This is a genomic window from Gilliamella sp. X-23 (genome assembly GCF_057063545.1).
Genome location: NZ_JBXSQG010000009.1, coordinates 57,672 through 109,199 on the forward strand (window position 1 = coordinate 57,672; position 51,528 = coordinate 109,199).

The 51,528-nt window shown below is 35.8% G+C and carries 44 protein-coding genes and 1 riboswitch (1 of these 45 cut by a window edge); of the genes, 25 read left to right on the forward strand and 19 right to left on the reverse strand.

Annotated features, from left to right (window positions below):
• Together ACYH9I_RS07410 and ACYH9I_RS07415 are read left to right on the forward strand one after the other, a co-directional pair.
• Positions 1-52: the final stretch of a YcgL domain-containing protein gene (locus tag ACYH9I_RS07410; RefSeq protein ID WP_483560026.1), read on the forward strand. The gene continues 197 nt to the left of window position 1, outside the view; only the last 52 of its 249 coding nucleotides appear in the window; its start codon lies beyond the left edge, outside the window; the stop codon is at positions 50-52.
• Positions 49-471: a YcgN family cysteine cluster protein gene (locus tag ACYH9I_RS07415; protein WP_483560028.1), complete on the forward strand. Its 423-nt coding sequence runs from the start codon at positions 49-51 to the stop codon at positions 469-471. Before ACYH9I_RS07410 ends, ACYH9I_RS07415 begins: the two co-directional genes overlap by 4 nt.
• A gap of 260 nt (positions 472-731) precedes the next feature.
• Here ACYH9I_RS07415 and ACYH9I_RS07420 read toward each other — a convergent pair whose 3' ends face one another.
• Positions 732-1,289, reverse strand: coding sequence for a YggT family protein (locus ACYH9I_RS07420; protein WP_483560029.1), 558 nt, complete (start codon positions 1,287-1,289; stop codon positions 732-734).
• Positions 1,290-1,325: 36 nt separating this feature from the next.
• Positions 1,326-2,027, reverse strand: coding sequence for a YggS family pyridoxal phosphate-dependent enzyme (locus ACYH9I_RS07425; RefSeq protein WP_483560031.1), 702 nt, complete (start codon positions 2,025-2,027; stop codon positions 1,326-1,328).
• A 37-nt stretch (positions 2,028-2,064) separates the two neighbouring features.
• Here ACYH9I_RS07425 and ACYH9I_RS07430 point away from each other — a divergent pair, with 37 nt between their 5' ends.
• From ACYH9I_RS07430 to ACYH9I_RS07450, 5 genes are all read left to right on the forward strand, one after another.
• On the forward strand, positions 2,065-3,006 hold the full coding sequence (locus ACYH9I_RS07430) for a type IV pilus twitching motility protein PilT (RefSeq protein ID WP_483560032.1): 942 nt from the start codon (positions 2,065-2,067) through the stop codon (positions 3,004-3,006).
• Between the two features lie 238 nt (positions 3,007-3,244).
• Complete coding sequence (locus tag ACYH9I_RS07435) at positions 3,245-4,870, forward strand: hypothetical protein (protein ID WP_483560034.1); 1,626 nt, start codon at positions 3,245-3,247, stop codon at positions 4,868-4,870.
• A gap of 344 nt (positions 4,871-5,214) precedes the next feature.
• On the forward strand, positions 5,215-6,024 hold the full coding sequence (proC, locus tag ACYH9I_RS07440; protein WP_483560035.1) for a pyrroline-5-carboxylate reductase: 810 nt from the start codon (positions 5,215-5,217) through the stop codon (positions 6,022-6,024).
• A 305-nt stretch (positions 6,025-6,329) separates the two neighbouring features.
• Positions 6,330-6,539: a transcription antiterminator/RNA stability regulator CspE gene (cspE, locus tag ACYH9I_RS07445; protein WP_483560037.1), complete on the forward strand. Its 210-nt coding sequence runs from the start codon at positions 6,330-6,332 to the stop codon at positions 6,537-6,539.
• Between the two features lie 171 nt (positions 6,540-6,710).
• Positions 6,711-6,986 carry a DUF5339 domain-containing protein gene (locus tag ACYH9I_RS07450; protein ID WP_483560039.1) on the forward strand — a complete coding sequence of 92 codons (276 nt, stop codon included), beginning with the start codon at positions 6,711-6,713 and terminating at the stop codon, positions 6,984-6,986.
• A 223-nt stretch (positions 6,987-7,209) separates the two neighbouring features.
• On the opposite strand, the gene ACYH9I_RS07455 is transcribed toward ACYH9I_RS07450, so the two are convergent.
• The 3 genes from ACYH9I_RS07455 to ACYH9I_RS07465 all read right to left on the reverse strand — a co-directional run bounded on the left by ACYH9I_RS07455 (position 7,210) and on the right by ACYH9I_RS07465 (position 10,290).
• On the reverse strand, positions 7,210-7,686 hold the full coding sequence (locus ACYH9I_RS07455) for a thermonuclease family protein (protein ID WP_483560040.1): 477 nt from the start codon (positions 7,684-7,686) through the stop codon (positions 7,210-7,212).
• 193 nt (positions 7,687-7,879) lie between these two features.
• Positions 7,880-8,401, reverse strand: a complete 522-nt coding sequence (gene fabA, locus ACYH9I_RS07460) for a bifunctional 3-hydroxydecanoyl-ACP dehydratase/trans-2-decenoyl-ACP isomerase (protein WP_483560042.1) — start codon at positions 8,399-8,401, stop codon at positions 7,880-7,882.
• A gap of 116 nt (positions 8,402-8,517) precedes the next feature.
• Entirely contained in the window at positions 8,518-10,290 is a 1,773-nt protein-coding gene (locus tag ACYH9I_RS07465) for an AAA family ATPase (protein ID WP_483560044.1), read from the reverse strand.
• Positions 10,291-10,480: 190 nt separating this feature from the next.
• Between ACYH9I_RS07465 and ACYH9I_RS07470 the strand changes: the two genes are divergently transcribed.
• On the forward strand, positions 10,481-12,253 hold the full coding sequence (locus ACYH9I_RS07470) for a DUF3413 domain-containing protein (RefSeq protein WP_483560046.1): 1,773 nt from the start codon (positions 10,481-10,483) through the stop codon (positions 12,251-12,253).
• A gap of 36 nt (positions 12,254-12,289) precedes the next feature.
• Here the strand turns inward: ACYH9I_RS07470 and lipA are convergent, their stop codons facing one another.
• Positions 12,290-13,249 (reverse strand): lipoyl synthase, encoded by a 960-nt coding sequence (gene lipA, locus ACYH9I_RS07475; protein ID WP_483560048.1) that lies wholly within the window; start codon positions 13,247-13,249, stop codon positions 12,290-12,292.
• 10 nt (positions 13,250-13,259) lie between these two features.
• Positions 13,260-13,883, reverse strand: coding sequence for a lipoyl(octanoyl) transferase LipB (lipB, locus tag ACYH9I_RS07480; protein WP_483560050.1), 624 nt, complete (start codon positions 13,881-13,883; stop codon positions 13,260-13,262).
• Positions 13,884-14,248: 365 nt separating this feature from the next.
• Here lipB and aceE point away from each other — a divergent pair, with 365 nt between their 5' ends.
• From aceE to lpdA, 3 genes are read left to right on the forward strand one after another with little or no spacing between them, the layout of a single operon-like run.
• Positions 14,249-16,915, forward strand: a complete 2,667-nt coding sequence (gene aceE, locus ACYH9I_RS07485) for a pyruvate dehydrogenase (acetyl-transferring), homodimeric type (protein ID WP_483560051.1) — start codon at positions 14,249-14,251, stop codon at positions 16,913-16,915.
• 12 nt (positions 16,916-16,927) lie between these two features.
• Positions 16,928-18,526, forward strand: a complete 1,599-nt coding sequence (gene aceF / locus ACYH9I_RS07490; RefSeq protein ID WP_483560052.1) for a pyruvate dehydrogenase complex dihydrolipoyllysine-residue acetyltransferase — start codon at positions 16,928-16,930, stop codon at positions 18,524-18,526.
• Between the two features lie 16 nt (positions 18,527-18,542).
• On the forward strand, positions 18,543-19,967 hold the full coding sequence (gene lpdA, locus ACYH9I_RS07495; RefSeq protein ID WP_483560054.1) for a dihydrolipoyl dehydrogenase: 1,425 nt from the start codon (positions 18,543-18,545) through the stop codon (positions 19,965-19,967).
• 109 nt (positions 19,968-20,076) lie between these two features.
• Here lpdA and ACYH9I_RS07500 read toward each other — a convergent pair whose 3' ends face one another.
• The 4 genes from ACYH9I_RS07500 to ACYH9I_RS07515 are packed head-to-tail and all read right to left on the reverse strand — an operon-like array spanning position 20,077 to position 22,712.
• Positions 20,077-20,904, reverse strand: coding sequence for a PTS system mannose/fructose/sorbose family transporter subunit IID (locus ACYH9I_RS07500; protein WP_202112674.1), 828 nt, complete (start codon positions 20,902-20,904; stop codon positions 20,077-20,079).
• 14 nt (positions 20,905-20,918) lie between these two features.
• Positions 20,919-21,749 carry a PTS mannose/fructose/sorbose/N-acetylgalactosamine transporter subunit IIC gene (locus tag ACYH9I_RS07505; protein ID WP_483560056.1) on the reverse strand — a complete coding sequence of 277 codons (831 nt, stop codon included), beginning with the start codon at positions 21,747-21,749 and terminating at the stop codon, positions 20,919-20,921.
• A 24-nt stretch (positions 21,750-21,773) separates the two neighbouring features.
• A complete protein-coding gene (locus ACYH9I_RS07510) occupies positions 21,774-22,265 on the reverse strand; it encodes a PTS sugar transporter subunit IIB (RefSeq protein ID WP_483560058.1) in 492 nt (163 codons plus the stop codon).
• A 27-nt stretch (positions 22,266-22,292) separates the two neighbouring features.
• Positions 22,293-22,712: a PTS sugar transporter subunit IIA gene (locus ACYH9I_RS07515; protein WP_483560060.1), complete on the reverse strand. Its 420-nt coding sequence runs from the start codon at positions 22,710-22,712 to the stop codon at positions 22,293-22,295.
• 184 nt (positions 22,713-22,896) lie between these two features.
• On the opposite strand from ACYH9I_RS07515, the gene deoC reads away from it, so the two are divergent.
• On the forward strand, positions 22,897-23,607 hold the full coding sequence (gene deoC, locus ACYH9I_RS07520; RefSeq protein ID WP_483560062.1) for a deoxyribose-phosphate aldolase: 711 nt from the start codon (positions 22,897-22,899) through the stop codon (positions 23,605-23,607).
• Positions 23,608-23,702: 95 nt separating this feature from the next.
• Here deoC and ACYH9I_RS07525 read toward each other — a convergent pair whose 3' ends face one another.
• Both ACYH9I_RS07525 and manA read right to left on the reverse strand, forming a co-directional pair.
• Positions 23,703-24,431, reverse strand: coding sequence for a GntR family transcriptional regulator (locus tag ACYH9I_RS07525; RefSeq protein ID WP_483560064.1), 729 nt, complete (start codon positions 24,429-24,431; stop codon positions 23,703-23,705).
• 109 nt (positions 24,432-24,540) lie between these two features.
• Complete coding sequence (gene manA / locus ACYH9I_RS07530) at positions 24,541-25,779, reverse strand: mannose-6-phosphate isomerase, class I (RefSeq protein WP_483560066.1); 1,239 nt, start codon at positions 25,777-25,779, stop codon at positions 24,541-24,543.
• Between the two features lie 298 nt (positions 25,780-26,077).
• On the opposite strand from manA, the gene prfA reads away from it, so the two are divergent.
• Genes prfA through kdsA form a run of 3 tightly spaced genes read left to right on the forward strand, consistent with a single transcriptional unit; the run spans position 26,078 to position 28,871 of the window.
• Positions 26,078-27,163, forward strand: coding sequence for a peptide chain release factor 1 (prfA, locus tag ACYH9I_RS07535; protein ID WP_483560068.1), 1,086 nt, complete (start codon positions 26,078-26,080; stop codon positions 27,161-27,163).
• Complete coding sequence (prmC, locus tag ACYH9I_RS07540) at positions 27,160-27,996, forward strand: peptide chain release factor N(5)-glutamine methyltransferase (protein WP_483560070.1); 837 nt, start codon at positions 27,160-27,162, stop codon at positions 27,994-27,996. The genes prfA and prmC overlap by 4 nt, the downstream gene beginning before the upstream one ends.
• Before the next feature lie 20 nt (positions 27,997-28,016).
• A complete protein-coding gene (gene kdsA, locus ACYH9I_RS07545) occupies positions 28,017-28,871 on the forward strand; it encodes a 3-deoxy-8-phosphooctulonate synthase (RefSeq protein ID WP_483560104.1) in 855 nt (284 codons plus the stop codon).
• Positions 28,872-29,078: 207 nt separating this feature from the next.
• On the opposite strand, the gene rraB is transcribed toward kdsA, so the two are convergent.
• Complete coding sequence (gene rraB / locus ACYH9I_RS07550; RefSeq protein WP_483560072.1) at positions 29,079-29,474, reverse strand: ribonuclease E inhibitor RraB; 396 nt, start codon at positions 29,472-29,474, stop codon at positions 29,079-29,081.
• A gap of 19 nt (positions 29,475-29,493) precedes the next feature.
• Between rraB and rnm the strand changes: the two genes are divergently transcribed.
• The 4 genes from rnm (at position 29,494) to ACYH9I_RS07570 (ending at position 33,819) form a co-directional block, all read left to right on the forward strand.
• Positions 29,494-30,378 carry an RNase RNM gene (gene rnm, locus ACYH9I_RS07555; protein ID WP_483560074.1) on the forward strand — a complete coding sequence of 295 codons (885 nt, stop codon included), beginning with the start codon at positions 29,494-29,496 and terminating at the stop codon, positions 30,376-30,378.
• 91 nt (positions 30,379-30,469) lie between these two features.
• Positions 30,470-31,090, forward strand: coding sequence for an L-threonylcarbamoyladenylate synthase (locus ACYH9I_RS07560; protein WP_483560076.1), 621 nt, complete (start codon positions 30,470-30,472; stop codon positions 31,088-31,090).
• Positions 31,091-31,171: 81 nt separating this feature from the next.
• Complete coding sequence (gene rluB / locus ACYH9I_RS07565; protein ID WP_483560078.1) at positions 31,172-32,164, forward strand: 23S rRNA pseudouridine(2605) synthase RluB; 993 nt, start codon at positions 31,172-31,174, stop codon at positions 32,162-32,164.
• 266 nt (positions 32,165-32,430) lie between these two features.
• Positions 32,431-33,819 (forward strand): hypothetical protein, encoded by a 1,389-nt coding sequence (locus ACYH9I_RS07570; RefSeq protein WP_483560080.1) that lies wholly within the window; start codon positions 32,431-32,433, stop codon positions 33,817-33,819.
• A 144-nt stretch (positions 33,820-33,963) separates the two neighbouring features.
• On the opposite strand, the gene ACYH9I_RS07575 is transcribed toward ACYH9I_RS07570, so the two are convergent.
• Positions 33,964-34,980, reverse strand: coding sequence for an amidohydrolase family protein (locus ACYH9I_RS07575; protein WP_202983816.1), 1,017 nt, complete (start codon positions 34,978-34,980; stop codon positions 33,964-33,966).
• Between the two features lie 458 nt (positions 34,981-35,438).
• On the opposite strand from ACYH9I_RS07575, the gene ACYH9I_RS07580 reads away from it, so the two are divergent.
• Positions 35,439-35,729: a putative quinol monooxygenase gene (locus ACYH9I_RS07580; RefSeq protein WP_483560082.1), complete on the forward strand. Its 291-nt coding sequence runs from the start codon at positions 35,439-35,441 to the stop codon at positions 35,727-35,729.
• A gap of 51 nt (positions 35,730-35,780) precedes the next feature.
• On the opposite strand, the gene pbpC is transcribed toward ACYH9I_RS07580, so the two are convergent.
• The 4 genes from pbpC to queD form a co-directional block, all read right to left on the reverse strand.
• Entirely contained in the window at positions 35,781-38,120 is a 2,340-nt protein-coding gene (pbpC, locus tag ACYH9I_RS07585) for a penicillin-binding protein 1C (protein ID WP_483560084.1), read from the reverse strand.
• Positions 38,121-38,196: 76 nt separating this feature from the next.
• Positions 38,197-39,930 carry an arginine--tRNA ligase gene (gene argS, locus ACYH9I_RS07590; RefSeq protein WP_483560086.1) on the reverse strand — a complete coding sequence of 578 codons (1,734 nt, stop codon included), beginning with the start codon at positions 39,928-39,930 and terminating at the stop codon, positions 38,197-38,199.
• A 486-nt stretch (positions 39,931-40,416) separates the two neighbouring features.
• On the reverse strand, positions 40,417-41,031 hold the full coding sequence (locus ACYH9I_RS07595) for a 7-carboxy-7-deazaguanine synthase QueE (protein WP_483560088.1): 615 nt from the start codon (positions 41,029-41,031) through the stop codon (positions 40,417-40,419).
• The gene (gene queD / locus ACYH9I_RS07600) at positions 41,028-41,456 is read right to left on the reverse strand and encodes a 6-carboxytetrahydropterin synthase QueD (protein WP_483560089.1); all 429 of its coding nucleotides are present in this window, start codon (positions 41,454-41,456) and stop codon (positions 41,028-41,030) included. The genes ACYH9I_RS07595 and queD overlap by 4 nt, the downstream gene beginning before the upstream one ends.
• A 3-nt stretch (positions 41,457-41,459) precedes the next feature.
• A riboswitch (PreQ1 riboswitch) is annotated at positions 41,460-41,505 on the reverse strand.
• A gap of 286 nt (positions 41,506-41,791) precedes the next feature.
• Between queD and clpB the strand changes: the two genes are divergently transcribed.
• From clpB to ACYH9I_RS07625, 5 genes are all read left to right on the forward strand, one after another.
• Positions 41,792-44,362 carry an ATP-dependent chaperone ClpB gene (clpB, locus tag ACYH9I_RS07605; RefSeq protein WP_483560091.1) on the forward strand — a complete coding sequence of 857 codons (2,571 nt, stop codon included), beginning with the start codon at positions 41,792-41,794 and terminating at the stop codon, positions 44,360-44,362.
• A gap of 166 nt (positions 44,363-44,528) precedes the next feature.
• Complete coding sequence (locus tag ACYH9I_RS07610) at positions 44,529-45,125, forward strand: hypothetical protein (protein WP_483560093.1); 597 nt, start codon at positions 44,529-44,531, stop codon at positions 45,123-45,125.
• 779 nt (positions 45,126-45,904) lie between these two features.
• Entirely contained in the window at positions 45,905-47,290 is a 1,386-nt protein-coding gene (locus tag ACYH9I_RS07615) for a hypothetical protein (protein WP_483560095.1), read from the forward strand.
• Positions 47,291-47,898: 608 nt separating this feature from the next.
• Positions 47,899-49,584: a hypothetical protein gene (locus ACYH9I_RS07620; protein ID WP_483560097.1), complete on the forward strand. Its 1,686-nt coding sequence runs from the start codon at positions 47,899-47,901 to the stop codon at positions 49,582-49,584.
• 602 nt (positions 49,585-50,186) lie between these two features.
• Positions 50,187-51,528, forward strand: a 1,342-nt coding sequence (locus ACYH9I_RS07625; RefSeq protein ID WP_483560099.1) for a hypothetical protein, incomplete at its 3' end; no start/stop codon positions are given.

Consider the following 51,528-nt stretch of genomic DNA (forward strand, 5'->3'; position numbering starts at 1 on the left):
AACTGATGGATTTTTTTTACAAATGTTAAAAGAAGATGATTTTAAAGTATGATTGAACCATTTTGGGAGTACAAAACCCTAGAACAAATGAGTGATGAAGAATGGGAACAACTTTGTGATGGTTGTGGCCAGTGTTGCTTAAATAAATTGATGGATGAAGATACCGACGAAATATTATACACTAACGTAGCTTGCAATTTGCTAGACTCGAATACTTGCCAGTGTAAGCACTATTATAACCGCTTCGATTACGAACCTGATTGTATCAAGTTGACTCGCGATAATCTTCTCACCATTAAATGGTTACCTATAACTTGCACTTATCGCTATTTTTCTGAAACGGGGAGATTGCCCGATTGGCATCCTCTTATTACAGGTAATAAGAAGCTTATGCACAAGCTAAAAATTTCTGTTAAAAATCGAATTGTTTATGAAAAAGATGTGATTTGTTGGGAAGATCATATTCTCTAAAAAGGGTTATAGTGTCCTCAGATTGTTCACCAGCCTTTATATGATTTAATTTAGCATATCAATGATGTGATTTCTCTTAAAGAAAAAGAATAAAAAATTAAATAAAATCAATACCTTTCCTGACTGCTTTTATTGGGTAACTTCTAGTATTGGAAAGGCTTGTAGTTATTTACTTATTTTTATTAGATCAAAATAAGCTCGCTAAAAAACGAGCTCTTTGTTCATAACTTAAAGAAGCTATTGTTTCCTCTTATTTGAATTTAAAGTACAAGCCATAAATCCCCAACAATATCGATAGCAAACATATTTAAAAACATCAAAATAAATACAAAAATCATAAATGAAATATCGATCATACCAATAGGTGGTACGACGCGTCGAATTGGTGCTATAAATGGTTCTGTTAGCTGTGCAAGCAACTCATCAGCATTCGATTGTCCTCGGCTTACCCAGCTTAAAATTGCTCTAAATAGTAATAACAAAAATAGTAGATGTCCAAAAGCATGAGCGATGGCAGCAATGGCATATAAGAGGTATCCAACAGGCCAGCTAAAATTATTGATGACTCCATAATGGCCAATAAACGTAATTTTTATGAAAGCAAAAAAGTATAAAAGAACCCATGTAGCTGTATCTATCTGTTTAATAGAGGGAATAACTTTACGTAATGGAGCAATAATTGGTTGGGTTATTCGGACAATAAATTGGGTAAATGGATTATAGAAATTGACTCGTACTCGTTGCATCCATAAGCGCAAAATTAAAACGTATAAGCATATCGTTAAAAGGGTTTTTCCTAAAAAATAAAGCGATGCCATTTAACACTCCTTAAAATAAACTATCTAGGCAATATATCACAAATACTGCCTTGCTCCAAAAATTGCCGTACCGATGCGAACCATTGTGCTACCTGCAACAATCGCCGCTTCCATGTCGTTACTCATGCCCATAGATAATGTGTCCATAAATGGATAATCGGATTGTAAAGAATGTAACAGTTCCTGCATTTTAGTAAAGACATGTAATTGTCTGTCAAAATCATTTTCGATTTCAGGAATAGCCATTAAACCGCGCAACTTTAAATTGGGTAATGTAAGTATTTGCTTAGTCAAATCAGCGACTTGGTCAGGTAAAATCCCTGATTTACTTGCTTCCTGACTAATATTGACCTGAATTAATACATTTAATTTAGCCATTGATGTAGGGCGCTGGTCATTTAAACGTTGTGCGATTTTGAAGCGATCAATGGTATGCATCCAATCGAAGTGTTCGGCAACTAATTTACTTTTGTTTGATTGTAATGGACCAATAAAATGCCACGTTAATGGAGTATTGGGAAGGGTTTGTTTAAAGTGCTGGATCTTTTCAATACCTTCTTGAACATAGTTTTCCCCAAAAGAAAGTTGACCTGCATCAATTGCTTGTTTGATTAAGGTCACCGGCTTTGTTTTACTAACAGCAATAAGTTCTATTGTATTGGGATCTCTTTCGCATCTTTCGGTTATTTTTTGAATTTTGCTTTTAATAGTGAGTAAATTGTCACGTACTGTATTCATATTAATTCCCAATTAATAAACTAATAGGTTAAATGTAATGTTAAATTCACTGTTATCGCTTAGTGTAACGCAAAAGGCATCCGATTTGCACCTTTCAAGTGGTGAAGTTGCACGCATTCGCATTAATGGACAATTAAAATGTTTATCAAATGAAAAGTTATCGCCTTTAGACTTAGAAGGTGAACTATTAACGTTACTCAATGAATCACAAAAAGCGCAATTACAGCAAGATAAACAAATTGACTTAGCCTACCAATCTCCTGGAATAGGGCGTTTTAGAATCAATATATTTTATCAACAGCGTGGTATTTCTGCAGTATTTAGAATCATCAAAACTCATATTCCAGATTTAGCAGAAATAGGTGCTCCCGAGGTATTTAAAGAACTCATAACGCATGACAGTGGGATTATTTTAGTCACGGGGGCTACAGGATGTGGTAAATCGACGACGCTTGCATCATTAATTGAGCACATTAACTCGACTCAATCTAAACACATTCTTACTTTAGAAGATCCTATTGAATTTATTTATCACAATCAATATTCATTAATTCAGCAACGGGAACTTACGAATTTTGACCATGCGCTTGATAGCCTTTTAAGGCAAGATCCTGACATTATATTGCTTGGTGAATTGCGCAATAAAAAGTCTATCCAAACGGCATTGACAGCAGCAGAAACTGGTCACTTAGTTTTTGCTACGTTGCATACGCGTTCTGCTATTCAAACCATTAATCGTATCATCGATGTATTTGAAGATAGTTCACGAGATTTTATTCGTACTCAATTATCAACAAGTCTAAGAGCTGTTATAAGTCAAAAATTAGTTCCAGATAATAATGGACGTAAAGCTTTATTTGAAATACTGATTAATACTCCAGCAGTTAGTAATTTGATCAATGAAGGCAAAACGAAGCAGATCTTCTCACTTATGCAGACAGGGCAGCAGTATGGTATGCAAATTATGGTGGAGCTGTAATTTATTAAATCGAAATCCTGTTTGAGCGTAAACCAATTTTATCTATTTAACTGTATAGCTCAGAATGGAAAATAAGATATCTTTACAAATTTTAACAAAAAAAATAATAGTTTACATTAAAATGATATGTTTTTTCATTTATAATTTACAACGTTGTTTTGTTAGTTACCACACAATTGTATTTCAGGCTCTAAAAGTAAATTTTTTAAAACAAAATAAGTTCGAACAAGCGATTAAAATGAAGAAACAAACAAAAAAACAAAAAAAAAGATATGCTTTTGAACAAGTTACTAAATTAGTTTCACAGGCATCGTCAATTTTTAAGCTTTCTATTCCCTTTTTAAATCATCAGGTACATATCCGGGCTTTGGCTGTAATTCTGTTAAAGTTGAGTGTTAAACGCTGTATTTGTCGAACAATAGTTGCATTATTGAGCTTAATTACATCAAGCAATGCAATAGCTGGGCTTTCAGCAATGACAGAGAGAAAGATTCATGGCAGTGCGCCATATTTAACATTTGATGATGGAGTGACGCACGCAAATTCAGTTATTCCATTGTTATCAATTACATTGCCTGGTAATAAGGTTATTAATGCATCAGAAGATAGCTCAAGTATGGAAGAACCAATAATTTTGGATAAATCAGATGCAACTTTTACAGATATACAAACATTTGTACCATTTATAAACTATCCACATGTATCAACCGATAGAGTTCTTGAAAGTCATGGCTACTTGAAAGATGATGATGGCGATGTTATTCAAGGTAAAGAGAGTAGTAGATTAAAAATAAAATGGCAAAATATAGAAGATCAAGATATTACTGATTATGTGAAGCATAATGCTAATAGCTTACTCAATGGGTGTGATGCTCCTTATAAATTAACGTTAGAAGTCGGGGATATCAGCATTAAAACTGAATATGGTATACCATCTCAAAGTGGTAAATTTATGGGTGGAAAGCATACCTATTATCTTTATCCTAAAATTGATAGACCAAAATTTTGTTATGCAAAACCGAATTTAGAATTTGATTTTCATTCAGGTGTAATCCCTTATGACGGAGCAATTTCCTCTATCAACCCTGTGAATGGTGAGTGGAATAAGCATAGGGGATTTTATGCTTATAATTCAGTTAATCCTGGAGCAAATTTTCCATCCACAGGTTCTCATAATCTATTTTTTTATCTGAGCGTTGCAGGGATAAAAGCGAAAGAATTTATTAATACTAATGGTAATACGATTTCTAAAGGGGGAGTAACACTCAAATTGCATGCGGCAAACACTTATCCTACTGGTTTAGTAAAAGTTACCTTAACTGGCCCTAATTTTGAACATCCAGGGACTTTTATACCTTCAACATTTTATTGGAGGGATACAAATAATCAACCGTTATATAGTTTTAAGCTAGAGCGTTGGTATGTGGCTAAAAAAGGCGGTGCAGGTGGATATCAAAATGCTGTAACGTTTTGTAATACTTTTAATGGTGGTGGATATCGCGTAACAAAAGTACATGACTTGACCAATGCCAGACGAGGTGGTCTTGTGAATTGGCAAAATGGTATAGTTGAAGAATTCTATTCGCGAAAAATCAGTTATAAAAAGAATGGTTATTGGATGGGGGGGCTATTTAGTGAATGGGGACGGACGACTAAAATCTATTATAAAGATAGTGATTGGGAATATTTTCTTGTTGGTGAGCCTGCTTGGGGGGATTTTCGAGGGTATTATTGGACTACAGATTTTCATTACAAACACGATTTTAATGATATCTTTAATTATGTTGTAGATACAAATATAGGCATTGTTGGCGATAGAGGTGGTGATGATTTAGACTTTAGAGTAGCATGCGTTAGCCCTTAGTTGAGTTTTATAATTTAAAACGTATCTAATTACGACTATTTAGACAAGAAAAAAGTAGTAAATTATTGCCTAATAGTCACTTAGAATTCTGTAGTTGTGAGCTAAACAATAATATGTTATGTAAATTATTTTCAATTAATACTATCCAAAACTTTATTTTGTTTATTTCGATAAAAAATAAAATACCCAATTATTGCTCATAAGTTCTAACAGAAATTAACTTTAGATTTAAAAATACTTGTGAATATAGTTAACAATAAACTATTTTTGGTAAAAGTTGGGTTTTGGATCAAAAAATATTCTATAATTGTCAACAAGCATAGATACTAAAAAGTGATTAATAAATGGAACAAAAAATTGGTTTTATTGGTTTAGGAAACATGGGCACGGCAATTTTGCAAGGAATTTTGGGCAGTAATATTGTATCAAGAACACAGTTTTATGTTTATGATCCTCATTTAGAAAAAGGTCAAGCTCTTAATCAAACTTATTCAATTAATAATTTGGATTCAGCAAGAGAAGTTGCTCGTGAGTCTGATATTGTATTTGTTGCAGTTAAACCTAATGTGATTGTTGATGTACTTAATGATATTCAAAAAGAATTAAAGAAGAATACTATCGTTATTTCAATTGCAGCGGGTGTTAAAATTAAAACAATTGCAAAATGTGTAGGTTATGAACAAAAAATTATTCGAGTTATGCCAAATACGCCAGCACTTGTCAATGCTGCTATGTGCTCTATTACCCCCAACACTGAAGTTACTGATGAAGAATTGTCTATAGTTCAACAATTATTAAATTGTATTGGTGAAACTGAAGTTGTTTCTGAGTATTTAATCGATGCAGTTGTTGGTGTGAGTGGTTCTTCTCCAGCTTTTGTTTTTATGTTTATTGAGGCACTAGCTGATGGTGCTGTGAAAGGCGGTTTATCAAGAGCTCAAGCCTACAAATTTGCAGCACAAGCAGTTATGGGATCGGCAAAGCTGTTACTTGAATCTGGTAAACATCCAGGTGAGTTAAAAGATATGGTCTGTTCACCTGCTGGTACGACCATTGAAGCTGTTCATGCGCTTGAAGAAAAAGGATTTAGATCTGCAGTTATTAATGCGGTAGATGCAGCTATAAAAAAATCAAAAGAAATGGCCGAGAGTTAATAAGGCATAAATTTATAATGTTATATCGTTGAATTAAAAGTTATAATTTTTTATGTTTTAATTATTAATAATCTTTTTTAAATGATTGCTTGCATTACTTGCTTTTTTATGCGTAAATAGAGCTAAGCATATGACATGCGGATTTATTTTATAACATTTAGATATATGTAGTTTGTAGTTTACTTTGTCTTAGAGATTAGTTTTCTTCAGTATCTTCTTCTTCGTGTTAGTTAAGTAACCTAGGTTTTATGTTTTTGAATATAGCCTCTAGTGGCTAAGATTAATTTATTTATAGGAAGATTATTATGTCTAAGAAAACTGGTCAAGTTAAATGGTTCAACGAAAGTAAAGGTTTTGGTTTTATTTCTCCTGCGGATGGTAGCAAAGATGTATTTGTACACTTTTCTGCGATTTCTGGTAATGGTTTTAAAACATTAGGTGAAGGTCAACAAGTAGAATTTTCAATTCAAGACAGTCCTCGTGGTCCTGCAGCAGCGGATGTTACCATCATCTAAGATTTAAATTTTATTTTTTAATTTTGCTACCCTATCGGTAAATAGTTATTGATAGGGTATTTTCTTATATAGACTTCCCTCCTTAAATTCTTTACCATATTCTGGCTATTCCTAGTATTAATTATCATTTTTAATGATATTATCAACAAACTTATGATATAAGGAAAGAAAATGAAAAGATTACTGTTTATTGTGTTATTAGGTTTTTCTTCAATTTCTATGGCGGATTTACCTGAATTATGTAAAACCTATTTTGATAAAGTTGAAAGTTTAGTCAAAGCTATTCCTAAAGGTTCTCTAACTAAACAACAATCTGATTTAATTAGACAAAATTTAGAAATGGGTAAACAACAAATTTCCTCAATGCCTGCAGCTAATCAAGAGTCAGCTTGTAAACAAGGTATGGATTTACTTCAACAAGTTGGAGCAAGCTTTCTTAAAAAATAGTAGGGCGGTTGATTTTCAACAAAAAAATAAAAAGGCATAAAGATGTTGTTATAATATGATTCCGCTAAAAACTAACAATAACAACGCGTTATGCCTAGAACAATGTTAGCATATAACCTCTGGGGAAAGCGATAAAGATTGATGCTAAATACAGGTCGAATTTACAATAAACGAACGCACGCAACACATTCGAATTGTATTTATATATCTAATGCGAGTTTGGCTATCTATGACGAAAATCCCAAGGAGCTATTGGATGTTTATCTTTCCATAGCCCTTTTTTGTTTTGTTTAGCATTTGCCTCGAGTTTTACCATTATTCTATTGTTAGCTACGTTATGATAACGATATGCCCAAGCATAACCATTTTCGACCATTTTTGCATTGATATTAACTTTATTTAAGAAAATAGTACCTAAGGTTCTTTTATAAACATCTTTTTTGTTTTCTTTCACAAATACATTTTTACCCGAAATAAGGAATGCTAAATATTTACGAGATGCATTACCATAAGCTTGTCCTCTTTCTGGGGCATCGATATCAAGTAAACGAACACGGATTTTTTGTTTTTTGACGGTTAAAATATCCACTGTATCACCGTCAATGACTTTAACAACTTTACCGCTGAAATCAGCATAAACTAATGTGTTTGATAAACAAAATAAAATGATACAAACAAATAAACGTTTTAAGTGATTCATTATTAATAAGGGAAGATATAAAATTTGTATTATTATACATTGGTTATTGAAACTCAGTAAGCTGCGAGGTTGTTTTTATTTGAAAATTAATCAGTTATTTCACAATTACTTATGTTTTGAACATGATAAGAAAAGCCATGACATGCAGCCTTACTCATATAGAGTAAAGCTGATAGAGAAAGATAACGTTAAATTAAAATGCGTTGGTATCTTGAAATAGACCTACTTTTAAATCAGACGCTTGGTAAATTAGTTTGCCATCAACAAAAACTTCACCATCACCAATACCCATAATTAATTTACGGTTAATTACGCGTTTAAAATGGATTTTATAAGTCACTTTTTTATTGGCTGGTAATACTTGTCCAGTGAATTTAACTTCGCCAACACCTAAAGCTCGTCCTTTACCTTTACCGCCAATCCAACCTAAATAGAATCCAACTAGTTGCCACATAGCATCAAGCCCTAAACAGCCAGGCATAACTGGATCATTTTTAAAATGACATTTAAAAAACCATAAATCAGGATTAATATCAAGTTCGGCCTCGACAAAACCTTTGCCAAAATTACCACCGTTTTCATTCATCTCGATAACACGATCCATCATTAACATTAAATCAGATGGTAATGGTGGGCCATCATGACCAAATAATTCATTATTTCCTGATTTAATTAAATCAGTTTTATCGTACGATGATTTACGTTCAAATGTCATAAAAAAACCTTTTATTTAATGTAAATTAAAACATGCCTTAAAAAATTGAAAGTTACTTAGATCTCTTTTTTATTCCACAATGAATAAAATTTTGGGCTAAAGTTTATTGGGTATTGCTACTTTTTGCAATATTTTTGCCATTTACTTAGCCAACTATCTTGTTTTTTGTCTTGTAATAATACTGCCTGCATACGTGCATGAATTAATTGGTAAAGATTGATACTACTTTTATCTTTATACGGAATACCTGTAAGCAAATAAAGAGCATCGGCAATATGTTCAACTGTCCATATTGAAAACTTATCTTGTTCAATAGCTTCAATAACTTCATCACTTAAACTTAGATGGCGTTGATTGGTGGCTGGTATGATCACTCCTTGTTGACCTGTTAAGCCTTGATGCTGACAAACGGCAAAAAATCCTTCAATTTTTTCGTTAACACCACCAATTGCTTGAACATGACCAAATTGATCCACTGAACCAGTTACAGCCAATTGCTGATCGATAGGTTGCTGAGATAAAGCGCTAATGATTGCACAAAGTCCGGCAAGCGAAGCACTGTCACCATCAATTTCACTATAAGATTGCTCAAAAACCAAAGAAGTCGAAAAAGGTAATTGGTGATTAAACGCAAACTCAGACATGATAAAGGCTTGCATGATCATCATTCCTTTTGAATGAATATTACCGGCTAATTCTGTTTTGCGTTCAATATCAATTAGCTCACCATCGCCAAAATGAATAAGGCAACTTAAACGTGTAGGTTCACCTATAGCTTTGGGATTTCCAGGATATTCAATTACTGATAAACCATTTATTTGTCCAATGACTTGATCTTTAGTATTAATCATTATTTGATTACTAAAGATTTCATCATGCACTCTATCTTGCAAATAACCTTCGTGCCATGATTTTTTCTTTATCGCAATTGTAATTGCTGATTCATCTATTACATTATTTTGCATAAAGTAAGTTGCATTGACTAATAATGAATTAATCCAGTCAACTGAAAGTGGTAGATAATATTGATCACCAGTATAGCGCGTTGCTTCTTTGTAAATTTTTGCAAAAGCTAAGGTATCAATATTAGGTAATTGTTGTTTGTTCGCGATAAAATTTAAATAATTAATCCATTGTTCGATTTGTTCTGGCGATTTGACCTGCAATTCATTTTCAAATTCAGCATAAATAGATGTTGAATAAAATTCAGGCTCCAAATCTTGCAATTCAGCTAAACTTAATCTATCTCCAACTAAAATGATACGTAAGTCAAGCGGCATTGGTGGAATAGATAAAGGTAAAGGATGAGATTCGTCAGATGAAATCCACTCAAACTCTTTTTTTATCACCATTTGCTTTAGCTTTGCCCATAGCAATGGTTGATTAAGCAACGAGCGAAGGCCTAAAATTAAAATGCCACCATTAGTACGATGGACTAGTCCTGCTTGTAATTTAATTGGGCTATTTTCAGGTTGTCTAACACAACCAAAAAGTTTTTCAGCATCAACGGAAGAGGCAAATAAGCAATTGTCTTGAGTGGCAAAATTATCTTGTTTGCTTTTCGCTTCAGCTAGTATAATTTTGCTTTCGTTGAAAAAATAACTGTAACCGATTGGGGGAGCTGATAAATTGACTTTAATAGCTTGCCGTAATAGTTCAAAAAAAAGTTCACTTTCAGGGGCTTTAAGCAACATAAAACGTGGGCTATAGCATACTCTCTTATTAGGGCACAACAGCGACAAGGCAGATGCAACACGTGGTTGCCACATGAGTAAATGTTCCGATTTTTCTAATGCTAATTCTTTTGAAGTATTAGTTTTGTTACTAAATCCAGAAATATAAGATAAATTAGGTTGGATTTGTTGTGCGTTGAGTTGTGTAATGGCCAAAATTGTTATCTTTTTTGTTAGCTTATTTTAAATTTAAATTATAACAAGTATCAGGTGTATCGCCAACAGATTACCAAAATCTTTATGCTAACAAATAAAAAATTTACAGAAAGATTTTTCAAAATCAGGTAAACTAAGCCACAATTTATTGTTTGTCTTACTTCATTATCATCATAATCAACGACTAAATATGCTCAAAATCAAAAATACTTACTTCAAAGACGATCGTGCCTCGCAAATTGTTAGTTGGGGACATTGGTTTACGTTGTTTAATATTTTTGTGGTTATTTTATTAGGTAGTCAATATTTACTCATTGCAGATTGGCCTCGTACTTTTATGGGGCGATTTTATGCCATTATCAGTGCAATTGGTCACTTTAGCTATTTGACTTTTGTCGCTTATCTAATTTTACTTTTTCCGTTAAGTTTTTTTATTCATTCTTCTCGATGGCAAAGAATTATTGCAACGGCTTTTGCCACAGTCGGTATTTCATTACTGATTATTGATATTGAAGTTTTTTCGCATTTTAGAATGCATCTTAATTTGTCGATTTGGCAATTATTCTCATCGCAAAAAGTTTCTTATTTAAGTACGGTATTTATTGCCATTCCATTTATTTTATTGATTGAGATTTTATTTTCATTATGGAGCTGGAAAAAACTACGTAGCTTAAGTAAACGCAAACGTTATGCAAAACCCGTAGTGATTTTTTTTATTGTTTGTTTTGTTGCTTCGCATTTGATCCATAGTTGGGCTGATGCTAATTTTTATCGGCCCATTACTATGCAGCGATCAAGTCTACCACTTTCTTATCCTTTGACTGCCCGCCATTTTCTTGAACGTTATGGCTTTATGAAAGAAAACGGTTATCGCGATCGTGTTACGCAAGAGGGAAACCCTTTTGCAATGACGATTGAATATCCTTTGGGAAGGATTGTTTATGATCAGCAACCAACAAAAAACAATGTACTAATGATTGTTATTGATGGATGGAATACTAATTTATTGACTAAATATATGCCGTGGTTAAATGAATTTTCTCAAGATAATATTGCCTTTACTAATCATTATGGTGCAAGTAATCAATCTTATTTGAATGATTTTTCATTGTTTTATGGATTAGCTCCTAATTATTATAATAGTATTTTGGTTGGGCATAAACCATCTGTATTACTCGAAGTTGTTACTAAACAACAATATAATCTAGGATTATTTTCAGCAGATGGTTTTGCTGAACCTTTATATCGTTCGGCTTTGTTATCTAATTTCTCAATACCAGAGTCTAAAAGAGAGTCTAATAAACAAATAACTGAAAACTGGATGAAGTGGCATGAAGAGCAGAATAGTCTTGATAATCATGCGCCTTTATTTTCTATAATTCAATATTCGCTATTTGATAAAAATAAAAAAATTTCAATATCAACTCTTCAATCTGAAGCAAAAAAATTAGATCAGTATATTGAATCATTAATTGCTTATTTAAGATTATCTAATGCCTATGATGATACGGTTATTATTATTACAGGTACGAATGATATTAAAATTGATGAAATGAAGAAAATAGTATTACGTAATACAGGTAGCGACTTTAATCGTGAATCACTAAAAGTACCCTTGATTATGTCATGGAAAAATAAAGGAAGCGCACAAATAACGAAAGTAACTTCGCAAACTGATATTATTTGTACATTAATGCAAGACGTATTTTATGTCACTACACCGCCACAGCAGTATAGCCAATGTGAAAATTTATTTAACTTGAAGCCTAGACAATGGTTAGTTGCTGGTGATGAAAATATGATTGCTGCACTTTATGATGATAGAACAGTGGTTTTAGATGCCTTTGGTCGTTCTAAAATTTATGATCTTAATGGTAAATTACAAAAAGGCGAAAAAATCAGCTTACCGATCTTTCTACAAATTGTTACCGAAAACCGCCGTTTTATGGTCGTAGACAATTGATTTAGCTATTCGGTTTAACAATAAAAAAGGTGAAGATTACTTCACCTCTTTACCCATAGCTTGCAAATCAGCATGATAAGACGAACGCACAAAAGGTCCACAAGCAGCATGCGTAAATCCCATATCTAAAGCTGTCTGTTTTAACGCTTCAAACTCTTGTGGTGAAACATAACGTTCAACAGGTAAGTGGTATTTGCTTGGTTGCAGATACTGTCCTAGCGTTAACATTGTTACTCCGTGGGTACGTAAATCTTTTAATACTTGAATTAATTCTTGATTAGTTTCACCAAGTCCAACCATTAAGCCCGATTTTGTTGGCACTTCGGGGTGTTTTTCTTTAAAGGCGGAAAGTAATTTAAGTGAACCTTCATAGTTAGCACCAGGGCGAATTTTTTTATATAGGCGTGGAATATTTTCTAGATTGTGGTTAAATACATCAGGTGGATTTTCGCTTAATACTTCAATTGCTTGCTCAACACAACCACGAAAATCCGGCGTGAGGGTTTCAACTTTTATATTAGGGCTTAATGCACGAATTTCGCGAGTACAATTGGCAAAATGACTAGCACCACCATCTTTTAAATCATCCCTGTCTACAGAGGTAATAACCACATAACGTAATTTCATCTCTTGAATTGTTTGTGCTAATTTAATAGGCTCTTGACTATCTGGTGGTAATGGTCTGCCATGCGCAACATCACAAAAAGGGCAACGTCGGGTGCAAATATCACCTAAAATCATAAAAGTAGCAGTCCCATGATTGAAGCATTCAGCTAAGTTAGGGCAAGATGCTTCTTCGCAAACTGAATGTAGCCCATGTTTGCGCATGGTGTTTTTGATATGCGCTATGTTATCTGAGTAAGCAGATAATTTAATTCGCATCCATTCAGGTTTTTTAAGTGGTGGTGTTGTTTCTACTGTGGTTGTTGGGATTAAACGTGTTTTGTCAGCATCACGGTATTTCGAGCTTCTGATTATTGTTTCATTATTTTGCATAATTAATATCTTATCTTTGGGGTAACTGCTTAATCAAATTATCAGTTAATAAATGTTTTATCTCGTTACGGTCAATTTGTGAGATATATTCTTTAAGCTGTGTCATTTGTAATCCAGCGTATCCACAAGGGTTAATGTTATTAAAAGGTGTAAGATCCATATTAATATTTAGTGCTAGCCCATGTAGTGTACAGCCTCGGTTTATATGTAGACCAAGTGAACAAATTTTTTTATGATCAACATAAACTCCAGGAGCATCTGGTTTTGCATAGGCTATAATATCATAATGAGCCAATGTTTGAATGACACTATTTTCTAAATAACTAACTACATCACGAATACCAATCTTGAGTCGTTTTAAATCAAATAAAATATACATAATTTGTTGCCCTGGGGCATGATAAGTAATTTGACCTCCGCGATCAGTTTGAATAACAGGAATATCCGTATGATTTAATAAATGTTCAGCTTTACCCACTTTTCCTTGGGTAAATACAGGTTGATGTTCTACTAACCAAATTTCATCAAGTGTTTGTTCATGACGATTTTGTGTAAAGTCATGCATAGCTTGATAAGTTTGCATATAGGGAACAATATGTAGATCTTTGATGATAATATCATTATTAGTGCTCATGGTATTGCTTATTGTTATTGGTAGTATTAACAAAAAATTTATCAATATATATCAAATTTTACTATAATTTGACAACTTATAGATGACTTCAGTATAGGTATACTATCTATTTTTTGTATTTATTTATTGTTAAAATTTCTTTTTTATCAATTAATTAACGTTATTTTTAATGTTACCATTGAAATAGTTGATTAATTTGATAGGAATTAACATTCTTTTCTAAGCTTCGGTTTGCTTTACTTTTTTTATGAAAATGGCAGACTGATACAAATAAAACTCCATAATGCAGAGTTGTAATTTATATAGTTAGTTATAGCTAAGGATAGCAAATACTGCATTTTTTTAAACAAAAAAGAGGTTTTTATATGTCGGACATGCAAGTGAATGATATCGATCCCATTGAAACACAAGATTGGCTCAAGAGTCTTGATTCAATTATTCGCGAAGAAGGTATAGAACGTGCACAATATATTATTGAACAAATAGTCAATAAAGCAAGAGACGGTGGTGTACCACTACTTTTTGGTTCCTCAACAAGTAATTATGTCAATACTATTCCAGTAGAAGAACAACCTGCTTATCCTGGCGATTGGGAAATAGAACGACGAATTCGTTCAATCGTTCGTTGGAATGCAATTATGATGGTATTAAGAGCGTCAAAGAAAGATTTAGAGCTTGGTGGTCATATGGCATCATTCCAGTCTGCTGCTACATTTTATGAGGTTTGCTTTAACCATTTTTTCCGTGCACGTAACGAAAAAGATGGTGGTGATTTAGTTTATTTCCAAGGACATATTTCACCAGGTATTTATTCACGCGCATTTATTGAAGGTCGTTTAACCGAAGAACAACTTGATAATTTCCGTCAAGAAGTACATGGTAAAGGACTACCTTCTTACCCTCACCCTAAATTATTACCTGAATTTTGGCAATTCCCAACAGTCTCAATGGGGCTTGGTCCTGTTAGTGCCATTTATCAAGCACGTTTTTTAAAATATTTAGAAAATCGTGGACTGAAAGATACGTCTGAACAAACAGTCTATGCTTTCTTAGGTGATGGTGAGATGGATGAACCAGAATCAAAAGGCGCAATCACCGTTGCAACGCGTGAAAAATTAGACAATTTGGTATTTGTTATCAACTGTAATTTACAACGATTAGATGGTCCAGTAACCGGTAATGGTAAAATTATTAATGAACTTGAAGGTGTATTTGCTGGTGCAGGCTGGAATGTGATTAAAGTTCTTTGGGGCGATCGTTGGGATAAATTACTGCAAAAAGATAAATCAGGTAAATTAATTCGTCTAATGAACGAAACGCTTGATGGTGATTATCAAACATTAAAATCAAAAGATGGCGCTTATGTGCGTGAGCATTTCTTTGGCAAATATCCAGAAACTGCTGAATTAGTTAAAGATATGTCTGATGAAGAAATCTTTAGATTAAACCGTGGTGGTCAAGATCCAGCTAAAATGTTTGCTGCATTCCAACGAGCAAAAGAAACTAAAGATCGCCCAACTGTTATTCTTGCTCACACCATTAAAGGCTATGGTATGGGTGCTGCAGCTGAAGCGAAAAATATTGCCCACCAAGTGAAAAAAATGAATATGGATGGTGTGCGTCATGTTCGTGATTTCTTCAATATTCCTGTAACGGATGAAGCACTTGAAAAATTACCTTATATCAAGTTTGAGGAACATACTCCAGAATATAAATATATTCATGAACGTCGTAATGCATTACATGGTTATGTTCCATCAAGATTAACCAAATTCTCTGGTACCGTTTCAATTCCATCATTGAGTGAATTCTCATCACTACTTGAAGCACAATCAAAAGAAATTTCAACCACAATTGCATTTGTCCGTGCCCTTAACATCATGCTTAAGGATAAAGAGTTAGCACCTCGATTAGTGCCAATTTTGGCTGATGAAGCGCGTACTTTTGGTATGGAAGGCTTATTCCGTCAAATTGGGATTTATAACCCACATGGGCAACAATATACGCCACAAGATAAAGAGCAAGTTGCTTATTATCGTGAAGACGAAAAAGGTCAAATTTTACAAGAAGGGATCAATGAATGTGGTGCAACGGCTTCATGGTTAGCTGCTGCGACATCATATAGCACCAATGATTTCCCAATGATTCCATTCTATATTTACTATTCTATGTTTGGTTTCCAACGTATTGGCGATTTAATGTGGGCAGCTGGCGATCAGCAAGCACGCGGATTTATGATTGGTGGTACCTCTGGTCGTACAACATTAAATGGTGAAGGCTTACAACACCAAGATGGTCACAGCCACATTCAATCATTAACCATACCTAACTGTATCTCATATGATCCTGCTTATGCTTATGAAGTTGCGGTTATTATGCAAGACGGTTTACGTCGTATGTATGGCGAACAAGAAAACGTTTACTACTATATTACTACACTCAATGAAAACTATGCACAGCCTGCAATGCCAGAAGGTGTAGAAGAAGGTATTCGTCGTGGTATTTATAAACTTGATACTGTTGAAGGTCAAAAAGGTAAACCGACTGTTCAGTTATTAGGTTCAGGTTCGATATTACGTCATGTACGTGATGCGGCTGACATCTTAGCTAAAAACTATGGTATTAGTTCTGAAGTTTATAGCGTAACATCATTTACTGAACTTGCTCGTGATGGACAAGATTGTGAACGATACAATATGCTACATCCGAGTGAAACACCGAAAGTGCCTTATGTTGCACAAATTATGAATAACAATCCAGCAGTAGTTTCAACTGATTATATGAAAATTTTTGCTGAGCAAATTCGCGGATTTGTACCTTCTGAAAGTTATCGAGTGCTTGGTACAGACGGCTTTGGTCGCAGTGATAGCCGTGAAAATTTACGCCATCACTTTGAAGTTGATGCATCTTATGTTGTAGTTGCAGCATTGGGTGAACTTGCTAAACGTGGTGATATCGAAGTTAGCGTTGTTGAAGAAGCGATCAAAAAATTTGAAATCAATGCTGATAAACTTAATCCACGAATTGCATAAGAGGTTGTTATAATGAGTATTCAAATTAAATTACCTGATATTGGCGGTGATGAAGTCGAAGTGACCGAAATTCTGGTTAATGTTGGTGACAACGTTGAAGCTGATCAGTCAATTATGACTGTTGAAGGTGATAAAGCATCAATGGAAATCCCAGCACCACAAGCCGGTATTGTTAAATCAATTTCGGTTAAAATTGGCGATAAAGTCCAAACAGGTGTGGACATTATGGTCTTTGATGAACAGGGTGGTGCAGCGCCTGCAGCTCCAGCGCAAGCGCAGGAAGCACCAAAAGTTGAAGTCGCACCAATTGCTGCTACAGCAAGTCAAACTGTTGATGTAAATGTGCCTGATATCGGTGGCGATGAAGTTGAAGTCACCGAAATTTTAGTAAAAGTTGGCGATACTATATCTGTTGATGATTCGTTAATTACCGTTGAAGGTGATAAAGCTTCAATGGAAGTACCAGCAACTATTGCCGGAACGGTTAAAAGTATCACAGTGAAAGTGGGTGATAAAGTGAAAACAGGTTCCAAAATTATGGAATTTGAAACCACAACCAGTGCAGCGCCTGCTACTCAAACAGCGCCAGCAGCTTCAGCCCCAGTTGTTGAAAAAACCGCACCAGCATCTACACCTGCGCCTGTTGCTGCAAAATCAGCGCCTGTAGCATCAGGCAATGAATTTGTTGAAAATGATGCTTATGCGCATGCAACTCCATCAGTGCGCCGTTTAGCACGTGAATTTGGCGTAAATCTCGCTAAAGTCACCGCGACAGGTCCTAAAAACCGTATTTTACGTGAAGACATTCAAGCGTACGTTAAAAATGCAGTTAAGCAAATTGAAAGTGGCGCTGCTGGCGGTGCATTACCAGGTTTATTACCATGGCCGAAAGTTGATTTCAGCAAATTTGGTGAAGTTGAAAGCTTACCATTAACTAAAATTCAAAAAGTATCAGGTGCAAATTTACACCGTAACTGGGTCATGATTCCGCATGTGACGGAGTTTGATGAAACCGATATTACTGATTTAGAAGCATTCCGTAAGCAACAAAATGCAGAAGCTGATAAGAAGAAACTTGACCTTAAGATCACACCTTTAGTGTTTATCATGAAAGCGGTAGCTAGCGCATTAACAGCGTATCCACGCTTTAATAGCTCATTATCTGAAGATGCTCAAACGCTAATCATCAAAAAATACATTAATATTGGTGTTGCTGTTGATACACCAAATGGTCTTGTTGTGCCAGTATTTAAAGATGTCGATAAAAAAGGCATTGTTGAACTTTCACGAGAACTTGCGGCAATTTCTAAAAAAGCGCGTGAAGGTAAATTGACTGGTAGCGATATGCAAGGTGGATGTTTCACTATTTCTAGCCTTGGTGGTATTGGTACAACCTCGTTTACACCAATTGTCAATGCACCAGAAGTGGGTATTTTAGGTGTATCTCGTTCTAGCATGAAACCAGTTTGGAATGGTAAAGAGTTTACACCACGCTTAATGTTACCTTTATCATTATCCTTTGATCACCGAGTGATTGATGGTGCGGATGGTGCGCGCTTCTTAAGCCATATTGTTAACGTCTTATCCGACTTACGTCGTTTAGTGATGTAATTAAGGAGATCAAATTATGAGTCAAGATGTTAAAACGCAAGTTGTGGTTTTAGGGGCAGGACCAGCGGGTTATTCCGCTGCGTTCCGCGCAGCTGACCTTGGACTAGATGTTACCCTTGTTGAACGTTATTCAACACTTGGTGGTGTTTGTTTAAATGTAGGCTGTATTCCATCAAAAGCATTACTTCATGTTGCAAAAGTAATGGATGAAGCAAAATCATTAACTGAACATGGTATCCATTTTGGTACCCCGAGACTTGAATTAGACAAAGTGCGTGGCTGGAAAGAAAAAGTCATTAGTCAGCTGACTAACGGACTTGCTGGCATGGCAAAAATGCGCAAAGTCAATGTGATTCAAGGTGAAGCTCAGTTTACTGGTAGCCATACTATGGATGTAACTTCTTCAAAAGGGATCACTAAAATTACCTTTGATAATGCCATTATTGCAGCGGGTTCTCGTCCAATTAAGTTACCTTTTATTCCACATGATGATCCGCGTATTTGGGATTCAACGGATGCCTTAGCGCTAACCACCATTCCTAAAAAATTATTATTAATGGGTGGCGGAATTATTGGGCTTGAAATGGGTACTGTATATCATGCATTAGGTTCAGAAGTGGATGTGGTTGAAATGTTTGATCAAGTGATTCCAGCTGCTGATAAAGATGTGATTAAAGTTTTTACTAAGCAGATCCAAAAGAAATTCACTTTACGATTGGAAACCAAAGTGACCACTGTTGAAGCCAAACATGATGCAATCTACGTCACCATGGAAAAGAAAGACGGCACCACCGAAACCCATACTTATGATGCGGTATTAGTAGCGATTGGTCGTACGCCAAATGGTAAGTTAATTAGTGCAGAAAAAGCTGGTGTTAATGTCACGGATCGTGGATTTATCGAAGTCGATAAACAGATGCGCACCAACGTACCACACATTTATGCCATTGGTGATATTGTGGGACAACCAATGCTTGCGCACAAAGGTGTACACGAAGGGCATGTGGCAGCAGAAGTGATTGCTGGTAAAAAACACTTCTTCGATCCAAAAACTATTCCTTCTATTGCCTATACTGAACCTGAAGTAGCTTGGGTGGGCTTAACTGAAAAAGAAGCCAAAGAAAAAGGCATTGATTATGAAGTGTCAATCTTCCCATGGGCTGCATCAGGGCGCGCTATTGCTTCGGATTGTTCAGAAGGGATGACAAAACTCATCTTTAATAAAGCAGATAATCGCTTGCTAGGTGGTGCGGTTGTTGGCGTGAATGGCGGTGAATTACTAGGTGAAATCACTTTAGCTGTTGAAATGGGCTGTGATGCAGAAGATATTGCATTAACTATCCATGCTCACCCAACATTGCATGAATCAATTGGTTTATCTTCTGAAATTTATGAAGGCTCTGTCACTGATTTACCTAATGCAAAAGCAAAGAAAAAATAGTAACAATAAGTCATTTATTTAATAAAATGCCGTTAGTCAAACTAACGGCATTTTTATTTTTCTGATTTTTGATATTCAATTACTGATCAGTTTAAGGTCTTTGGATAGATTAAAATATACCAATAATTACACCGAGCGAAGTAATTGCAGTCAGAATTAAGATGACTTTTGTGGCTGTCATTTGTTTTGCAGACACTAACCACCAAGCAAGTAAAACCATAGTCAAAGGTAGTATTTTCGGGAATATACCATCAAGTACACTTTGTAATGACCGCATGCTATCACCCATTGGAATTTCCAATTGCGAATTTAACACAATATTACCAGCAGCAAGTCCTCCAACTACCATAATTCCTAGAATATTAAAAGCATCGGTAATTCGTTTTACATTATCGCCAATAATATTATCAATGGCATTCACACCAAGTTTATAGCCATAATGAAAGCTTATATAAGAAATTAAAGGACCTAAAATACCGTAAGATAAAATATAAAAGATTGGACCAATGGCATTTCCTCCTGCTGCCATTCCCATAGCAATTGATAACAAGATAGGAACGATAATGCCTTGAATTAAAGAATCGCCTATACCAGCTAATGGACCCATTAATGTTGCTTTGATATTCACCGGTAATTCTTCAGGCACATTATTACCTAATGCTATCTCTTCTTCCATTGAAGCAACAATACCATTTATGATTTGACCTGTTTGTGGTTCAGTATTGTAAAACATCGAATGTCTTGTTAATAATCGACGTTTTGCTTCGGGATCATTTTTGTAATATTTTTCAGCAAATGGGATATAAGAAAATGCCCAAGCATGTGCTTGTAATTTTTCATAGCTCATAGATGATAAATGTGTAAATCCCCATCGATACCAAATTTGACGTAATTCTTTTCTAGTTAATTTTGATTGGTTATTCATTTTTTTATCCATTTTTAGTTCTCCTATCAAAATAGATCATCATCTTCAAAAACATTTGAATTTGAGTTATTAGGTTCTTTGACAACGGAAGAAGCTGGTTTATTAATTGCCATGTAATATAGATAAGCAACTAAAGCCGAAATAAACACCAACGCGATCATACTTAAACCGGCAAAAGCCAATAAAACAAAACCGGCAAAAAAGAATATAAGCTGAATTTTTGACTTAATAACGATATTCATTAACATGGCAATACCAAGCGCTGGTAAGACACCACCTAAAACAGAAATAATTTTTGTGATGACTTCAGGGACATTACTTAATAACCAATCTACTAGACCTGAACCATAGAAAATAGCTAAGAAAACAGGGGCTGTACGTAATAAAAATGTTGTTACTTGGGGGTAAAATAAATGATTTAAAATAATACCTCGAGTATTATTATGTTCTGCAGCTTGTTGTGCTTTATTATTCCAGAATGAATAAAGTGCCATTCGAGTATTGTAAAATATTAAACCAAAAGTTTGCCCCAATAATACTGATAATGTTACAGCTACAGCGGGTTCTTTTGTTGTTGCTAAAGCTAAACCAATACCTCCATAAGCAGCATAAGTGATCTCACTATTAGTTGCTCCTCCTGTTGATAGGTTAGCGATAAAAACAGCTTGAACAGCTAAGCCACACAAAACACCTGATTGTACATCGCCAAAAGCAAATCCAACTAATAACCCTGCAACTAACGGCCTACCTACAATATAAAAACCACCTGACATACCAAATAACCAAGGTGATTCTATGGCGCCTAAGTAACAGAATATTCCTGTGAGTAAGGCTGGAATAAATAGTGTTGTCTCCATAATATTCTCCTCAATCAATGAGATCTATAAAGTGTCATATTTCTTTTTCATAATTGACCAGCTTTTAGGTTCATCGTCTGGTAAAAGTTGAAATTCAATCTTAATACCTTGAGCTTCAATATATTCAAAAGCTTTATAGTCATTTTCATCAATAGCGACGGTTCTTCCTAATACTTTTGCTCCAGCTCGAGTATTCATACATCCTATATTTAATGTTGGATTCAGTTTAGCTCCAGCTCTGAGAAGTTTTTCAAATGTTTGCGGTGAATCACTGATTAAAAAAAAGTTTTTAGTTGATTCCATACCTTGTTTTATTTTATCTACACCTTGTTCAACAGTATAAATCCCAATTTTTAATGTGCCTGCAGCTGCTTTTAATACACGTTTTCGTAATTCATCCGAGGCAATATTGTCGCCTACAACAAGTATTCCATCGACAGGTCTGACTTTTGTCCAACGTGTCATTATTTGACCGTGAATAACACGATCATCTACTCTGGTTAATGTAATTGCCATAAATCTTTACTCCTATCGTATAATTCATTAAAAATCTATGTCTTCATTATTGTCTATTGTTGCTGGAGCTAATAAAACCGAAGTTTGACCAGCTTCTAAAATTGAATTAAGCAGATTCGGTATATTGGATTCTTCTAATGAAGTGCCTGCTTGAATTAACATTGGTAAATTTAATCCAGCAAATAAAAAAACTTTATTGGGATGAGCAAGCATGTAACGTAATGTTTCGTTGTAAGGTGTACCTCCCATTATGTCACTTAAGACGATTACTGTTTTATTATCGTTTATCTGTTCATCAAGAATTTTCGTCAATCTAAATGAAAAATCGCCAATTCCGTTTTCATCAAGCTTGACTGCAATGAATTTTGATGTATCGCCGGCAATCATTTTATAACTTGTCAAAATGCCCTCACACAAATCACCATGTGAAGTTATAACTATTTTCATTATGATAGTACTCCTTGTGGTTATTGTTTAAATATATGTTTACATATTTTTTTTCTAAAACAAATGGATTGGGTCGTATTTTTCATTAATTGAGAAGTTCATCACGATTTTAATGGAAATCGCATTGACAATGTTTTTATTGTTTTTAATATAATGTAAATACATATTTAAATTGGGGGGAATTATGAAAAGTTATTCTTTACTAGAGTTAAGCAAATTTATTGATCACACAAATTTAAAACCGGATGCAACTACCGCTATGATGGAAAAACTTTGTAAAGAAGCAAGTGACTATAACTTTAAAATGGTAGCGATTAATCAGGTTCAATCGAAATTATGTGCAGAGTTATTAAAAGATACTAAAGTGGACATAGGTGCTGCAATTGCTTTTCCGCTTGGGCAAACAACTATTGAGTCAAAATGCTTTGAAACGCAAAATGCGATCGAAAATGGAGCAACTGAAATCGATTATGTGATTAATATCTCTGAATTGAAGGCTAAAAATCTGAAATATATTAAAGATGAAATGACACAAATTGTTAATATCTGTCGTAAACACAATGTCATTTCGAAAGTCATTTTTGAAAACTGTTATCTAACAGAAGAAGAAAAAATAACACTGTGTAAAATTGCTGTTCAAGTTAGACCTGACTTTATCAAAACATCGACAGGATTCGGACCTTCAGGTGCAACACTTGCCGATGTTGAGTTAATGAAAAGCCATGTAGGTGATATTGTTAAAGTAAAAGCAGCTGGCGGAATACGTAATGCTGAAACATTTAAAAAAATGATTGCAGCGGGTGCAGAGCGAATTGGTACAAGCGCGGGTATTGCCGTTATTGAAGAGTTAAAACAAGAATTAAAAAATAGCCAAAAAGACTTTATTGAAATTTAATTAATTTATACCTAAGCGGATATTTTAAACCTAAAAATACCTACTAATAAGTGGGTATTTTTAGGTTTAATATGCTTATTATCGGTTCTAATAATTTAAGCTGAATGATTTAATTCAAAAATAAATGAATTGATATCACCACGATATTTAGAAATTGAGTATTCAATTGGTATTCTGTTATGTGTATAACCAATTGAATGAAAATAAAAAATAGGATTTCCTTCTTCAATATCTAATAAATCACTTGTTGTTTCATCTGCTTTGACAACATCTAGTTTTCTACGTATTTGCAATACCGGAAAATTCATCTTTTGTAATACGGAATATAGCTTTTCTTGTTCAAAGTCATTATTCAAAAAGTCAGGTAAAAGTTTTAATGGTAAATAAGTAGTGACTAATACTATCGGTTTATTTTCCGCATAACGTAAACGGACCAATTTATAAATCTCATCTTGTTCATCGATTTCTAAATGGTTCGCTATATCATTAGTCGCTTTATCAATTTTGAATGTAAGAACTTGTGTTCTAGGATGAAGACCTTTTCTATTCATTTCTGAATCATAGTTTTCAATAATATGCGTAAATTCTTGATTTATTTTTTGTTGTTTAACTATGGTTCCTCGGCGTTTTCTACGTTCTAGGTAACCATCATTGGCCAAATATTGAATTGCTTGACGTACGGTCGGTCTACTAACTTTATAAATCTCGGTCAATTCAGATTCTTTAGGAATTAATTGACCTTGAGCATACTCTCCTGACTGAATTTTTTTCAATAAATCTTGTTGGATAAAAAGATGGCGTGGAATTTTATTTTTAGGATTCATGATGACAACGATATACATTAATATATTAATACATATTAATATATTGTTTTTGCTATGTAAAACATTAATATTAATTAAAATTAATTAGTTATATTTTATCGGTTATAATTTAATTAAAAACTTTTGCCAATACTCCCTCTCCTTGATAATGATAGTATTGCGCTTCGTAAGCAATAAAAGCGGATTCTCCTTTGGTTAGAGTTAAGATATCAGATTTTGTTTTTAGTGTGATACTTCCAGCAATACAAAATAGAATTTGTGGACTGTTTACTTTTTCAACTCTTTGTTGATTATCGCTTTTAATTATTTCAAATTTAAAATCATCAACAGGAACTGGATAATCAATTTTATTTTGTTGGGTAACCGGTTGGGTTAATAATTCATTCAAAGTTAGACTTTTAAATTGAGTATTTTTTAATAGCTCATCAATGTCTAAGTGCTTATTGGTTAATCCAGCTCTTAACACATTATCAGAATTTGCCATAACCTCAAGCCCAGTACCACTTAAGTAAGCGTGGGGTGTTTCGGCACTTAAAAACATTGCTTGTGAGGGCTGCAATTCAATAATGTTTAAAATTAAAGGCATAAAGAGTCCAATATCATTTGGATAATCTTTGGCTAGCGTTTTAATTGTTAAATAAGGCTCATCACAGAACGGTTCAATACTTTCTAATAATTGATTAATTTCTTGATGCTTTTTTTCTGGTGGTAGCATTAGTAATGCATGAAAAAACTGTCTTAACTGCTGTTTGTTAGGATTTTTTTGTAATTGATCAATCTCTTTATTCAAAGAAAAAAGATTGATTTTAGAAAATAACTCTAAAATTTCATGAATCGGTCGAAAAGATCGCATAGCTTTAAATGGTGTTAAAGCATAAATTAGTTCTGGTTTATGATTTGGATCTTTATAATTGCGCCTTGGATTATCTAAGGCAATGCCTAGTTGGTTTTCTCTTGCAAAACCTTGTTGTGCATTTATTTTAGTTGGATGTACTTGGATGGATAGCGCTTTATTTGCGGAAAGCACTTTAAATAAATAAGGCAAAGCAGCAAATTGCTTAAAGGTTCTTGTTCCTAATATTTCTAAAGGATGGTTTTTAATAAGATCATCAAGTCTGATTTTTTGATTATGTTTATTAATAGCTAATGAACACCCTAAAGGATGAGCTCCCATCCAGATTTCTGCTATGGGTTTTTGGGATGGATTTTTAAAACCAAATAATTTTGGTATATTTTCGATACTTCCCCAATCATAATTTTTGATTTTATTTTCAAGTTTCCATATCGTTTGATTCATCTTTATTCCCCCTCTACATTTTTGTTGTAAGGTTAATTGATTTTGATTCAATAGGTTAACTATACTCTCAATATAAGTTGATTCAAGCTCAATATGTATTGGTAAATAGTAGCCTAAATTAAATTTATTCCAAGTGATATCTATTTTAAATGCGCTATTATTTTCGTTTTTAACACTGATATTACTTTTATGATGCTTAGAATATTTTCATTTTATTCAATTGCTTTATTATTGATTGCTTATGCTATGATCGGATATGACTTTAGCAACAATCCGAAACTGTATTTTCAAAGCAATTAAGTATATAATGCCTAGCAAATTCAACTAATCTCTATAAAAATATATTTTTATGAAACCTTCAATTATCAGTAAGTTAGAAGCGCTACAAGAGCGTTATGAAGAGGTTCAAGCATTATTGTCTGATGCTTCGATTATTGCCGATCAAAATCGCTTTCGTACACTGTCTAAAGAGTATTCACAATTAACTGGTGTTGTTAAGTGTTTTACCGATTGGAAGCAAACACAAGAGGATATTGAGACAGCTAAAATGATGCTATCCGATCCTGAAATGAGTGAAATGGCACAAGAGGAACTAAACGAAGCATTAAGCCGAATTGAAGAACAAGAAACACAATTACAAGTGCTATTACTACCGAAAGATCCAAATGACGATTACAACTGCTTTGTGGAAGTTAGAGCCGGAACGGGCGGTGATGAAGCTGCTATTTTTGCTGGTGATTTAGCTCGAATGTATACACGCTATGCTGAATCACGAAATTGGCGCGTTGAAATTATGAGTGCAAATGATGGCGAACATGGTGGTTATAAAGAAGTTATTATGTTAGTAAGTGGTGATGGTGTTTATGGTCATTTGAAGTTTGAATCAGGTGGACACCGAGTTCAGCGCGTACCAGAAACTGAATCGCAAGGTCGTATTCATACTTCAGCTTGTACCGTTGCTGTTTTGCCAGAAGTTCCTGAGGCCGAAATGCCTGAAATTAACCCTGCTGATTTAAAAATTGACACATACCGCTCATCTGGTGCCGGTGGTCAGCATGTTAATACTACGGATTCAGCTATTCGGATTACTCACTTACCAACAGGTATTGTTGTTGAATGTCAAGACGAACGTTCCCAACATAAAAATAGAGCCAAAGCGATGTCTGTATTGGCTGCGCGTATTCAAGATGCGGAGTTACGCAAGCGTCAACAAGAAGAAGCCTCGACAAGACGTAATTTATTAGGTTCAGGTGATCGCTCAGATAGAATTAGAACATATAACTATCCTCAAGGTCGAGTTACTGATCATCGAATTAACCTAACTCTTTATCGGTTAGACGAAGTAATGGAAGGGAAATTAGAGATGCTAATCGATCCAATTGTACAAGAATATCAAGCAGATCAGCTAGCTGCTTTATCGGAACAAGATGAATGACCTATTTACAATGGCTTAAGAGTGCATCTCAAACTTTAACTGATAGTGAAAGTCCAAAGCGTGATGCTGAAATTTTGCTGAGTTTTGTTACGCAAAAAACGCGAACATTTTTAATGGCATTTAGTGAAACATTGCTTACTGATGATGAGTTAATTGCTTTATCTGAATGTTTAAAACGTAGGCAAAATGGTGAGCCCATCGCTTATATTACTGGCGAAAAAGAGTTTTGGTCTTTAAAGTTTAATGTCTCTAACGCTACATTAATCCCTAGACCCGATACTGAAAAATTAGTTGAATTAGGTTTAGAGTATCTACCTAAAGTGCCATGCGAAGTGTTGGATCTTGGTACGGGTACCGGTGCAATAGTTATCGCCATGGCAACTGAGCGTCAAGACTGTTTATTTACCGCAATTGAAAAAAATAAAGATGCGTTGATTTTAGCTCAACAAAATGCAACCCAAATTGGGGTAAATAATGTTTATTTTTTACAAGGGGATTGGTATAAACCAATAAAAAACCGCAAGTTTTCAATGATTGTCAGTAATCCTCCTTACATTGAGCTAACAGATATCCACTTATCACAAGGTGATGTGCGTTATGAGCCAAGAAGTGCACTAGTTTCTGAAGATGGTGGTTTAGCTGATATTAAACTAATTGTAAAAGGTGCAACTAAGCATTTACACCAATATGGTTGGTTACTAATAGAACACGGTTGGAAACAAGGTGAAGCAGTGCAAACCATTTTTAAACAACACGGATTTCAATTAGTTGAAACTTTCACCGACTATAGTGGTAATGATCGAGTCACACTTGGTCGCTGGTTCAAACCTTAACTAGGAAAATTTTATTTATGATGCAGCAAAAAAAAGTAAACGTTGGCGATATTACTGTCGCTAATGATCTACCCTTTGTACTATTTGGTGGTATGAATGTACTTGAGTCTCGTGATTTAGCAATGAAAATCTGTGAGCATTATGTCACCGTTACCAATAAACTGAATATTCCTTATATTTTTAAAGCGTCTTTTGATAAAGCGAACCGCTCATCAATCCATTCTTATCGTGGACCTGGCTTAGAAGAAGGGCTTAAAATCTTCCAAGAGCTTAAACAACAGTTTGGCATTAAAATTATTACCGATGTCCATACCGAAGCGCAATGTCAACCCGTTGCTGATGTGGTTGATGTGATTCAATTACCGGCCTTTTTAGCAAGGCAAACTGATCTCGTTGTTGCAATGGCAAAAACCGGCGCAGTTATTAATGTCAAAAAACCTCAATTTGTCAGTCCTGGGCAAATGGGTAATATTGTTGAGAAATTTGAAGAAGCAGGCAATGATCAAATCATTCTTTGCGATCGGGGCAGTTGTTTTGGTTATGACAACTTAGTGGTTGATATGCTTGGCTTTAACATTATGAAAAAAGCAAGCAAAGGTTCACCAGTTATTTTTGATGTTACTCATGCCTTGCAGTGTCGTGATCCAATGGGTGCCGCATCTGGAGGGCGTCGTGGTCAAGTGACTGAACTTGCGCGATCTGGTATGGCTATTGGTATAGCTGGGTTATTTTTAGAATCACATCCAGATCCGAACCATGCAAAATGCGATGGCCCATCAGCATTACCACTTGATAAACTTGAACCTTTCTTAAAACAGATGAAAGCCATTGATGAGCTAGTAAAAAGCTTTGATGAAATTGATACTGAAAATTAACTTTAAAAGTTTCTTAAAAGTTATTTGGTTTTATTGTAAATAAAGATATTAACAAAAAGAGAAATGTGAACCATTTCTCTTTTTATATCAGCAAACTAAAAAAATGCTAACAGCATAGAAGAACTGAAATAACTTTAGGTTGAAAATAAAATATTTTTATCCGTTTACTTGATAAGAATAAAACATCAGAAAGAGAATTAATAATATTTAATGAAGTGTCTCCATAAGTTCAACTTCATCAAAGTCATCATCACTTCCATCTTCAAAATAAGTACCCCAACCATCATAATTAACGCCAAATTGGGTAGTAAGCTTGATTATTTCTGCAATTTGCGCATTAATTAATTCAGCTTTAAGCGGACTTTCTGTAACGATATCAAAAGCGATAACAACGTTGCCTGCATCATCGACATCTTCATCGGGATCGGTTGCTTCATAACCTAATTTATAGGCTTCTACTGCTACTTTTTCTAATTTATCAAAATTTTGTGATGAAACGTGGTGTTCAATGATATAAAGCGCATGAGGATCGCTACCATCTTCTAATAGTTCTTCGATAATAGCGCTAGTGTCTTGCTGAGCAAGAAGAATTTGATCTTTCATAATATACCTTTTAGTGGTCATGCAAATTGTGTGGTATATTACACGTTTAAAAATAATTTTCGAGAAAAAAGTGATTGTTGATTTACATTCTCATACTACAGCATCGGATGGTGTTTTAACGCCGAGCGATCTTGTCAAAAGGGCAGTGGATAACCAAGTTGATCTTTTGGCCATTACCGATCATGACACCGTTAAAGGCTTACCTGAAGCTCAACAAACAATTGCTAATGAAAATTTGCCTGTTAAATTAGTTTGCGGTGTTGAAATATCTACGGCTTGGAAGAATAACGAAATTCATATTGTGGGATTAAATATTGATATTAAGCATACTCAATTATTGAACTTGTTATCATCGCAAGAGCAAGGCAGAATTAATCGGGCGTTGGCAATAAGCCAAAAATTGGCAAAGGTTAGTATTGAAAATGCTTATCAACAAGCACAACAATTTGCTAAAGGTGACATTGTTTCACGTGCTCATTTTGCAAGATTTTTAGTTGCTAACGGCTATGTTAAGGACATCAAACGCGCATTTAAAAAGTACCTAGGTAAAGGTGGTTATGCTTATGTGCCTGCAACATGGTGCAGCATTACTGATGCGGTTAATGCGATTCACATGGCAGGAGGGCAAGCGGTGCTTGCACATCCAAGTCGTTATGATCTAACCTTAACAAAATTAAAATCATTATTGAGTGAATTTAAAGCTTGTGGTGGCGATGCAATTGAGGTTTCGCAAAGCAGGCAAACGCAAGATGATTTACATCGATTAGCTAAATTAGCCAATGAATTTGACATGTTAGCATCGCAAGGTTCAGATTTTCATGATTTAGTTAATTATTTAGATTTAGGTAAAACAACGCCATTACCAGGTAGTGTTACACCAATTTGGCATAATTGGCAATGCTAAATAAATTAGTATTAAATGGCCTTATATTTATGTTTTACCCAAATATTGATGGTATTCAACTCAACACTAAAAATTGATATAGAAGAAAATTATGAGCAAAACTTTTTATATCCACCCAGATAATCCTCAAACGCGATTATTAGATCAAGTTGTTAAAATATTAAATGACGGTGGCGTTATCGCTTTTCCGACTGATTCTGGGTATTCGTTGGGTTGCTTACTGGATAACAAACATGGCGTTGATCGCATCTGCCAAATTCGTCAGCTGGATAAAAATCACAATTTTACCTTAATGTGTCGTGACCTTTCAGAGCTATCTTGCTATGCTTTTGTTGATAACACGACTTTTCGATTATTAAAAAATAATACACCAGGCAAATATGTGTTTATTTTACAAGCCAGTAAAGACGTACCCCGTCGATTAATGAACGAAAAGCGTAAAACCATTGGGCTACGTATTCCAGATAATAAAATTGATTTAGCATTGCTTGAATTATTAGGGCAACCATTAATGACTGCAACGTTAATTTTACCTAATGATGATCAAGCGCAATCCGATCCCGACGAAATAGAAGATAAAATTGGTCATCAGCTTGATGCGATTGTGCACGGAGGCTATATAGGTGAGCAACCCACCACCGTAATTGATTTAACAAATGACTATCCAGAAATTATTCGTCAAGGAAGTGGAGACACTAAACCATTCGAATAAATGACCGTTTTTTTATTGCCAACATTCAGACAATAAAGTGAAGAGAAAAATGATACCTGAGAAGGTAACAGCGAGGATAATATGAAAAATAGCAAATCTGCATTCCCACAACGAAGCAAAAAGATAAATAGTATTAAAGCTAAAGAAAGTCAATCTTATGAAAAAACGAAAGCACCAAGTACACCAAATGTGACACGCAAAACTTCGACATATGATAATACTGAAAAACTACAAAAAGTTTTAGCCAATTTAGGCAATGGATCACGCCGCGAAATTGAAGCCATGATTATAGCCGGTAAAATCAGTGTAGACGGTAAAATTACCACTTTAGGTGATCGCGTAGATGTGAATGCAAACCCTAAAATACGTATCAACGGACATTTGGTTCAACTTAGAAGCAAAGAAAAAGAAATTTGTCGTGTGCTTGCTTATTACAAACCAGAAGGTGAAATTTGCTCTCGTCATGATCCACAAGGTCGGGCTACAGTTTTTGAACGTTTGCCTAGATTAAAAAATGCTCGTTGGGTAAATATTGGCAGGCTTGATATTAATACTTCTGGTTTATTATTATTTACGACGGATGGTGAATTAGCTAATCGTTTAATGCATCCAAGGCACGAAATTGAGCGCGAATATGCTGTGCGTGTATTTGGTAATGTGACTGATCAGCAGATTAATCAGCTTCGTAAAGGAATACAACTAGAAGATGGTCCAGCCTCATTTCAATCAATAAAAGTGCAAGGCGGAGATGGGCTTAACCAATGGTTTAATGTTGTGATAACTGAAGGACGTAATCGCGAAGTGCGCCGTATGTGGGAAGCAATCGAGGTGCAAGTTAGCCGATTATTGCGTATTCGTTATGGTAATATCACTTTACCCAAAGGATTATCGCGTGGAACTTGGATGGAACTGGGTATTGACTCAGTCAATTACTTACGTGAACTAGTTGGTTTACCACCAGAAGCCAAAAGCTTTACAACAAGTTCGCCTTCTGACAAACGAGTAGTAAGACCTAAACGTATTAAATTTAATCAGCATTCTAAAAACACTCGCCAAAAAGCAACTCGAAAATAATCTTCATGGCACCCTTAAATAAAAAACTTATTTAAGGGTATTTGTATAACGCATAATTTATCTCTTTTTATACTCAAAATAACATCACTCATCAAATAAAAGAGATGATTAATTTTTGGCTCAACTTTAGCAAAAAAAGTTAATAAATTAGAGATAATTTATAATAAACTCATCAACCAGCTTATTAATTAAGCTCAATTAAAACAGTTTTCATCATAATAAATAGATGAACGAGCACAAAACTAAAATGAATTGAAAGGAAAATTATGCGTATAATCATAGCTGTTTTTTTTATGTTTTTATTAACTGCTTGCCATACACGTACAGCAGAAGATGCTTATAAAGAAGGAAAATATTTAGAAAGTATCAACCTATTGGGCGACAGCATTGAGGACAAAGGCCCTACAGAATTTGGAAAACAAGATATACAACGACTGCAAAATATAGTTAGTAATGTCATGCAACATTACGAAACAAGCCTTTTAAACACCAATAACTCGGATTATGCCACACGAATAAAATGCTACGAAAACCTATTAGCCATGAAAATGCGATTAACCGATCGTTTTTATAGCCAAGAAATCAGTTTTTTCGATAACAAATATGACGTGACTCAATTACAACAGACTATTGCTAAAGAGTACTACAATTATGGTAATTCAATCACTGGCACCGACAGTGAAAGTTACAGAATAAGAGCCGATTTATATGGAAAAGGGCTTGAGCAATATAACTATAAAAATATTGAAAGCTTGTACAAAAATGCCAATAAAAAATATATGCAACTTGCGGCTAAAGAGTATTATGATCAAGGAAAAATGTTCGAACAGCAAGGTAATTATAAAGCTGCTGCGGATGCATTTAGTAATGCCTCGGAGGTATATAAACCGCTTGGCAAGTACAAAGATAGTGATAAACTTTCTATTGATAATGATAGAAAATACTGTACTCAACAAGCAGAAAATGCTTATGAACAAGCACAACAACTTGCAAAGACTGCAACGCATCGTTATCAATTTCGTGAAATTGCTAAATATTACGCCTCGGCAGCTTCTACTTATCGTCAATACGGATCTTTTCGCGATGCAGATTCACAAGCAAATAATTATACAAAAAAAGGAAAAATTAAAGTTTATTATAATTCTTTAGAATTAAAATCTTTTGTATTAGATATATTAAGTAAGGACTTTATAGAATTCATTGCTTATCAACCAAGTCAGGCAGATGTCACAATCCGCATTACGACAAATGTTGAATTTTCTGATCTTGGAGAATCCGTTAACAATGAAACCAAAACCGAACAAGTCTTTGATAAATTTGTTGAAGTGTCTGACGAAAACGGCAATAAAAAGCAAGTTAAAACCTACAAAGATCAGCAATTTAATTTAAAAACGGTGACGCATAGCAATAAATTAACCTTGACCACTGAAATTGATGTCCATGGTGCTTATAGTTACAATAAAAAATTTGACATTGTTCAAACATCGGCAAAACATGATTATATCTATTCTGGTAATGTGCCCTCTAATTTGCGCAACCATAGTGAAGGAGTGTTGAAAACTAAAGATAGCTTGCTTCAAGCAGCAAAAGAACAGCAATTAACCGAACTAAAATCACGGTTTGACGATATTATTAGAGATCTTTCATATTTATAACTAATTAAAGTTTATATTTTAATTTTTACAAAAGATAATCTAATCTCATCAGTGTGCATAATATTTATATGCACAGCAAAAATAAAATCCCACAAACAACATTATTTATTGTTTGTGGGATTTTTATTTAAGATAGATGATTAACTATTCAAGCCCAAGCACCATTCGTCCATTTTTTGTTGCTACATTAATTACATTATCTAAATCAGTATAACGACATCCGGTCACTAACAATTTAAGTTCTTCCCACATATTACCAGTTGAAAATGGTAACATATAGTCACTCACGTTATCAGTACCAATAGCAACAGGAATACCAGCAGCAGCTAGTTCATCTACGGGGGTGAGTGAGTTACGAGTAGGGCCTTGTTCTTCACGGCGTGGGCTATCGATCCAAGCAAATGGGCAGGCAATTACCATCATTTTTGCTTCTTTCATTTTTTTATAGAGTTTTTGGCGATATTCTAAACTGTGGGCTGTGATCGAAATGCTATGAATAGCAACAACGCGACCATGCATACCATGTTCAAGGGTTTTATCGGTAAGCTGTTCCGTTTCGATCTCATCTTGAGAATTAAACTGGTCAACATGTACATGCACCATTTTTCCTAATGATTTACCTGTTTGCATTAGCACATCAAGATGTTTCAGTCCCATTCCTTCACCATGATCGCGCTCATCACGACGTGGTAAACCACCAATAATATCAACTAAATCAGCGCCTTTATCGAACCAATAACGAGCTTCTTTATCGATAACGCCTTTAAGTGTCTGATTGACTAATTTTATAGTGATGTCATTTTTATAGGTTTCGCGTGCTCTTAACGCCCCTCTAATTGCCCGTTCTTGAGCGATAGGGTCAATATCAACAAACGATCCCATTGCACTCACCCCTTGCTCAATCATCCGTTCAACCGCCATACTAAAATGGCGATAGTAATCATCTTCGCTCATTGATGCTTTGACTTTATCTAATGTATCCCATTTTTCAATTAAGGTCTGTTTTTGATAGACATCAAAACTATCAACCGAAATAGTAAAAGCACGATCGGCATGCATATGAGCATTAACCCATCCGCCATTTTGTTTAATTTTATTCATTAAATAGGCTTTTAAACTTTGGTCTCTTGTGGTTAATAACATGTTTTTATGTTCAATCATAATGTGTGCCTCTACAATGCAATCATTTTAAATAAAGTGGATAAAATCGAGCGCAATAGGCAAAAAAAATCCCCCAAAAAGGAGGATAAAAGTAATATCAATAATTTTAGTGATTAGGATTATTGATTTACAAGTGTTCATTGCGCTTATACCTTATCGATTAAAAATTGCAGAAATTCTAACCAAAATATTTTTAATAGCAAGTACTATAATTGATAAAATATATAAATAAATGAAATGGTTAAAGTATTATTTTTTAGATTTTCTACTAACAAAAAAGCGTTCAATAAATACAAATTATCCATAAAATAAAAAATTAAATGATAACTTGTTATTTAATAATAATAATTGAGCGTCACAAAAATGAGATTATTTATCTCATTATTCTGCTTTGGATTATTCGTAATACCAAGCGTATACTGTGCTAACCAATTATTTTGAAATATAGGATAGTTAACATGAGCCAATTAAATATCGTTGCCACAATCACCGTTAAACCAGAATTTTATGATGCATTTCAACCAATATTTAAACGATTAGTCGCAGGTAGTAGAGCCGAAGCAGGTTGCGTGCGCTATGAACTTAATCAAAGTATTGATAACCCTAATATTTTTGTTGTGATCGAAACATGGGCTTCACAACAGGCCATTGATTTTCACAATACAACGCCTCATTTTGTCGAATTTGCCAACTTTGCTAAAGATCACGTTGATGGGTTAGAAATTAATATAGTTAAACAAATCATGTAGCTTAAAAGTTGATTATGATAGTTAGTGACTTAAGGTTAACTATCATGTTTATTAATCAAAGAGTTCGATTTTTACACTTCGTGAATCACTTCGCCCCAAGTCATCAAGCACTAATATTTTGAACGTTCCGCTTTGTGTTGGGATCCAGCTAATTGCCTTTCGGGGATCGGTTTGCCCAATAAAACTGTCATTGACAAACCAATAAAGTGTTTTAACATCGCCATCACTATTAGCGGTAAAACTAATTTGTTCATTTTTTTGTTTTGTTGTTCTAAATTGATAAACCACATTTTTGAGTGGTGAAGTTATTTTGGGTGGTTCACCTACATAATTTTGTGATGAACGGCAATGTTTTGTTGAGGGTGGCACTTTTTTCGGGATACCTGCTTTAGCAAAAATAGCGGATAAATCGGACGGCCAATATTCAAAAACAGCTAAGTGAGATGTCGTTAAATCATAAGGTGGACAAACCGCTTTACCTGTTTGATTATCGACCATAACAGGTCTGAAAATAGTATCAGGATTAATAGGAGAAACCCCAGGAATAAACCACGTTTTACCTTTTGCTTTACACCATTGGGTCAGTAAATTGCCACTGGTTAGACAAATATCAATGCGTTTTAAATTTGGTGGTAATGGGCGATTAGGGGAACGCACGTTAGGATAATAAGCATTAATGCTATCAACGATATTGAAAAAGAGTGGTGTGGCAGCATCGACACCTACAAAGGCATTATTACCACTACCATCAAAATTGCCAAGCCAAACCACCATAGCATAGTGTCCAAAAGTCCCTGCAGTCCAAGCATCACGAAAGCCCCATGAAGTACCCGTCTTCCAAGCAACAGGGACTACATTTTTTTGCATTTTGCTCAGCACATCTTGTGGACGGGTATTTTGTTTTAACATATCGATAGTCATAAATGCCGCTTGTGGGCTTAACAACTTTTCCGGTTCGGGAAGTGTTTCTGATTCGGTAAATTGTAGTGGTTGCCAGCGTCCCTCATTAGCTAGCATGGCATATAAGCCGACTAATTCTTGCTGGCTCACTTCACCGCCCCCCAACACTAAAGACAAGCCATAATGCGCTTCATCGGCGAGCTTTTGGATATGGGCGTTGACTAAAAACTGGTAAAAAGTGGGATTATTCAATTTTGATGCAACCCATACCGCAGGAATATTACGGCTATGAATTAACGCATCGGTAGCCGAAATAGGGCCACGAAAGTTGCGATCAAAATTTTCGGGGGTGTATGAACCAAAATCGGTTGCTACATCTTTTAAAATGGTACGGGGATGCAAAACACCTTGATCAATGCCAAGCGCATAAATAAACGGTTTAAGCGTAGAGCCGGGTGAACGTTTGGCAAGTGTACCGTTTACTTGACCTTGAATTGAATTATCAAAATAATTAGCCGATCCGATCAGCGCTTTAACCTTCATTGTTTGGGTATCAACCAAAATCACAGAGGCATTATTTATGCCTTTCAAACGATTGCGCTCGATAAACGCGTTGACTTGACGATGGATGATTTTTTGCAGATTGCTGTCTAATGTGGTTTTGACTTCTTGGGTTTGGTCGTTTTTCTGGTGAATGATTTGATTCACAAAATGGGGCGCCACAAAGGGCACTTGTTCTGGTTGACGTAAAACCAACTTTTGCGAAAAAAGCGCCGCAATATGGCTATCAACATGATATTTTTCTTGCCAACGATCAAATAATTGATTTCTTGCTTTAACTAATGCTTTACCTGCAAATCCTGTTTTACGATCAACCCGATAGGTTGGGGATTGAGGTAAAACCACCAGCGTTAATGCTTCGGGCAAATTAACTTGCGCAGGTGGTTTATTAAAGTAAATAAATGATGCGGCGCCAACGCTTTCAATATTGCGTCCAAAAGGAGCATAATTTAAATAAGCCTCTAAAATATCATGCTTGGAATACATCAGTTCTAACTGAATTGCTCTAGCTATTTGATGCAATTTACCACCAATAGTTCTAGTATTTAACCGCCAATGCATGCGTGCCAGTTGCATGGTGATTGTGGATGCGCCTTGACGATTGCCTCCAGTCAAATAAGTTGCGCCAAAAGCGCGCATCAAACTAAATGGATTAACACCAATATGATAATAAAACCACTGATCTTCGTGCAGTAACAAGCCATTAACAATATCGGGCGAAATATCTTCTAAAGGCGTCCATAAACGATAACGATCATCATTGGCTAATGTCATGCGAATTAACTGGTCACTGTCATCATAATAGCGCTTTGAAAAGCTTAGTGATTCTGAAAGTGGGGGATGTGGATATAAACGAATAGCAAAAATTGTAATAAATAACAGCAACAAAGCCATTAACTTATTTTGATGACGAACAATAAACCTGATCATATTTAGTTAATAGTCCAAAATGCTAGGCATGTTAGCAAAAACTGCCACCCATGCATTCACATCGGTGGCAGTTTACTTACATTTTTTCAACCGTCTTAATACCTAACATATCAAGACCAATTTTCAGTGTTTTCGCTGTTAAACAAGCCAATTTCAAGCGGCTTTGCTTCAAGCTTTCGCTGTCGGCTGTTAAAATAGGGCAGTTTTCATAAAAACTTGAAAACAGCGTCGCGATTTCATAAAGATAAGCACAAAGTACATGCGGCGTACCTTCCCTTGCTACGGTTGAAATTGTTTCGTCAAATTGAATTAAACGAGTTGCTAAGGCACGCTCTTTATCGGTTTCTAAACTAATATTACCTGTTAAGCTGTCTTCGGCAATATTTGATTTTTTAAATATTGATAACACACGGGTATAAGCATATTGTAAATAAGGTGCGGTATTGCCTTCAAATGACAACATATTATCCCAATCAAAAACATAATCGGTGGTACGGTTTTTGGAAAGATCGGCATATTTAACTGCACCAATAGCCACTGCATCGACGATTTCGGCAAGCTCACTTTCTGTTAAGTCAGGATTTTTGCTACGAATTAATGTTGTCGCACGTTCACAAGCCTCGTCTAGCAAATCATTTAATTTAACAGTATCACCAGAACGTGTTTTAAACGGTTTACCATCTTTACCTAGCATCATGCCAAACATATGGTGCTCAAGTTTTAATGATTCTGGCACATACTTGGCTTTATGAATAATTGTCCAAACTTGCTCCAAATGCTGATGTTGGCGAGAGTCAGTATAATAAAGAATACGATCAGCGTGTAACGTTTCGTAACGGTATTTTGCGCAAGCAATATCGGTTGTAGCGTAAAGATAACCACCATCCCGTTTTTGGATGATAACACCCATCGGCTCCCCTTCTTTGTTTTTATACTCATCTAAAAACACAACAATCGCGCCTTCGCTTTCAACGGCTAGCCCTTTTTGTTTTAAATCGGCAACAATTCCCGGTAGCATACTGTTATAGATGCTTTCGCCCATGGTGTCTTCAAGCGATAACGTAACATTTAAACGTTTATAAGTGACAATATTTTGCGTCATGGTAATATCAACCAACTTACGCCACATATCGCGACAATACTCATCACCGCCTTGTAGTTTTACTACATAATTACGGGCTTTTTCGGCAAACACTTCGTCTTCGTCATAGTGTTTTTTAGCAGCACGGTAGAATGACTCTAAATCTGAAAGATCCATATCATTGGCATGCTCATTTTGTATCTTTTCAAGATAGGCAATTAACATCCCAAATTGCGTTCCCCAATCACCAACATGGTTAGCACGAATAACGTTATGCCCTAAAAACGATAAAACGCGAACGCTAGCATCACCAATAATGGTTGAACGCAAGTGCCCGACATGCATCTCTTTGGCGACATTAGGTGCAGAATAGTCAACCACAATGGTTTGTGGCTTGGTTGGTAAAGTAATATTGAGTTTATTACTACCTAAAGCAACTTCATTTTGCTTAGCAATCCAGCTATTTTTTAAAAAGATATTGATAAAGCCTGGACCTGCAATTTCAACTTTTTCGGCGATATCGTCAATATCTAAATGTTGTAAAACCGCTTGAGCAAGCTCCCGAGGCGGCATTCCGAGTTTTTTGGCTACAGACATAATGCCATTTGCTTGATAATCGCCAAATTGCACTTTAGCTGATTGCTTAATTAGAGCGTCGCAGTTTTTATCTGCACCTGCCATAATCATCGCTTGCGAAACACGTTGCGTTAATAATTGTTGAATATTCACACTAAACCTAATCTATTTTCTAAAATGGCTAATATCATACCGAGAAAGTGACGAATTGTCACTGATTGGATGTGATGGGATATTTTTTTTATTTAAAAACAAAATAAAAAAATTAAATTAAATCAATATGTTTTCTGACGGTTTTATCTGAAATTTGGGAGAGTTGTTTTGGTTAATAGTATGTAATTAGTGTAGAAATTTTGCGCGTTTGTAGTTTTAGTGATTAAATAACTCTATCGACCATATCTGAGTTATAGAATTTGTCATAATTTCCTAACGAAGACGTGCTCATTATAACTATTTTGAACATCCAAACAACAAACGTTCGCCCTCCCCATAGCCAAACCATTCTACCCACCAAAACAAAAAGAGTAGGTTATTTTTCATCAAAAATCGGTCAGAAAAAGTATTGATTTTATTTAAGTTTTTATTTGGTGGTTTTTAGTCAAAAAACACCACCAAAACCGTTTCCTTCAATTTAAAAGACTAATCAATATTGGCAAACTTATGGCTTTGTACACTCAAAAGCCATTTATTATCCAAGCGGTCTTTGTTGATTTTCCCCAATAGTTCAATGGTTTCAAACATATTAAACGCACCATCTTTTTCGCACGGTGAAAGGTAATAGCGTTTGGCGTGAATTTGAGTTTCGATATATTGGCAAAAAGGGATAAAATCAGCATGATTTTCGGCAACAATCCGCACTTCATTGGCAGTAGGTTGTGCTATTTTTTGATAGCGTGACTGATAACAAAACTTAGGGCTAAGAGCTATATAATCTATAAGCGGATCAACTTTGCCAAGTCCATTACTTTCAATGGCAATAAAATAACCCGCATTTTTTAATGGTACAAGCAATTGAGGTAATGCTTTAACCATAGTGGGTTCGCCGCCAGTAATGATAATGTTTTTGCTGTTATATTCACTCACTTTAGCAAGCAGTGTATCTAACGTAAACCGGGTAAATTGGCGGAAATTAGTATCACACCAAGCACAATTTAAATTGCACCCAGCAAAACGGATAAAAACAGCAGGCATGCCTGTATTATAACCTTCGCCCTGTAAAGACTCGAAGATTTCAACGATGCGAAATTCGATCATATTGGGCTCCGATGATATTCACAATACGAAGTTGGTGTTTCCCATAATTTGATCATCGACACAGGCAAATATTGCGACAGGCGATCAAAGATAAATTTGCTCATTCCTTCGGCAGTAGTTCGGCATGGAAAGGCAAAGATTTTGCGCTCCATTTCTTGTAGTAATGTGGCGATACGGCGCTCATTTGGGTTATTTTGGTTGTAAAGATAAGCGTGATCCAGTGGATCAATAATATGCTGTTTAACAATCATTTTTAGATCAGCATAATCCATGACCATGTCTTGACTTGAACCATTATCGATAAGGTCACCGCTAATTTCGACTAATAAACGATAAGTATGACCGTGCAGATTGTGACACTTTTTATTGTGCCCATCTAGCATATGACAGGCGTCAAATTGAAACTCTTTAGCTATTTTAAACATTTTATATTCCTAGTTTTTTTACGTGGGATGGATTACGAACCACGGTTAGCGAACCTAACAAAATAAAGGCGCTAATATAATAGATAAAAGCTGAGTTGTCATCTTGCAAGTTTTATTTAAAACAACATTGAGTGGTAATTGATTGAATTGCGGTGACCTTTATTTTTGACGCTAGTGAAGCTTTAAATACTTGCTGATCTTGCTGTATAAATTTTATAAAAAATATTCTGGATTTGCTCTTGAAATTTAGATTGCAACACACATTTAGATCACATGCAAATGGGTTGAATGTGTTAAGCATTGAATCCAAATCTATTGCTCAGGAGATAAATACTATGAGGTTAGATAAATTAACAAACAAGTTTCAACAAGCTTTAGCTAGTGCGCAGTCTATTGCATTGGGTAAAGACAATCAATATATAGAGCCTGTGCATGTCCTATCAGCCATGCTTAATCAAGAAGGTAGCAGTATAACACCATTATTGACTACTGCTGGTGCAAATATTGCTATTTTGCAACAAGAATTAACGCAAGCTATTGATCGATTACCCCAAGTTCAAGGTGTGGGTGGGGATGTTATGCCATCGCAAGAGTTTATTCGCGTATTAAATCTATGCGACAAATTATCCCAAAAAAATGGCGATAGTTATATATCATCAGAACTCTTTATATTAGCTGCTTTAGAAGACAAAGGTAGCTTAAGTGATATTCTTAAAAGATCGGGTGTCAATAAAGACAAATTTAGCCAAGCAGTCAATCAAGTAAGAGGTAGCGATAACGTGAACGATCCTAATGCAGAAGATCAACGTGGTGCTCTTAAAAAATATACCATTGATTTAACTCAACGGGCAGAACAAGGTAAACTTGATCCTGTTATTGGTCGTGATGAAGAAATTCGCCGAACAATTCAGGTATTACAACGCCGTACTAAAAATAATCCGGTATTAATTGGTGAACCAGGTGTGGGTAAAACCGCCATTGTTGAAGGTTTGGCTCAACGTATTGTTAACCGCGAAGTACCTGAAGGATTGCGTAATAAACGTGTTTTATCATTAGACATGGGTGCGTTAATTGCCGGCGCTAAATATCGTGGTGAATTTGAAGAACGATTAAAAGCCGTGCTTAAAGACTTAGCAAAAGAAGAAGGTCGCATTATATTATTCATCGACGAAATCCATACCATGGTTGGTGCAGGTAAAAGCGATGGTGCAATGGATGCCGGTAATATGCTAAAACCTGCATTAGCGCGTGGAGAATTGCACTGCGTGGGCGCAACAACACTTGATGAATATCGTCAGTATATCGAAAAAGATCCGGCGTTAGAGCGTCGTTTCCAAAAAGTCTATGTTGCCGAGCCAACAGTTGAAGATACTATTGCCATTTTGCGTGGATTAAAAGAACGTTATGAACTGCATCATCATGTACAAATTACCGATCCAGCAATTGTGGCGGCGGCAACGCTATCGCATCGTTATATTTCTGATCGTATGTTGCCTGATAAAGCAATTGACTTAATTGACGAAGCCGCATCGAGTATTCGTATGCAAATGGATTCAAAACCTGAATCTTTAGATCGACTTGAAAGGCGCATCATTCAACTTAAACTTGAGCAACAAGCGCTTAAAAAAGAGTCTGACGATGCCAGTAAAAAACGACTTGAGATGTTAAATGATGAACTTTCTGAAAAAGAAAAGGAATATGCATCACTTGAAGAAGAATGGAAATCAGAAAAAGCAGCTGTTTCGGGCACGCAAAGCATCAAAGCTGAGCTAGAAAAAGCGCGGACTGAAATAGAGCAAGCACGTCGAGCTGGCGACTTGAGCAAAATGTCTGAATTACAATACGGCAAAATACCAGAGCTCGAAAAGAAACTGGCTTCAGCAACTCAGTTAGAAGGCAAAACCATGAAGTTATTGCGTAACAAAGTGACCGATAACGAAATTGCCGAAGTGCTATCTAAAGCGACAGGTATTCCGGTTTCTAGAATGCTTGAGAGCGAAAAAGACAAACTATTACATATGGAAGATGCTTTACATAAACGTGTCATTGGCCAAAATGAAGCGGTATTAGCGGTTGCTAATGCAATTCGTCGTAGCCGCGCTGGGCTTTCTGATCCAAACAGACCAATTGGATCGTTCCTATTCTTAGGACCAACAGGGGTAGGTAAAACCGAGCTTTGCAAATCACTGGCTAACTTTATGTTTGATAGCGAAGATGCCATGGTGCGTATTGATATGTCAGAGTTTATGGAAAAACACTCTGTTGCTCGCTTAATTGGTGCACCTCCGGGTTATGTTGGTTATGAAGAAGGCGGATATTTGACAGAAGCAGTTAGACGTCGACCTTATTCAGTTATTTTACTTGATGAAGTCGAAAAAGCGCATCCAGATGTCTTTAATATCTTACTGCAAGTTCTCGATGATGGACGCTTAACTGATGGCCAAGGTCGCACGGTTGATTTTCGTAATACCGTCATAATTATGACATCAAACTTAGGATCTGACTTAATTCAAGGTCAAGTTGATCTAAGTTATGACGAAATGAAAGCGCTAGTGATGACAGTTGTTGCTAAACACTTTAGACCAGAATTTATCAATCGTATTGACGAAACAGTGGTCTTCCACCCACTCGGTCAAGAAAACATCAAAGCGATTGCAAAAATTCAATTAGCACATGTTGAAAAACGTTTAGATGAACGTGGTTACCAATTGGATATCTCGGATGCAGCGTTGGAACAACTTGCTAAAGTCGGCTTTGACCCAATTTATGGGGCAAGACCATTAAAACGAGCGATCCAACAAGAGATCGAAAACCCATTGGCACAGCAAATACTGTCTGGCAAACTAGTTCCGGGTAAAACCATTCATCTAGATTTAGTTGGCGACAACATCGAAGCTAAACAGTAATTAACCATCAAACAACAAACCGGCCTTTATGGTCGGTTTTTTTATGCTACTAAAATAAACACCATAACAACCGCCTGAAAATAAAAATAACTTTAATTTTTTATATAAAAAACAATTGCTTTAATTTATAATTAAAAAAATTAGGATAGAATATTTAGGTGGTCTAATGAACCATAACTACAAATTTACCGTGCACGCTGCAGATAAAGGCTTTTCCACTTTTATCCAAATGTTATTTCTTATATTTGTGTTTATCATACCAACAGCAATTTTTATTTATCTTCTATTAACTTGTACTTCAAAAAATTGGATGGTGACAGTAGGCATCTGTGTTGGGTATCTCATAATCACCGCGGCGGCTTTTCGATTAGGCTTTTATCTTACAGTAAAAAAACAGCAAGAAAACCTACAAATCAGCATTGATGAAAACAACCTAACCCTATCATCTGAAATACGACCAACAACGGTAATCCCACTGCAACGAATTCACATCTTCTTTATCCATACTCTTGACTCTATTAAATTGGATTGTATCCGTATCAAATTAAATATTGAAAATATTGGCGATAAAGACACAATACTTGATTTTTCTATTGAACAAAAGCCATCATCAAGCACCGAAATCAAAGATAACTTTCTAGCTTTTCAACAGTTTATTGATATCTTTTATAAAAATGTCATCGAAAACAAATTCGAATTAATTGCAAGGGAAGTTGGCGAACCGGTTCCTGATTCAGAAAAAAAGATTTATGCAAGGAAGTAACGTTTGTATAAAAATATAAATAGAGTAAGAAAAGAAAACCACCAATAGAAAATATTTATGGCATTAATTTAATGGTATTTTTTATTATTTTAATGAAAAATTAATCGCTTATACAATCTAGACAAAGTGCCGCTTTCTAACAATAGGTCAAACTATGGACAAAACGCCTTAATAATTGCCATTTAATCATCCAAAAAGTGGTCAGAAAAGGTATTGATTTTATTCAAGTTTTTATTTTGATGTTTTTAAGCTAAATCAATCACTTACACAGCCTAAACAAAGCGCCAGCATATAGCAAATCAACAAAACCACGAATAGAGCACTTTAATAACAACTATTCAATCACCAAAAAATCGGTTAAAAAGGCATTAATTTTATTAAATTTTATTTGGTTTTTTATTCAAAAAACATCACTAAAACCATTCCCCAAAACACACCACCAAAGCTCAACCTTATGCGCTTAACAAAATTTTACAAAAATAAGCTGTTCTTTATTTTGTGGCAGAATACAATCTTTCGTCCGGACAAAAGTCCTTATTGTTAAGTAACAATCCTGAAATTCCCATAAAAAATTTATTTAAAAGGTAGGTTGTTATGCATTGTAATTACTCGGTGTATCTTTTGGGGTATCAAAGTTGCAGTTATCGAGCTTATTGAACTCGTCGAGTTTATCGGTAAGGCTATCGCCGATTTCCAAATTGTTATCTAAATTCTCGTTATTATCAACATCCGCATTGTTCTTCGTGGCATTGTTCTTATTATCATATACACAGGGCTCTATGGCATTAACGACATATACATCAAAGTATATTGAGGGTACTCCTCCATATTTAACCTTTGATGGGGGTCGGACAAAGGTAACAGACACAGACAGTTTGTTGTCTATTAGGTTACAGGATGGTCGAGTTATTACGCCATCAACTAATCCATCAAGTTCAGCAAATCCAATAATATTGCCGTATGTGGGGAGTAACTTAGGTCATATAGAAATGGTCGTTCCGTCGTCACAGAGTTCAATTAGTATAAATGATTTGGTTGTTCAGGGTAATTGGGGAGATGATGATGGAGATGGACAGGGTACAAGTGGTGTTACCTCATCGGGGAATATATCGGTATCGTTTACGGATAAGGATGGCAATACTGTTAATCGTAGTGATGCATTGGATATATGTAATGCTCCTTATAGGGTAAGGTTAGTAAGTACAGAAGGAAGTTTAACTACTCAGTATGGGGTGCCAAGGAGTAGTAGTTTTAGTGGGGCTACGGTGGATTATTATATTAATCCGTATGACGGTGTTCCTCGTGTTTGTTACGCACAGCCGAATTTGTTATATGGTGGTACTACTATCGTTCCTAATAATAACCCTATCATTCCTCATGATAGGCCTCGCTATGCAGGTCCTGCCAACATATGGAGTCCTGTTAAGGGTTTTTTAGTTCAGTCAATGAGTTCATCATCTTACGATCGAAACTTTCCGACAACGGGTGCTGATGGGTTGTATTTTGATTTAGATATAGGTGGGGTTGATGCAAGTCAGTTGACGTGGTCTGTTGTCACGAATGGTAGTATAAGAGCAACGGTGAGTTGGAGGCTGCCAAACCGAGGTGCATACGAAGATGAATGGATTACTGATAAATCAAAATATGTAACACGGGTAACGTTAAGAGGTCCTAGGGCTGATAGTTCTCAGATAAGTTCAACAAATCCTAGTCCTTTAACTGTACCATCTTTGCCGCAGACCTTTGAGTTGGTGGGTAGGGATAGCCGTGGTAATGAGGTGAAGTATGGATTTGTGTTAAAGCAGTGGTTCGTCCATCGGGGTTATGAACAGTCTCAACCGTCTCATCAAATATCTTGGTGTAGTCGTTTAGGTTATCGTCTTGCTAGGGTAAGTGATTTAACCAATTCAGTCAGAACTAGTCCTTTTCCTATTTCTGGCGCAACTCCTCGTTCATCTGGTAATTATTACCAGCGTCACATAGGTGCTGGGTTTTTCACGGAGTGGGGCTGCATGTACCCCTACCCTGGTGCTGGCATCGTCAACGACTACTACTGGACGAGTGACGTAATAGATGGCAAATACTTCGGTGTCGACTCGTACTACGGCTTCATCGGCACCCATAACTACCTCGACGACTACTATGCTGTTTGTACCACACCTTAGCTTTTATATCTTAGTCCTTAATCTTTGGGTTGCGGGGGCGGTTATGGTACAAATAGAGGATAATCTATCAAAGAATAAAGCCCCGCGTAAGTTGGGGCATTTCCCCTTAGGGCTGCGCTGTTGCTGCGAAGCCACAATCGTGCCGCCCCCCCGCCGCCCACGCTGAAAGCGTGGTTGGAAATCTTAGTGATTACGCTGTGGCGGTTTAAATTCGTGGTCTATTTATAGTACGGAAAGGTTTCGGGTGTGGTCACTATAGTTATTTTATACACCAAAGGTTAAAACGCCCGAAACCACTAACCCCAATCCATTCCATTCACCGAAATAAAAAAACTTATTTTTCACCAAAACAGATCGGAAAATATATTGATTTTATTAATGTTTTTGTTTTGGTATTTTTTATTCAAAAAACACCACCAAAACCATTTCCCAAAACAGACCAATAATAGCTCAATCTCACCATTAACAAAAATTTACAAAATTTTAACAAAAAAAAGTAGCCATTATTAATCAGCCGATTATAATTTAAGCGGCTTTAAAGCAAGGGAATGCTCATTAGTTGAGCGGTTAATTGTAAAAAATATAAATAAAACAAAAGATTACTTGACATGATAACTGAGATGCGCTACCATTATTTGGCAACTGGCAACTGGCAACTGGCAACTGGCAACTGGCAACTGGCAACTGGCAACTGGCAACTGGCCGGCCAAACCTATGCTCTAAATCTTTTTCAATTTCACTGTAGTCGAAATCAGACTCAATTCTTATTTTTATCACCGAAGTTATCGAGCTTAGCGAACTCGCCGAGTTTATCGGCAGGGCTATCTACAAGGCCGAGGCACTTACCTTGTCTATCTAAACTACCAAACTTACTTAGATTATTTAGATTAACTAAATTATGGTTGTTCTTCGTGCCATTGTTTTTGTTGTCATATACACAGAGTTCTATGGCATTAACGGCATCTACATCAAGGTATATTGAGGGTAGTGCGCCATATTTAACGTTTGACGGTGGTCGGACAAGGACAACCTCAACGGATGACTTCTTGTTTATTAAGTTGCGGGATGGCACAAGGTTCACACCGTCAACCAATCTATCAAGCTCAATAACTCCAATAGTTTTGCCTTATGTAGGTAGTACTTTGGGTGATATAGAGACATTGGTTCCGTCATCGGAGAGTTGGGTGAGTTTAAATGATTTAGTCACTAGGTATAATTATTGGCGTGATGATGATGGAGATGAGCTGGCTGCAAATGGTGTATCAGGGAGTATATCGGTATGGTTTACGGATAAGGATGGGAATACTGTTAATCGTAGTGATGTATTGGATATGTGTAATGCTCCTTATAGGGTAATGTTAAGTAGTACTGATGGTTATTTACAAACGCGGTACGGGGTTCCTAATAGGACTAATTTTAGCGGTCAGACGGTGACATATTATATCAATCCGTATGGTAGTCCTGTTGCTTGTTACGCAAGGCCGAATCTTAAATATGGCACAGACGATTTCACCGGCCTATCTAACATATGGTCTCGTACAAAGGGTTTTTTAACTCAGTCAAATGATTCATCATCTTACGACCGAAACTTTCCAACTACAGGTGCTGATGGATTGTATTTTGATTTAGACATAGGTGGAGTCGATGTAAGTCAGTTGACGTGGTCTCCGGTCACTCGTGGTGGAGTAACGGCTACAGTGACAAGTGTTACACCTAGCGATAGATGGATTTCTGGTGCTGATAGAGGAAAAGTTGTCGCACGTGTTAAGTTAAGTGGTCCTAGTGCTGATAGTACTCTGATAGGGTCAGATAATCCTAGTCCGCTTACTCCGTTGCCTTTGCCACAGACGTTTGAATTAGTCGGTAGGGATAGTAGGAATAATGTGGTGGTTAAATATGGATTTGTGTTAAAGCAGTGGTTCATCCATCGGGGTAATAAAAACGCTAGTCAGTCTGACCAAATATCTTGGTGTAGTCGTTTGGGTTATCGTGCGCCAGAGGTTAAGGATTTAACTAATGCGGTTTGTTCTGGTTGGCATTCAGGATTTTGGTGTCGAGGCGCAGTAGGTGCCACGCCGTCGTCTAGTAATAATCATTACAAGCGTCACATAGGTGCAGGTTTTTTCACGGAGTGGGGCATCCTTTACCACTACGCTGATGCGGGCTTTGTCGACAACATCTATTGGACAAGTGACGCATCAAGTCGTTATAGCTTCACTGTCGCTTGGGACCTCGGCGACATTAACGGTTTCAGTGCCAGCGACAGCTTTTATGGTCTTTGTTCCACACCTTAGTTTTTATTTCTTAGGCCTTGGACCGCGGGGGGGGGATGATGCAAATAGAGGATAACCTAACAAAGAATAAAGCCCCCGCGTAAGTTTGGGGCTATCCCTTAGGGTTGCGTTGTTGAGGTGAAGCTACAATCGCGCCGTTCCCCCCGCCGCCAACGCTGAAAGCGTGGTTGAAAATCTTAGTGATTACGCTGTGGCGGTTTAAATTCGCGGTCTATTTATAGTACGGAAAGGTTTCGGGCGTGGTCATTATAGTTATTTTATACACCAAAGGTCAAAACGCCCGAAACCACTAACCCTAATCCATTCCATTCACCGAAATAAAAAAGCTTATTTTTCACTAAAACAGGTCGGTAAATATATTGATTTTATTAATTTTTTTGTTTTGATGTTTTTTTATTCAAAAAAACACCACCAAAACCATTTCCCAAAACCGACCAATAATAGTTCAACCTCATCGTTAACAAAAATTTACAAAATTTTAACAAAAAAAAGTGGCCATTATCAATCAGCCGATTATAATTTAAGCGGCTTTAAAGCAAGGGAATGCTCATTAGTTGAGCGGTTAACTGTAAAAAACCAAATAAAACAAAAGATTACTTGACATGATAACTGAGATGCGCTACCATTATTTGGCAATTGGTAACTGGCAGCTGACCGGCCAAACCTACGCCCTAAATCTTTTTCAATTTTACTGTAGTTTAAATCAGACTCAATTCTTATTTTTATCACCGAGATCGAGGTGCTTATCTTTTCTATCTAAATTATCAAACTTACTTAGATTATTTAGATTAACTAAATCATTGTTGTTCTTCGTGCCATTGTTTTTGTTGCCTTATACACAGTACTCTATGGCATTAACGGCGTCTACATCAAGGTATATTGAGGGTAGTGCGCCGTATTTAACGTTTGATGGTGGCCAAACAAGGGCTACTTCAACGGATAGTTTGTTGGCTATTAAGTTGCAGGATGGCCAAGTCATCATGCCGTCTACGAATATATCAAGTGTATCAAATCCAATAAGATTGCCTTATGCAGGGAATACTCTGGGAGATATAGATATGTTAATCCCATCATCAGTGAATTCAGTGAGTATAAGTGATTTGGTCACTAGGTATAATTATTGGCGTGATGATGATGGTGATGGTCAGGGTACAAATGGAGTTACCGCATCGGGGAATATATCGGTATCATTTACGGATAATAATGGTAATGCAGTAAGTCGTAGTGATGCATTAGATAAATGTAAGGGTCCTTATAGGGTAACCTTAAGAAGTTCAGCGGGATATTTACAAACACGGTACGGGGTTCCTAATAGGACTGATTTTAGCAGTCAGACGGTGATATATTATATCAACCCGTATGACAATAGTTCTGGTCTTTGTTACTTTGTGAATTACGCAAGGCCGGTTACTTCTTATGGCTCAGCCGATTCCGCCGGCCCAGCTAACATATGGGATTTTCATAAGGGTTTTTTAACTCAGTCAGATGATTCATCATCTTACGACCAAAATTTCCCAACAACGGGGGCAGATGGGTTGTATTTTGAGTTAGAGATACCAGAAGGAATAGATGGAAGTCGGTTTACGTGGTCTCCTGTTTCTCGTGGTGGAATAACAGCTACAGTCAACTGGGCGCCAAGTGGGACGAAGGTAACATTAAGCGGTCCTAGGGCAACTAGTACTCAAATAAACTCAAGTAATCCTAGTCCGCTTACTCCGTTGCCATCTTTGCCACAGACCTTTGAGTTGGTGGGTAGGGATAGTAGTGGTAATGAGGTTCGGTATGGATTTGTGTTGAGGCAGTGGTTCGTCAATCGGGGTGATAAAGAGGATACACAGTCTAACCAAGCATCTTGGTGTAGAAGTTTAGGTTACCAATTGTCACAGATTAAGGATTTAACTAACGCGAAGTGTGGTATATCTTCCTCATTCCCTTGTGTAAATG

What these genes read in the sequence shown, in the direction of transcription:
- ACYH9I_RS07415 (WP_483560028.1), top strand. Translation starts at nt 49, where the DNA reads ATGATTGAACCATTTTGGGAGTACAAAACCCTAGAACAAATGAGTGAT.
- ACYH9I_RS07420 (WP_483560029.1), bottom strand. Translation starts at nt 1,289, where the DNA reads ATGGCATCGCTTTATTTTTTAGGAAAAACCCTTTTAACGATATGCTTA.
- ACYH9I_RS07425 (WP_483560031.1), bottom strand. Translation starts at nt 2,027, where the DNA reads ATGAATACAGTACGTGACAATTTACTCACTATTAAAAGCAAAATTCAA.
- ACYH9I_RS07430 (WP_483560032.1), top strand. Translation starts at nt 2,065, where the DNA reads ATGTTAAATTCACTGTTATCGCTTAGTGTAACGCAAAAGGCATCCGAT.
- ACYH9I_RS07435 (WP_483560034.1), top strand. Translation starts at nt 3,245, where the DNA reads ATGAAGAAACAAACAAAAAAACAAAAAAAAAGATATGCTTTTGAACAA.
- proC (WP_483560035.1), top strand. Translation starts at nt 5,215, where the DNA reads ATGGAACAAAAAATTGGTTTTATTGGTTTAGGAAACATGGGCACGGCA.
- cspE (WP_483560037.1), top strand. Translation starts at nt 6,330, where the DNA reads ATGTCTAAGAAAACTGGTCAAGTTAAATGGTTCAACGAAAGTAAAGGT.
- ACYH9I_RS07450 (WP_483560039.1), top strand. Translation starts at nt 6,711, where the DNA reads ATGAAAAGATTACTGTTTATTGTGTTATTAGGTTTTTCTTCAATTTCT.
- ACYH9I_RS07455 (WP_483560040.1), bottom strand. Translation starts at nt 7,686, where the DNA reads ATGAATCACTTAAAACGTTTATTTGTTTGTATCATTTTATTTTGTTTA.
- fabA (WP_483560042.1), bottom strand. Translation starts at nt 8,401, where the DNA reads ATGACATTTGAACGTAAATCATCGTACGATAAAACTGATTTAATTAAA.
- ACYH9I_RS07470 (WP_483560046.1), top strand. Translation starts at nt 10,481, where the DNA reads ATGCTCAAAATCAAAAATACTTACTTCAAAGACGATCGTGCCTCGCAA.
- lipA (WP_483560048.1), bottom strand. Translation starts at nt 13,249, where the DNA reads ATGCAAAATAATGAAACAATAATCAGAAGCTCGAAATACCGTGATGCT.
- lipB (WP_483560050.1), bottom strand. Translation starts at nt 13,883, where the DNA reads ATGAGCACTAATAATGATATTATCATCAAAGATCTACATATTGTTCCC.
- aceE (WP_483560051.1), top strand. Translation starts at nt 14,249, where the DNA reads ATGTCGGACATGCAAGTGAATGATATCGATCCCATTGAAACACAAGAT.
- aceF (WP_483560052.1), top strand. Translation starts at nt 16,928, where the DNA reads ATGAGTATTCAAATTAAATTACCTGATATTGGCGGTGATGAAGTCGAA.
- lpdA (WP_483560054.1), top strand. Translation starts at nt 18,543, where the DNA reads ATGAGTCAAGATGTTAAAACGCAAGTTGTGGTTTTAGGGGCAGGACCA.
- ACYH9I_RS07500 (WP_202112674.1), bottom strand. Translation starts at nt 20,904, where the DNA reads ATGGATAAAAAAATGAATAACCAATCAAAATTAACTAGAAAAGAATTA.
- ACYH9I_RS07505 (WP_483560056.1), bottom strand. Translation starts at nt 21,749, where the DNA reads ATGGAGACAACACTATTTATTCCAGCCTTACTCACAGGAATATTCTGT.
- ACYH9I_RS07510 (WP_483560058.1), bottom strand. Translation starts at nt 22,265, where the DNA reads ATGGCAATTACATTAACCAGAGTAGATGATCGTGTTATTCACGGTCAA.
- ACYH9I_RS07515 (WP_483560060.1), bottom strand. Translation starts at nt 22,712, where the DNA reads ATGAAAATAGTTATAACTTCACATGGTGATTTGTGTGAGGGCATTTTG.
- deoC (WP_483560062.1), top strand. Translation starts at nt 22,897, where the DNA reads ATGAAAAGTTATTCTTTACTAGAGTTAAGCAAATTTATTGATCACACA.
- ACYH9I_RS07525 (WP_483560064.1), bottom strand. Translation starts at nt 24,431, where the DNA reads ATGAATCCTAAAAATAAAATTCCACGCCATCTTTTTATCCAACAAGAT.
- prfA (WP_483560068.1), top strand. Translation starts at nt 26,078, where the DNA reads ATGAAACCTTCAATTATCAGTAAGTTAGAAGCGCTACAAGAGCGTTAT.
- prmC (WP_483560070.1), top strand. Translation starts at nt 27,160, where the DNA reads ATGACCTATTTACAATGGCTTAAGAGTGCATCTCAAACTTTAACTGAT.
- kdsA (WP_483560104.1), top strand. Translation starts at nt 28,017, where the DNA reads ATGCAGCAAAAAAAAGTAAACGTTGGCGATATTACTGTCGCTAATGAT.
- rraB (WP_483560072.1), bottom strand. Translation starts at nt 29,474, where the DNA reads ATGAAAGATCAAATTCTTCTTGCTCAGCAAGACACTAGCGCTATTATC.
- rnm (WP_483560074.1), top strand. Translation starts at nt 29,494, where the DNA reads ATGCAAATTGTGTGGTATATTACACGTTTAAAAATAATTTTCGAGAAA.
- ACYH9I_RS07560 (WP_483560076.1), top strand. Translation starts at nt 30,470, where the DNA reads ATGAGCAAAACTTTTTATATCCACCCAGATAATCCTCAAACGCGATTA.
- rluB (WP_483560078.1), top strand. Translation starts at nt 31,172, where the DNA reads ATGAAAAATAGCAAATCTGCATTCCCACAACGAAGCAAAAAGATAAAT.
- ACYH9I_RS07570 (WP_483560080.1), top strand. Translation starts at nt 32,431, where the DNA reads ATGCGTATAATCATAGCTGTTTTTTTTATGTTTTTATTAACTGCTTGC.
- ACYH9I_RS07575 (WP_202983816.1), bottom strand. Translation starts at nt 34,980, where the DNA reads ATGATTGAACATAAAAACATGTTATTAACCACAAGAGACCAAAGTTTA.
- ACYH9I_RS07580 (WP_483560082.1), top strand. Translation starts at nt 35,439, where the DNA reads ATGAGCCAATTAAATATCGTTGCCACAATCACCGTTAAACCAGAATTT.
- pbpC (WP_483560084.1), bottom strand. Translation starts at nt 38,120, where the DNA reads ATGATCAGGTTTATTGTTCGTCATCAAAATAAGTTAATGGCTTTGTTG.
- ACYH9I_RS07595 (WP_483560088.1), bottom strand. Translation starts at nt 41,031, where the DNA reads ATGATCGAATTTCGCATCGTTGAAATCTTCGAGTCTTTACAGGGCGAA.
- queD (WP_483560089.1), bottom strand. Translation starts at nt 41,456, where the DNA reads ATGTTTAAAATAGCTAAAGAGTTTCAATTTGACGCCTGTCATATGCTA.
- clpB (WP_483560091.1), top strand. Translation starts at nt 41,792, where the DNA reads ATGAGGTTAGATAAATTAACAAACAAGTTTCAACAAGCTTTAGCTAGT.
- ACYH9I_RS07610 (WP_483560093.1), top strand. Translation starts at nt 44,529, where the DNA reads ATGAACCATAACTACAAATTTACCGTGCACGCTGCAGATAAAGGCTTT.
- ACYH9I_RS07615 (WP_483560095.1), top strand. Translation starts at nt 45,905, where the DNA reads ATGGCATTAACGACATATACATCAAAGTATATTGAGGGTACTCCTCCA.
- ACYH9I_RS07620 (WP_483560097.1), top strand. Translation starts at nt 47,899, where the DNA reads ATGATAACTGAGATGCGCTACCATTATTTGGCAACTGGCAACTGGCAA.